45 protein-coding genes (1 of these 45 only partly in view) are annotated in these 43715 nt (G+C 55.9%); 24 read left to right on the top strand and 21 right to left on the bottom strand.

The window, feature by feature from the left end:
* Positions 1 to 359: 359 nt before the first annotated feature.
* From CLV44_RS13570 to CLV44_RS13555, 4 genes are all read left to right on the top strand, one after another.
* Complete coding sequence (locus tag CLV44_RS13570) at positions 360 to 638, top strand: hypothetical protein (protein WP_106592657.1); 279 nt, start codon at positions 360 to 362, stop codon at positions 636 to 638.
* Between the two features lie 20 nt (positions 639 to 658).
* A complete protein-coding gene (locus tag CLV44_RS17555) occupies positions 659 to 1072 on the top strand; it encodes a hypothetical protein (protein ID WP_245912698.1) in 414 nt (137 codons plus the stop codon).
* Between the two features lie 65 nt (positions 1073 to 1137).
* Complete coding sequence (locus CLV44_RS13560) at positions 1138 to 2016, top strand: EamA family transporter (RefSeq protein ID WP_106592656.1); 879 nt, start codon at positions 1138 to 1140, stop codon at positions 2014 to 2016.
* A gap of 50 nt (positions 2017 to 2066) precedes the next feature.
* Positions 2067 to 3455 carry an HD-GYP domain-containing protein gene (locus tag CLV44_RS13555; RefSeq protein ID WP_106592655.1) on the top strand — a complete coding sequence of 463 codons (1389 nt, stop codon included), beginning with the start codon at positions 2067 to 2069 and terminating at the stop codon, positions 3453 to 3455.
* Between the two features lie 35 nt (positions 3456 to 3490).
* Here the strand turns inward: CLV44_RS13555 and CLV44_RS13550 are convergent, their stop codons facing one another.
* The gene (locus tag CLV44_RS13550) at positions 3491 to 3676 is read right to left on the bottom strand and encodes an RSP_7527 family protein (protein WP_106592654.1); all 186 of its coding nucleotides are present in this window, start codon (positions 3674 to 3676) and stop codon (positions 3491 to 3493) included.
* A 119-nt stretch (positions 3677 to 3795) separates the two neighbouring features.
* Between CLV44_RS13550 and gcvA the strand changes: the two genes are divergently transcribed.
* Positions 3796 to 4698, top strand: a complete 903-nt coding sequence (gene gcvA, locus CLV44_RS13545) for a transcriptional regulator GcvA (RefSeq protein WP_211298147.1) — start codon at positions 3796 to 3798, stop codon at positions 4696 to 4698.
* A gap of 9 nt (positions 4699 to 4707) precedes the next feature.
* Here the strand turns inward: gcvA and CLV44_RS13540 are convergent, their stop codons facing one another.
* Positions 4708 to 5220 (bottom strand): YbjN domain-containing protein, encoded by a 513-nt coding sequence (locus CLV44_RS13540; RefSeq protein WP_106592652.1) that lies wholly within the window; start codon positions 5218 to 5220, stop codon positions 4708 to 4710.
* A 142-nt stretch (positions 5221 to 5362) separates the two neighbouring features.
* On the opposite strand from CLV44_RS13540, the gene CLV44_RS13535 reads away from it, so the two are divergent.
* Positions 5363 to 6355 (top strand): serine/threonine protein kinase, encoded by a 993-nt coding sequence (locus tag CLV44_RS13535; protein WP_106592651.1) that lies wholly within the window; start codon positions 5363 to 5365, stop codon positions 6353 to 6355.
* 6 nt (positions 6356 to 6361) lie between these two features.
* On the opposite strand, the gene CLV44_RS13530 is transcribed toward CLV44_RS13535, so the two are convergent.
* Positions 6362 to 7024, bottom strand: coding sequence for a 2OG-Fe(II) oxygenase (locus CLV44_RS13530; RefSeq protein ID WP_106592650.1), 663 nt, complete (start codon positions 7022 to 7024; stop codon positions 6362 to 6364).
* A 113-nt stretch (positions 7025 to 7137) separates the two neighbouring features.
* Here CLV44_RS13530 and CLV44_RS13525 point away from each other — a divergent pair, with 113 nt between their 5' ends.
* Complete coding sequence (locus CLV44_RS13525; RefSeq protein ID WP_425436445.1) at positions 7138 to 7512, top strand: 3D domain-containing protein; 375 nt, start codon at positions 7138 to 7140, stop codon at positions 7510 to 7512.
* A 1-nt stretch (position 7513) separates the two neighbouring features.
* Here CLV44_RS13525 and CLV44_RS13520 read toward each other — a convergent pair whose 3' ends face one another.
* The gene (locus CLV44_RS13520) at positions 7514 to 8275 is read right to left on the bottom strand and encodes an SDR family NAD(P)-dependent oxidoreductase (protein WP_106592648.1); all 762 of its coding nucleotides are present in this window, start codon (positions 8273 to 8275) and stop codon (positions 7514 to 7516) included.
* The gene (locus CLV44_RS13515; RefSeq protein WP_106592647.1) at positions 8272 to 9615 is read right to left on the bottom strand and encodes an ABC1 kinase family protein; all 1344 of its coding nucleotides are present in this window, start codon (positions 9613 to 9615) and stop codon (positions 8272 to 8274) included. The genes CLV44_RS13520 and CLV44_RS13515 overlap by 4 nt, the downstream gene beginning before the upstream one ends.
* Before the next feature lie 97 nt (positions 9616 to 9712).
* Between CLV44_RS13515 and CLV44_RS13510 the strand changes: the two genes are divergently transcribed.
* From CLV44_RS13510 to CLV44_RS13500, 3 genes are all read left to right on the top strand, one after another.
* Positions 9713 to 10066, top strand: coding sequence for a YacL family protein (locus CLV44_RS13510; protein ID WP_170069355.1), 354 nt, complete (start codon positions 9713 to 9715; stop codon positions 10064 to 10066).
* Positions 10067 to 10143: 77 nt separating this feature from the next.
* A complete protein-coding gene (locus CLV44_RS13505) occupies positions 10144 to 10620 on the top strand; it encodes a peroxiredoxin (RefSeq protein WP_106592646.1) in 477 nt (158 codons plus the stop codon).
* A 162-nt stretch (positions 10621 to 10782) separates the two neighbouring features.
* Positions 10783 to 11334 carry a cytochrome P460 family protein gene (locus CLV44_RS13500; protein WP_106592645.1) on the top strand — a complete coding sequence of 184 codons (552 nt, stop codon included), beginning with the start codon at positions 10783 to 10785 and terminating at the stop codon, positions 11332 to 11334.
* Between the two features lie 58 nt (positions 11335 to 11392).
* Here CLV44_RS13500 and fghA read toward each other — a convergent pair whose 3' ends face one another.
* The 3 genes from fghA to CLV44_RS13485 form a co-directional block, all read right to left on the bottom strand.
* Positions 11393 to 12250: an S-formylglutathione hydrolase gene (gene fghA / locus CLV44_RS13495; RefSeq protein WP_106592644.1), complete on the bottom strand. Its 858-nt coding sequence runs from the start codon at positions 12248 to 12250 to the stop codon at positions 11393 to 11395.
* A gap of 8 nt (positions 12251 to 12258) precedes the next feature.
* Positions 12259 to 13374: an S-(hydroxymethyl)glutathione dehydrogenase/class III alcohol dehydrogenase gene (locus tag CLV44_RS13490; RefSeq protein WP_106592643.1), complete on the bottom strand. Its 1116-nt coding sequence runs from the start codon at positions 13372 to 13374 to the stop codon at positions 12259 to 12261.
* 140 nt (positions 13375 to 13514) lie between these two features.
* A complete protein-coding gene (locus CLV44_RS13485) occupies positions 13515 to 13868 on the bottom strand; it encodes a RidA family protein (protein WP_106592642.1) in 354 nt (117 codons plus the stop codon).
* Positions 13869 to 14162: 294 nt separating this feature from the next.
* Between CLV44_RS13485 and CLV44_RS13480 the strand changes: the two genes are divergently transcribed.
* Complete coding sequence (locus tag CLV44_RS13480) at positions 14163 to 15047, top strand: LysR family transcriptional regulator (protein WP_106592641.1); 885 nt, start codon at positions 14163 to 14165, stop codon at positions 15045 to 15047.
* 74 nt (positions 15048 to 15121) lie between these two features.
* Here CLV44_RS13480 and ahpF read toward each other — a convergent pair whose 3' ends face one another.
* Together ahpF and ahpC are read right to left on the bottom strand one after the other, a co-directional pair.
* Positions 15122 to 16660: an alkyl hydroperoxide reductase subunit F gene (gene ahpF / locus CLV44_RS13475; RefSeq protein WP_106592640.1), complete on the bottom strand. Its 1539-nt coding sequence runs from the start codon at positions 16658 to 16660 to the stop codon at positions 15122 to 15124.
* Between the two features lie 276 nt (positions 16661 to 16936).
* Positions 16937 to 17494 (bottom strand): alkyl hydroperoxide reductase subunit C, encoded by a 558-nt coding sequence (ahpC, locus tag CLV44_RS13470; protein ID WP_106592664.1) that lies wholly within the window; start codon positions 17492 to 17494, stop codon positions 16937 to 16939.
* Positions 17495 to 17746: 252 nt separating this feature from the next.
* Between ahpC and CLV44_RS13465 the strand changes: the two genes are divergently transcribed.
* Complete coding sequence (locus CLV44_RS13465) at positions 17747 to 18871, top strand: Fic family protein (protein ID WP_106592639.1); 1125 nt, start codon at positions 17747 to 17749, stop codon at positions 18869 to 18871.
* A gap of 35 nt (positions 18872 to 18906) precedes the next feature.
* Here CLV44_RS13465 and CLV44_RS17355 read toward each other — a convergent pair whose 3' ends face one another.
* Entirely contained in the window at positions 18907 to 19047 is a 141-nt protein-coding gene (locus tag CLV44_RS17355) for a hypothetical protein (RefSeq protein ID WP_170069354.1), read from the bottom strand.
* Between the two features lie 60 nt (positions 19048 to 19107).
* Complete coding sequence (locus CLV44_RS13460) at positions 19108 to 20235, bottom strand: COG3904 family protein (RefSeq protein WP_146140010.1); 1128 nt, start codon at positions 20233 to 20235, stop codon at positions 19108 to 19110.
* A 632-nt stretch (positions 20236 to 20867) separates the two neighbouring features.
* Here CLV44_RS13460 and CLV44_RS17445 point away from each other — a divergent pair.
* Positions 20868 to 21650: a hypothetical protein gene (locus tag CLV44_RS17445; protein ID WP_211298145.1), complete on the top strand. Its 783-nt coding sequence runs from the start codon at positions 20868 to 20870 to the stop codon at positions 21648 to 21650.
* Positions 21651 to 22157: 507 nt separating this feature from the next.
* Here the strand turns inward: CLV44_RS17445 and CLV44_RS13445 are convergent.
* The 7 genes from CLV44_RS13445 to CLV44_RS13415 form a co-directional block, all read right to left on the bottom strand.
* Entirely contained in the window at positions 22158 to 23168 is a 1011-nt protein-coding gene (locus CLV44_RS13445; protein ID WP_106592637.1) for a trypsin-like peptidase domain-containing protein, read from the bottom strand.
* 284 nt (positions 23169 to 23452) lie between these two features.
* Positions 23453 to 24229, bottom strand: a complete 777-nt coding sequence (locus tag CLV44_RS13440) for an HNH endonuclease (protein ID WP_106592636.1) — start codon at positions 24227 to 24229, stop codon at positions 23453 to 23455.
* 27 nt (positions 24230 to 24256) lie between these two features.
* Positions 24257 to 24475: a hypothetical protein gene (locus CLV44_RS13435; RefSeq protein WP_106592635.1), complete on the bottom strand. Its 219-nt coding sequence runs from the start codon at positions 24473 to 24475 to the stop codon at positions 24257 to 24259.
* A 379-nt stretch (positions 24476 to 24854) separates the two neighbouring features.
* The gene (locus CLV44_RS13430; RefSeq protein WP_106592634.1) at positions 24855 to 25418 is read right to left on the bottom strand and encodes a lysozyme family protein; all 564 of its coding nucleotides are present in this window, start codon (positions 25416 to 25418) and stop codon (positions 24855 to 24857) included.
* A 50-nt stretch (positions 25419 to 25468) separates the two neighbouring features.
* A complete protein-coding gene (locus CLV44_RS13425) occupies positions 25469 to 27736 on the bottom strand; it encodes a GGDEF domain-containing protein (protein WP_106592633.1) in 2268 nt (755 codons plus the stop codon).
* Between the two features lie 74 nt (positions 27737 to 27810).
* Complete coding sequence (locus tag CLV44_RS13420; RefSeq protein WP_106592632.1) at positions 27811 to 28632, bottom strand: NAD-dependent protein deacetylase; 822 nt, start codon at positions 28630 to 28632, stop codon at positions 27811 to 27813.
* Positions 28619 to 29542 (bottom strand): LysR family transcriptional regulator, encoded by a 924-nt coding sequence (locus tag CLV44_RS13415; RefSeq protein ID WP_106592631.1) that lies wholly within the window; start codon positions 29540 to 29542, stop codon positions 28619 to 28621. The genes CLV44_RS13420 and CLV44_RS13415 overlap by 14 nt, the downstream gene beginning before the upstream one ends.
* A 276-nt stretch (positions 29543 to 29818) precedes the next feature.
* Between CLV44_RS13415 and CLV44_RS13410 the strand changes: the two genes are divergently transcribed.
* From CLV44_RS13410 to metE, 3 genes are all read left to right on the top strand, one after another.
* On the top strand, positions 29819 to 30148 hold the full coding sequence (locus CLV44_RS13410) for a hypothetical protein (RefSeq protein WP_106592630.1): 330 nt from the start codon (positions 29819 to 29821) through the stop codon (positions 30146 to 30148).
* A 114-nt stretch (positions 30149 to 30262) separates the two neighbouring features.
* Complete coding sequence (locus tag CLV44_RS13405; RefSeq protein WP_106592629.1) at positions 30263 to 30895, top strand: ankyrin repeat domain-containing protein; 633 nt, start codon at positions 30263 to 30265, stop codon at positions 30893 to 30895.
* Between the two features lie 150 nt (positions 30896 to 31045).
* Positions 31046 to 33379: a 5-methyltetrahydropteroyltriglutamate--homocysteine S-methyltransferase gene (gene metE, locus CLV44_RS13400; protein WP_106592628.1), complete on the top strand. Its 2334-nt coding sequence runs from the start codon at positions 31046 to 31048 to the stop codon at positions 33377 to 33379.
* Positions 33380 to 33453: 74 nt separating this feature from the next.
* Here the strand turns inward: metE and CLV44_RS13395 are convergent, their stop codons facing one another.
* Positions 33454 to 33969, bottom strand: coding sequence for a lipocalin family protein (locus CLV44_RS13395; RefSeq protein ID WP_106592627.1), 516 nt, complete (start codon positions 33967 to 33969; stop codon positions 33454 to 33456).
* Between the two features lie 217 nt (positions 33970 to 34186).
* Between CLV44_RS13395 and CLV44_RS13390 the strand changes: the two genes are divergently transcribed.
* From CLV44_RS13390 to CLV44_RS13355, 8 genes are all read left to right on the top strand, one after another.
* The gene (locus CLV44_RS13390) at positions 34187 to 34630 is read left to right on the top strand and encodes a MarR family winged helix-turn-helix transcriptional regulator (protein ID WP_170069353.1); all 444 of its coding nucleotides are present in this window, start codon (positions 34187 to 34189) and stop codon (positions 34628 to 34630) included.
* Between the two features lie 16 nt (positions 34631 to 34646).
* A complete protein-coding gene (locus CLV44_RS13385) occupies positions 34647 to 35075 on the top strand; it encodes an acyl-CoA thioesterase (RefSeq protein ID WP_170069352.1) in 429 nt (142 codons plus the stop codon).
* Between the two features lie 44 nt (positions 35076 to 35119).
* Entirely contained in the window at positions 35120 to 35644 is a 525-nt protein-coding gene (locus tag CLV44_RS13380) for a TRAP transporter small permease (RefSeq protein WP_106592624.1), read from the top strand.
* Positions 35644 to 36957, top strand: a complete 1314-nt coding sequence (locus CLV44_RS13375) for a TRAP transporter large permease (RefSeq protein WP_106592623.1) — start codon at positions 35644 to 35646, stop codon at positions 36955 to 36957. Before CLV44_RS13380 ends, CLV44_RS13375 begins: the two co-directional genes overlap by 1 nt.
* A gap of 76 nt (positions 36958 to 37033) precedes the next feature.
* Positions 37034 to 37999 carry a TRAP transporter substrate-binding protein DctP gene (gene dctP, locus CLV44_RS13370; protein WP_245912696.1) on the top strand — a complete coding sequence of 322 codons (966 nt, stop codon included), beginning with the start codon at positions 37034 to 37036 and terminating at the stop codon, positions 37997 to 37999.
* Between the two features lie 46 nt (positions 38000 to 38045).
* Positions 38046 to 39248 (top strand): alpha-hydroxy acid oxidase, encoded by a 1203-nt coding sequence (locus CLV44_RS13365; RefSeq protein ID WP_106592621.1) that lies wholly within the window; start codon positions 38046 to 38048, stop codon positions 39246 to 39248.
* Positions 39241 to 41406 (top strand): ferredoxin family protein, encoded by a 2166-nt coding sequence (locus CLV44_RS13360; protein ID WP_106592620.1) that lies wholly within the window; start codon positions 39241 to 39243, stop codon positions 41404 to 41406. Before CLV44_RS13365 ends, CLV44_RS13360 begins: the two co-directional genes overlap by 8 nt.
* Entirely contained in the window at positions 41403 to 43004 is a 1602-nt protein-coding gene (locus tag CLV44_RS13355) for an indolepyruvate oxidoreductase subunit beta family protein (RefSeq protein ID WP_106592619.1), read from the top strand. Before CLV44_RS13360 ends, CLV44_RS13355 begins: the two co-directional genes overlap by 4 nt.
* Before the next feature lie 23 nt (positions 43005 to 43027).
* Here CLV44_RS13355 and CLV44_RS13350 read toward each other — a convergent pair whose 3' ends face one another.
* Positions 43028 to 43715, bottom strand: partial view of an SIR2 family NAD-dependent protein deacylase gene (locus CLV44_RS13350; protein WP_106592618.1) — the 3' portion only. It continues 50 nt past the right edge of the window; the window shows 688 of its 738 coding nt (coding positions 51–738); its start codon lies beyond the right edge, outside the window; its stop codon occupies positions 43028 to 43030.

Genomic DNA, 43715 nt, shown 5'->3' with positions numbered 1-43715 from the left:
GCTGAAATGGGGCGTTTTTCATAGCGGCCACCCTTAAAGCTTATGGCTAATACTTTAAGAATGGCAGATCTTCAACAGTTTACTCAGACATAGCCTTTTTTATGCGCCATCTCTGAGAGCGGTGTATGTGTTTCTATTTGGTTACACACTAACTTTTTGTTTTTAAACGATATTTAAATATGACGGGAGATGAGTCTGGTAAACGGCGACACTTTTTTCATTGCTGCATTAGCAGCTGTCGGCTTAACCCCGGATGAGTCAGAAAATTTATTTATAGTTCGTTGTTTGTAAAGCATTTTTTATTTAGTGGCACGAATAGTGTTATGTCAGGTCAGCGATCACTGAAAGGAGTAAACAGGATGGTACGTCTGACGCTGATACTAACCGTCATGCTGGCGGTTGTTGGCTTGCCGGAAGCACTGAAGCCGCTATTATTTCAAAGCGGTCCCCGTTTGGTCATTCTGACCACGGGTGAAGAGCCGCATGTACTCAATCCCGAAGCCCGGCAATATGCTGAGCCGCCGTTTCATGTGTCATCCGAATCGGTGCTGTTGCCGACAACCGAACTGGACGGGCCTCAGCTGAGCCATCTGCAGCCGTATGCCGAGCAGCTGATCATCGCCGATGGACAAAGCTGATACCCGCGAGAGGTGAAATCATGTACCGATCAAGATCCCTGATTGCGTTACTGACACTGGCACTGACTCTGGGGGGCTGTGGCACCATCATGCACCCTGAACGCAAGGGGCAGGTCAGCGGCCGCATTGACCCCGGCGTGGCGGTGCTGGACGGCATCGGCTTGCTGTTCTTCTTCGTGCCGGGCGTGATCGCCTTTGCCGTCGACTTCAACAACGGCACCATCTATCTGCCGGGCGGCCGCAGTGCGGACGCTGGTGCGCAGGATGAAAGCCAACAGATCCACTTCAGCGGGCGGCCGGATCGTGACCAGTTGGAACAGCTGCTGCGCGACGAGGCAGGACTCGAAATCGTGTTGGATCAGGCGCTGGTGTTGACCCCCGACCAGTATTTGGCCTGGCAGGAGACCGAGCGGCAGGTTCCGTTGATTCTCTGACCGCTGGGTGGCCGAGGGCAGACGCGGTATCCTTGTTGCTTCTTACCGGTAGCAAGGATCGATACATGCCCTATTTGATTGCGGTTACCCTGCTGTGGGCCGTTTCCTTCAGCCTGATCGGCGAATACCTGGCCGGTCAGGTCGACAGCTATTTTGCCGTGCTGACCCGCGTGGTACTGGCGGGACTGCTGTTTGTGCCGCTGCTGCGCCCGAGCCGCCTGCCCGCAGGCCTGATGGTGGGGATTGCGGTAGTCGGCGCACTGCAGTTCGGGCTGACCTACATCGGCCTCTATCTCTCCTTTGAATATCTCAGCGTGCCGGAAGTGCTGCTGTTCACCATCTTTACGCCACTTTATGTTGCCCTGATCGATAACGGCCTGCATCGACGTTTCTGTCTGGCACCGCTGGTATCGACGCTGGTAGCCGTGATCGGTGCAGCCATCATCCGCTATGACGGTGTCAGCGACAGCTTCATCCGTGGCTTCCTGATTCTGCAGTTGGCCAATCTGGCCTTTGCCGCCGGTCAGGTCGGTTATGCGCATTTGATGCGGCATTATCGGCAGTCGGCCGCGGCAGCCCGCCACAGCTTTGGCTTCTTCTTTATCGGTGCCTTCCTGATGGTGCTGCCGGCCTTCCTGCTGCTGGGCAATACCGGTAAGTTGCCGCAGACCACGCTACACTGGGGAGTACTGACCTGGCTGGGGCTGGTGGCTTCGGGTCTGGGCTTCTTCTTCTGGAATCGGGGCGCCACTCAGGTGGATGCCGGTGTGTTGGGGATCATGAACAACGCGCTGATCCCGGCCGGACTGCTGGTTAACCTGCTGATCTGGAACCGGGATGCGGATGTGGTCCGCCTGCTGATTGGCGGCAGCGTGATTCTGGGAGCCATCTGGCTTAATGCAGCCTGGTCGCGCCGGTTTGGACCGACATCGAAGTGGGCCTGAATCCGCTGACGTGCGTATAGCGATTTGGAGACACTTTTAAAGGAGGCGTTATGGAGCGTTGGGGGAATACGGTCAGCAGCGGGTTGAAACTGTCAGAGCTGATCAGTGCGTTGTCGCATGCGCTGGACATGACTGAAGGCCAGCCTCCGGGGCACTGTATGCGTTGTTGCTGGATCGGCATGCAGCTGGCGGAGCAGCTGCAGCTGGATGATGAGGCCCGCTGGGAGTTGTATTACACCCTGCTGCTGAAAGATCTGGGGTGCAGCAGCAATGCCGCCCGCATCTGTGAACTCTATGGTACCGATGATCTGGACTTCAAACGGGACTTTAAATGGGTCAATGGCAGTTTGACCCAGGTCGTGCGCTTCCTGTTACAGCACACAGGCCGCGACCGCGGCATGGTGGAGAGTTTCCAGCGCCTGCTGCGATTGGCGCGTGAGGGCAAGGAGTTGGCGACCGAGCTGATCACGACCCGATGTGAACGGGGGGCCGCCATTGCCCGTGATCTTGGCTTCAACGCGACGGTAGCGGCCGGTATCCACAGTCTGGATGAACACTGGTGTGGCAGTGGCAAGCCAGAGGGGCTGGCCGGCGATCAGATTCCGCTGTATGCCCGCATTGCCCTGCTGGCACAGGTAGTGGATGTGTTCCATACCGCAGCGGGTGCCGATGCGGCCATGGCCGAAGCCCGTGAGCGCAGCGGGCGCTGGTTTGACCCTGCGCTGGTCACGGCACTGGAGCAGGCGGCGCAGCAATCTGAGTTCTGGCAGGTGCTGGGCAGTGATACGCTGGCGCAGCGGGTGCTGGAACTTTCGCCTGCCGACCATGAGTGGCCGGTGGATGAAGACTATCTTGATCGGATCGCAACGGCGTTTGGTCAGGTGGTCGATGCCAAAAGCCCTTACACGGCGGGTCATAGCGAGCGTGTTGCACTGTATACCGATCTGATTGCCAATGAGTTGGGCATGTCGCCTGAACGGCGGCGCTGGTTGCGGCGCGGTGCGTTGCTGCATGATATTGGCAAGCTGGGCGTCAGCAACACCATTCTGGACAAACCGGGCAAACTGAACAGCGATGAATGGTTGCAGGTGCAGAACCATGCCCGCTTCACCGAAGAGATTCTGTCACGTATCAGTGTGTTTGCCGAGCTGGCTCACGTCGCCGGTGCTCATCATGAACGCATGGATGGCAAGGGATATCCGCGCGGGTTGAAAGATGAGCAAATCTCATTGGAAACGCGAATCATCACAACGGCTGATATTTTTGATGCGATTACCGCAGATCGGCCCTATCGAGGGGCAATACCGGTACCGGAAGCGTTGGCAATGATGGCAGAAAATCTGCATGTCGCAGTGGATGTGCGCTGCTTTGAAGCGTTGCAGAGGGCGATGGTTGGGTGGGAAACGAGTCTGGGGACGCTGGCTGAAGTGGTCGACTGAAGGGGCGGCATGTTATCTGCCGCCCCAGCGTCTACTCAGTGTACCAGTGCGGAAGCGCCTGTCAGCGGGCGACGGGGCTTGAGCATGCGAACAAGGCCGCGATACAGGGACTGGATGCCCTTCATGATAAACTCGGAACGCTCACGGCGCGCCTGTTCAACATAGTAATCCACGTCTACCAGACCATTTTGTGTCATTACCATGCGGTTGAAGTCGGACATTTTAGAGTAGAGCTCCTTAAAGTGTGCTGAGTTGATGGGGCTTATACTAAGGTCTAAAACGGTAGGCGACAAAGTATAGATTTTCAGGCTATAGTTGAAAAAAACTAAACAGTCAGAGGATTGCTGCCATTCGACGTCTCCCGCCACTCAACGCCCTGCGCAGTTTTGAGTCCGCCGCCCGCCTGCAAAGCTTTAACGCAGCGGCCGAAGAACTGTGCGTGACCCCTTCGGCGATCAGTCATCAGATTAAGTCACTTGAAGAATTTTTAGGTGTAAAGCTGTTCCGGCGTGAACGCCGTCAGGTCAGTCTGACTGTCGCCGGAGAGCGTTATCTGCCGTCCATCCAGCTGGCACTGGATGAAGTGGAAAGCGCAACGCGACGGTTGATGACCTCGCCTAACTTGAGTGCCGTTAATATCAGTGTGGCACCGGCATTCTTGACCCGCTGGCTGGTACCGCGCATTACCCGTTTTCAGGCCCTGTATCCCGATGTGGAGCTGCGCTTTAGCGCAACCACGGGCTATGTGGACTTCGAGCATTCGGATACCGATATGGCGGTGTATTACGGTGAAGGCAACTGGCGGGGCGTGGATATCCACTTTCTGCGCAACCTGGCATCGACGCCGGTGTGCAGCCCGGCCCTGATGGAAGGCGAGGCGGGGTTGAAGGAGCCAAAGGACCTGCTCAACAAGACCCTGATCCATGTCAGCGGTCGACGCCAGGAGTGGCAACAGATCCTGCAGCAATTGGGGGTGCGTGCAACGGGGTTGAACCGGACCATGTCGTTCTCCAGTACCGCATTGGCGGTCTCGGCGGCGATCGAAGGGATTGGTCTGGCATTGGCGGACCGGGCACTGATCCAGCGCGAACTGGAAGCGGGCCAGCTGGTCATTCCCTTTGATATCACGCTGGACAAGCCCAAGGCGTTTTATCTGGTATATCAAGAGAAACGGCAGCTGACCTATGCCATGCAGGCCTTCCGTGACTGGATGCTGCAGGAGATGCAGCAGGACCTGATGTAATACGGAGGATCAGTTGCCGCGCCGTGCATCGCTGCGGCGTGCCGTCGTGGTACTTTCCTGCTGCTGCATGAAAGTCTCGAAATCCGCAGTCACCACCCGCCACCAGTCGATGGTGTCATCAAAATTGTCGGTGCTGACGCCGTAGCGCAGGTTGACGGCCATTTCCAGATTGGGGTCGCCCTCATCATCCAGATACGCCTTGCCGAAGCGCATGTCCCGGTTCCATTCGTTGATCCGCGCGCGGCTGATCGCCTTATCGCTCCAGGCCGCGGCAAACTGAATGTCCTTGCAGTCGGCACCGTCGGTGCAGTTGTAGAAGAAGATGCCGTACTTGGTGCCTTCAATGCGGCCGGTAATCAGCGGGTCGCCATATTCGTCCTGGTCAACGACCGCCGAGCCAAACCCGCGCACCAGCTGGGCAATCTGCTCCGGATCGGCAGCAGTTACCAGTGGTTCTGCCTGAACAGACCCGGCGGCAAGGAGGGTGGCAAGGGCGAGGCCAAGGGGTAGTCGGTTGTACATAACGCACTCCATGTGTTGTTTGGCGCTTACTGTTACCGATCTGACGGGATAACTCAACCGGGTGGATTAATGCTGACACCCCTGTCGCTGCACCGATGGATGCGGCTAGAATGGAAGGTCACTCTTTGTTGCACGGTACCTCATGTCCGATCTATCCGCTCAGCCGTTCTACCAGCTCACCCCCGATACCGTGATCGATGCGGTGGAGTCGATGGGGTATCTCAGCGATGGCCGCATTCTGGCGCTGAACAGTTACGAGAATCGTGTCTATCAGGTTGGCATCGAAGAAGAAGTACCGTTGATTGCCAAGTTCTACCGGCCTGCACGCTGGAGTGACGCGCAGATTCTGGAAGAACATGAAATCTGTTTCGAACTGGTCGAGCGGGAGCTGCCGGTGGTGGCACCGCTGCGTAATGCACAGGGCGATAGCCTGTTCCGCTTCGGAGACTACCGTTTTGCCCTCTACCCGCGCCGCGGCGGGCGCGCCCCGGAGTTGGCGGACCTTGATCATCTGTATCGATTGGGCCAGACGCTGGGACGTATTCACCTGGTGGGCGCGGCGCATCCGTTCAAGGTGCGTCCGCCGCTGGATATCCAGAGCTACGGCCGTGACAGCATCGATTTCATCAGCCGTAATTTTATCCCCGCGTCGCTGCGCTCGGCCTATACTAGTCTGACTGCTGACCTGTTGGTCGGCATCGAGCGCTGCTATGCGGCGGCGGGTGATGTGCGTCAGATTCGGGTCCACGGTGATTGCCATGGCGGCAATATTCTCTGGCGTGATGATACGCCCAACTTCGTCGATTTCGACGATGCACGAATGGCACCCGCAATTCAGGATCTGTGGATGCTGCTGACCGGTGATGATCGTCAGCAACAGCAGGTCCAGCTGGCCGAGATCGTTGAAGGCTACAATGAATTTGCCGACTTTGATCCGCGGGAACTGCATCTGGTCGAGGCGCTGCGCACGTTGCGGATGCTCAACTACAGTGCCTGGCTGGCGCGGCGCTGGGAAGATCCTGCGTTTCCGCACAACTTCACCTGGTTCAATACCGAGCGCTACTGGGGCGAGCACATCCTGCAGCTGCGCGAGCAGTTGAGTGCCCTGCAGCAGCCGCCCCTGCAGCTGCTCTAGGTCATATCAGCTGGGCGGGTCGATCTGGTTGTTGATGCTGGTATTGACCCGGAACCAGCCGGCGATGCTGTAGCGGTCGGCGGCGGCGGGCAGTACCTCATGCGGGAACTGCTCGCTGAGGAAGATGACCAGAGTGCCCATGCGCGGCACAACGCGCTCGATAATGCTGTCGCTGTCAGGCGTGGGCCAGATCAGCAGTTCGCCGCCGTCCTGCTCAGCCCATTCGGGGTTGAGGTACAGTACGGTGGTCAGGACGCGATTGGTCTGGCCCCGAAATGCGTCCAGATGCCGTTTGTAGAATGCCCCTGGGCGGTAGTGGGAAAAGTGGGCTTCGTAGTCGAACAGACCCATGAACAGACGTCGGTTCAGGCCTTCACGCAGGTCTGCCATCCAGTCGAGGTAGTCCGCTTCTGCCGGATGCTGTTGTCCCAGCCAACGAATCTGGTCGCGGCGGATATCACCCTTGAGCTGATGATCCTGTTCGCGGCCGATACCGGCGGGCTGCATCTGTCGGGGCGATAAGCCGTCCAGGTGTTGGTACAGTGGCGTGGTAATGGTTTCGGGCAGTGCGGAAGGCAGAATGATATAGCCCTTGTCGACCAGAGCGTCGGCAATTTGGTCATACAGAGATTGCTGCAGGTCGAGCGGTAGTTCAGGGGGTGCGTACACTCGGGCATCCTCCACATAAGTAGAGAATCTATATACTGCCAAACCGGTAATCAGTCACGAAAAAGTTCATAAAATGGTGATATATGTTTGCTTCTGCATTTAAGTGCGGATTTGTGTTGGTCTTGGGGACCCTCGCCGGATGCATGGACAGCACCCCCGAAATGCAGGTGTTGACGGTGCAGGCTTCGGCCTACAATTCGCTCGCGGCACAGACCAATGACAATCCGACGCTGGCAGCCTGGGGGGATACGCTCACGCCCGGCATGAAAGCGGTGGCGGTGTCGCGGGATCTGATCAAGGAAGGGCTGACCTACAACACCCTGATCGAGATCGACGGCTTGCCGGGTCAGTACCGGGTATTGGACAAGATGAACAAGCGCTGGACGCGCAAAATCGACATCTACATGGGCAAGGATGTTGATGCCGCCCGCGAGTGGGGCGTGCGCGAGGTGACCATTCGCTGGGTACCTGCGCTCGTCGAGGAGTAGATCAGGCCGGGATGGCCTGTCCGTCCCAGGCAAAGACCTGTCCGCTCTGTTGCGGGGTCAGGCCATCCAGCACTTGTAGCAGCGAGCGGGCGGAAAATTCGGGCGTGAACAGCTTGTCTTCCGCGACCCGTGCCTGAAACGGTTGTGACAGTGGCGTATCCACGGTACCCGGATGCAGCCCTGCCACCACCAGTTGGGGCCAGCGGCGTTTGGCTTCAATGGCGGTGCAGCGCAACAGCATGTTCAACGCCGCCTTGCTGGCACGATAGCTGTACCAGCCGCCCAAACGGTTGTCACTGATGCTGCCGACCCGCGCTGAAAGTGCGGCAAACACCGCCCGCTTGTCCTTCGGCAGTAACGGAATCAAATGCTTGGCCAACAGTGCCGGTGCCAGCGCGTTGATCTGCATCTGTTGCTGAAAATACTCCCCGTCCAGCGCCCGCCAGCTTTTCTCCGGCATCGCCGTATCCGTGTGCAGCAGCCCGGTCGTGACCAGTACCAGTTGTGGTGACTGCCCGTGCAGCAGGTCGGCGGCCGCTGCAATCGAGGTTTCATCGCTCAGGTCGATGCGGTGAAAGCTGAGTCGATCGGGATAGGTGGCGGCCAGTTGCGCGGCATCGGCTGGGGTCGAGCGGGAAAAGGCGTACAGGCGACCGATCCGTTCATCCGCCAGCAATTGCTCCAGCAGGGCGCGGCCAATGCCGCCGCTGGCCCCGACCAGCACGGCGGTCACGGGGGATTCAAACGCATTCAGCAGACTCATGAGCACTCCCGGTAATGATTGAAAATGGCGTGCACATCGATGTGACCACCCAGCTGAGCGGCGAGCATGAACAGTCCGCCCATCTTGCGGTGCAGGAACAGCACATCCGCCGGTGGCGTATGCCAGGCTTCGGGGTCGCTGCTGATCGCCATGCCGCGTTCGTGAATACGCTGCGCCAGATCGGACTGGCCGAAATCATAGGGACCGGGCGTACGCAATGGCTCTGTCGCCTGGATGAAAATCTCCAGCACCACCTGACGGTTGGCAGCATCATGGCGTTGGCTGAAGAAGCCCAGGGCTTCCAGTGCTGCGGCCAGCGCAGCTGTGTCCTGGTCGGTGGCGGCGCAGATGGCCCGGCGGTAATGCTGCACAAAATCCACGGAAAAGTGCCGAACCGCGCCGAAATCGAGCAGAATCAGCCGGTCCTGTTCCAGACTGTACTGATAGTTGGCCGGGTTGGGGTCGGTCTGCACACAGCGCAACTGGAACAGCTCGCAGAAGAACAGCTCCAGCAGCAGGGTGGGGATATGATCTTTCAATGCGGGCTGACGCGCCGCCGCTTCGGTCAGGCTGACGCCTTCAAGAAAGTCCATGCACAGGATCTGCTCGGTGGACAGCGCAGTATCCACGCCGGGCAGTGCCAATGCATCGACATGACGGAAGCGGCTGACTGCAGCCGTGTATTCCAGCAGCTGCCGTTGTTCGTGCAGATAGTCGGTCTCCAGGCGCAGCTGGTGTTTGGCTTCGGCCACCAGCGTATCGATCTCCAACTCACGGGGCAGCAGGCCGCTGATGCGCAGCAGCGAAACCACATTGTCGATATCGCTGTCGATGCTGCGGCACACGCCCGGATACTGAATCTTGACCGCCAGCTCACGCCCGCCATGGGTGCGGCCCTTGTGTACCTGGCCGATCGACGCCGCCGCGACGGGGGCAAAGCTGAACTGGGCCAGACGCTGGTCCCAATCACTGCCCCAGTTGTCTTCCAGCACCCCGACCAGCTGCGCTGCGGGCATGATCATGGCATCGTCGCGCAGCCGCTCCAGCACTGCCGCCAGCTCGGGGGGCAGCAGGGTGCCTGAGTCCATCGAGATCAACTGACCCAGCTTCATCGCCGCACCACGCATGCGTGCCAGCTTGTCGGCAACCTGTTCCAGATTCTTGCGGCTGAGCAGCAGCTCGGACATCACCGGGCGCTGGCCGCTCAGCCATTGCTTGCTGCCTTCGGTGACCAGATTGCCGGCCACCCGTCCGGCCAGTCCGGTAAGGCTGGCCATGCGTGACAGGCGGCTACTGGGCACGGTGGCCGCGCGGCGGGATTTTGGGTCGAATGATGTCATGGGGTCTCCTGGGCATTCGGCCCGGGTTGCACTGTTGTATTATGTTCGGTTTACGTGCGTAGCACGCGAACAGATGCATGACCGGAGAAACACACAGATGGAATACGAATTCAGGCGCGACCTGTACGACGAGCCCGAGGCGGTGGTCGAGATGGAGCAGGCGCTGTTCGGGCGCTGGCTCGGCGAAGAGCTGGGTACGGACCGGGCGCAGGCGCAGCGGATTCTGCTGCAGGCACAAATACTGCTGGCTGCACATCGGGGTCAGTTTGACTGGCACGGGCGTGAGCTCAGTCTGCAGCTGGACAACGAAAGCGCCCGCGTCTGGCTGCAGGCGGAAGGCGATACCGAGGATCTGGAAGACGGTTTCGGTCTGGCCGATGACGCCTGCGAGGCGGGGCTGGAGGACTTTATCGGTTTGTTGCGTGGCTGGATCGATTATATTGGCGGATGAGGCATAGGCAGCGGCTGCACAGCGCTGCTACAATCCTGAGTAAAGCAGTCAACTATAGCGTCAATGGAGAGTACAGCATGAGCATTCAGATCGGTGACAGCATTCCCAATATCGAACTGCGCGTGATGGGCGCGGAAGGCCCGGAGCCGGTGCAAACCGCCGACCTCTTTGCCGGTAAAAAAGTGGTTCTGTTCGCGGTACCGGGTGCATTCACACCGGGCTGTTCCAAAACCCACCTGCCGGGTTTCGTGGTCAAGGCCGACGAAATCAAGGCCAAGGGCGTAGACAGCATCATCTGCACGGCGGTGAATGATGTCTTCGTGATGGATGCCTGGGGCAAGGCGCAGAACGCCGATGAGATCATCATGCTGGCTGATGGTATCGGCGCATTCGCGACCGCACTGGGGCTGGACAAAGACCTGACCGCCGTCCAGTTCGGCACCCGCAGCCAGCGTTACGCCATGATCGTCAACGACGGTGTGGTTGAATTGCTGAACGTGGATGAAAAGGGCATCGACAAGAGCAGCGCCGAGACCATTCTGGCCGCGCTGTAAGCCTTTTCGGGGCTGCTTCCTGCAGCCCCTTGTTACTCCCCGCGATATCCTCATAACGGAATGGTCTGAAAATGACCAGCGTTATGTCGCTTGCTGACCGATACTGAAGCTACTTTCAGGTATGTCTGGGAGCTGGCCCCTTTCACTCGCGGGAGGCACAACATGAAACCTGTACGCACACTGGTATCGGCTGTGGTGCTGGGCGCTACGCTGGGGCTGGCAGTACCGGCATCGGCTGAAGCACCGTTTGGCAACCAGACCGATATGGAAATGGCCACGTCACTCTGGGCCTTGATGGAATACAAGGGGTTGGCCGGTGACCATGCTGTCATGACTCGGCCGTACAAGGGCATACAGCCCCACGGCATGATTCTGGAACTGATCGAAATGCCGGTGACGTTGCATGGTCAGTCAGGTCCGCTGATCGTCAAGCGTAATTATGGTGGCGACGGTATCGACATTGACGACGTGATCAATGACCCCAAGCGGTACCTGCAGGCAGTTACTATTATGCTTAAGCGCGAAGCCGGTTATGATGCCGAAAATGGTGACTGGTTCTACGTCAAATACGATGCCCGTGGCAACGTAATGAAAAACCCCAAGGGTATGTCATTGGCCGGCCGAGTGGCGAAGGGGATGCAAACAGGGTGTATCGCCTGTCATAAAACCGCCGAAGGGGGCGATTTCGTGTTTAATCATGATCGCTACAAGTAGGCACGCATACCGTCCAGGCCCGGTCGAGACTATGACTCGGCCTGGTCGGTGCATCTGATCAGTCGATCAGCAGTGCCCTGGCATGGTGGCGCAGATGATCCTCAATGAAGCTGGCGATAAAGAAGTAGCTGTGGTCGTAACCCGGCTGCAGGCGCAACTCCAGCGGATGCTCTGCGGCTGAGCAGGCGGCCTGCAACGCGTCGGGCTTCAACTGTTCAGCCAGAAAGTTATCGGCTTCACCTTGATCCACCAGCAACGGCAGTTTCTCTTCTGCACGGGCGATCAGTTCGCAGCTATCCCAGGCTTTCCAGGCTTCACGATCATCACCCAGGTAACCGCTCAGGGCCTTCTCGCCCCAGGGGCAGTTGCTCGGATTGCTGATCGGCGCAAATGCCGATACCGAAGCGTAACGGCCCGGGTTTTTCAGCGCACAGATCAGCGCACCATGGCCGCCCATGGAGTGGCCGCTGATGGCGCGTTTGTCGGTGACCGGGAAGTGCTGCTCGATCAGCGCAGGCAGTTCTTCCACCACATAGTCATACATGCGGTAGTTATCTGACCATGGTGCCTGGGTCGCATTAACGTAAAAACCGGCACCGGAGCCGAAATCATAGCTGTCATGCTCGCCGGGCAGGTCGGTGCCGCGCGGACTGGTGTCCGGCGCGACAATGGCGATGCCCAGTTCAGCCGCGAGGCGCTGGGCCCCGGCCTTCTGCATGAAGTTTTCATCGGTGCAGGTCAGGCCCGACAGCCAGTACAGTACCGGAACGGGTTGAGTCTGTGCCTGCGGCGGCAGGAAGATGGCAAATACCATCTCCGTGCCGGTCGCGCTTGATGTGTGCTGATAACGTTTGAGCCAACCGTCGAAGCATTTGTTGCTGGCGAGCAGCTCAGGCGCTGCAGATACGTTGGACATGGTTGGCCTCACTGATCGAACAGAATTACGGAGCGGATGCTCTTGCCTTCGTGCATCAGATCGAACGCCTTGTTGATATCTTCCAGCCCCATGGTGTGGGTGATGAACGGGTCGATCTCGATCTTGCCGTTCATGTAGTCCTCAACGTAGCCCGGCAGCTGGCTGCGGCCCTTGACGCCACCGAAGGCTGAGCCTTTCCAGACGCGTCCGGTAACCAGCTGGAACGGACGGGTGGAGATCTCTTCACCGGCACCGGCCACGCCGATGATGATCGACTCGCCCCAGCCCTTGTGGCAGCACTCCAGCGCCGAACGCATCACCTGTACGTTACCGATACACTCGAATGAGTAGTCCACGCCGCCGTCGGTCATGTCGACGATCACCTGCTGGATCGGGTCGGAAAAATCCTTCGGGTTGATGCAATCGGTGGCCCCGAACTGGCGGGCCATCTCGAACTTGTCTTCGTTGATATCGATGGCGATGATGCGCTCGGCACCGGCCATGCGCGCACCCTGAATGCAGGACAGGCCGATGCCGCCCATGCCGAAGATCGCTACGGTAGAACCCGGCTCAACCTTGGCGGTGTTCAGTACCGCACCGATGCCGGTGGTGATACCGCAGCCCAGCAGGCAGACCTTCTCCAGCGGCGCATCGATCTGAATCTTGGCCAGCGCAATTTCCGGTACCACGGTGTACTCGGAGAAGGTGGAGGTGCCCATGTAATGGAACAGCGTCTTGCCACCGATGGAGAAACGGCTGGTGCCGTCCGGCATCAGGCCCTGACCCTGAGTGGCGCGCACCGCCTGACACAGGTTGGTTTTGCCGGACAGGCAGAATTTGCACGTGCCGCACTCGGCGGTGTACAGCGGAATGACATGGTCGCCCGGTTTCAGCGTGGTCACGCCGGGGCCGATTTCCTCCACCACACCGGCACCTTCATGGCCCAGAATGGATGGGAAGATCCCTTCGGGGTCGGCACCGGACAGAGTAAAGGCATCGGTGTGGCAAACACCGGTCGCAACGATGCGGACCAGTACTTCACCGGCTTTCGGGCCCTGAACGTCCACTTCTTCGATGGTGAGCGGTTTACCTGCTTCCCAGGCAACGGCGGCGCGTGATTTCATGATCGGATCTCCTGTATGTGTATGGCACACAGTGTAGACCCGGTTAGGGGGGATGATAATGGCACCAATCGAAAAGTATTTTTGCTCAGCTGCAATAATTGCGGAAGGCGGCCTGTCGTTGCTCACAGGCCGAAGGGGTCTCAGTCTTCCACAGCGGCGGTGACCGACATCTCCACCAGAATCTCCGCACGTGCCATGCGTGCTTCAACACAGGCGCGGGCCGGTTTGGGCAGGTCGGCAACCCAGGCATCCCAGACGGCATTCATGGCCGCGAAATCTTTCATGTCGCGGATGTAAATGGTGACCGACAGCAGGGCAGCCTTGCTGCTGCCGGCCTCATCCAGCAGACCTTCGATTTTGCTCAGGCACTGGCGGGTCTGTTCCGCGATATCCCATTCGGCCTGGCCAGCGGTTTGGCCGCACAGGTACACCGTGCCGTTGTGTTTGACGATGCGGCTCATGCGGTCGGTGGAGTGGATGCGTTCAATAGTCATGCGAAGCTCCTGATTGGATATGATGACGGCAGCGCTCAGCGTGTTCCGAGTGCTGCCTTTACAGTGTAAAGGCCCTCTATTTTCTCCCGATTTGTCCCATATTTTTGGCTTTTTGGCATGTTTTTATGCCCTGTTTTTAGAGAAATTTCCTTCATGGGTGGCTTCATTTGGTGATTGGTCGCGTAGCCGACAGTTGTGTGACCGCTGCACGCCGCTTCAGGCATAATTCTGTACATTGTTGTTCAACAAGGGTGGGAATGAATACGCGTTGCCGCCATATCCACAGGAGTCAGCATGCGCAACTGGGACGCCATTGAGGCGTTTGTAGAAGTGGTGCAGCAGGGCAGTTTTTCGGCGGCGGCGCAGAAGCTGAAGGTGTCGCCCTCGCATATCAGCCGGTTGGTGTCACGGCTGGAAGCGGAACTGAGCACGCCGCTGCTGTACCGCACCACGCGCAAGTTTCGCCTCAGCGAAGCGGGCGAGCATTACTTCCAGCACTGCTGTGAACTGCTGCAAGGGTTTACGGCGGCGGAAGAGGAGTTGGCCAGCTTCCAGGCGGAGCCGTCGGGTACCTTGCGGGTGACCTGCGCGACCACCTTCGGCGAGCGTTTTCTGGCCCCGCAGCTCAACGACTTCATGCTGCGCTATCCCAAGGTCAGCCTTGACCTGCACCTGACCAACCGCCAGACCGACCTGATCAGCGAAGGCTATGACCTGGCGGTGCGCATGGGCACGTTGAAGGATTCCTCGCTGCTGGCGCGACGGCTGTGTGACCGGCGTGAATACCTGTGCGCCAGCACCGACTACCTGCAGCATCACCCGATGCCACACACACTGGGCGAACTGAGCCGGCATAACTGCCTGTTGGGGTCCAATACCGTCTGGTTGTTCAGTGAACATGGCCAGCGGCGCGAGCTGAAAGTGAACGGCAACTGGCGTTCCAACTCCGGCCCGGCACTGCTGGATGCGGTCAGCAAGGGGCTGGGGATTGCGCAGCTGCCGGACTACTACGTGGAACCGGCGCTGGCACGAGGCGAACTGATCTCGATGCTGGAGCAGTACCGTTACCCGTTCAGCGGTGTCTGGCTGGTGTATCCACAGGCACGGCAACGCTCGCCACGGCTGCAGCTGTTGTGTGATTTTCTGATCGAGCGGTTCAAAGGGGGATTGCCGTGGTAATAGGCACAAAAAAGCCGCCCCTAAGGGCGGCAACGTCAGCTAGTCGCTGAAGAGAGATCGAGTTACTGCGTTGATCAGTTGCGGATCAGGTGATCAAAGGCTCCCAGTGCAGCCGTCGCACCTGATCCCATCGAGATGATGATCTGCTTGTACGGAGTGTTGGTCACATCACCTGCGGCAAACACGCCCGGCATGGAGGTGGCACCGTGGCCGTCGATGATGATTTCGCCACGCTCGGTCAGCTCCAGGCAGCCTTTCAGCCATTCGCTGTTCGGCACCAGACCGATCTGCACGAAGATGCCAGCGACATCGACGACATGAGATTCGTCAGTGGCGCGGTCGGTGTATTTCAGGCCAGTGACCTTGTTGCCGTCACCCAGTACTTCGGTGGTCATCGCCTGTTTGATGATGGTGACGTTGGGCAGGGACTGCGCCTTCTTCACCAGTACATCATCGGCACGCAGGGTGTCGGAGAACTCCAGCACGGTGACGTCTTTCACCAGTCCGGCCAGATCGATCGCCGCTTCGATACCGGAGTTGCCGCCGCCGATCACCGCCACGCTCTTGCCCTTGAACAGCGGGCCATCGCAGTGCGGGCAGTAGGCCACGCCCTTGCCACGGTATTCCTGCTCGCCCGGCACGTTCATTTCACGCCAGCGGGCACCGGTGGCCAGAATCACGCTGCGGCTTTTCAGCGTTGCGCCGCTGGCCAGTTCCACTTCAATCAGCTCGCCTTTGGTCAGCTTGGCGGCGGCCTGCTCGGTGATTACATCGACGCCGTATTCGTTCACATGCTGCTCCAGGCTGGCGACCAGCTTGGGGCCTTCGGTGTAGGGCACGGAGATGAAGTTTTCGATACCGACGGTATCCATCACCTGACCACCGAAACGCTCGGCAACCACACCGGTACGGATGCCTTTACGTGCCGCGTAGATCGCAGCGGACGCACCCGCCGGGCCACCGCCCACCACCAGCACGTCGTAAGGCGCTTTCTCGTTCAGAGCGGCCGCTTTCTTTTCCGCTGCACCGGTGTCGATCTTGTTCACGATCTCGGCCAGCGTCATCCGGCCCTGACCGAAGTGTTCACCGTTGAGGTATACGGACGGCACGGCCATGATCTGACGCTCATCCACTTCCTGCTGGAACAGGGCACCGTCGATCATGGTGTGGGTGATGTTCGGGTTCAGCACCGCCATCAGGTTCAGCGCCTGCACCACGTCCGGGCAGTTCTGGCATGACAGCGAGATGTAGGTCTCAAAATGGAACTCGCCGGTCAGGTTGCGGATCTGGTCCTGCAGTTCGGCGTCGGCCTTGGACGGATGGCCACCGGCCTGCAGCAGTGCCAGTACCAGCGAGGTGAACTCGTGGCCCATCGGGATACCGGCAAAGTTGATGCGCGGCGCTTCACCGGCGGCACCGACGGCCATGCTCGGGGCGCGACGGTCATTGCCGTCTTTCACGCTGATCTTGGCCGACAGCTCGGCAATCTCGTGGGTCAGCTCAGCCAGCTCGTGTGACTTGGCGCTGTCATTGGTGGTCAGGGTCAGCTCGATTGGAGCGACAATGTTCTGCAGGTAAGTGTTCAACTGCTGTTTCAGGTTAGCGTCCAACATAGCGAGTATTCCCTCATGCCAAAATTACGGTCTAAACGTTGCATGGCACTCCGCCCCGTGGATCTCCTGTGGCGGCGGTCATGCTCATTTCGAATATGGGGTTATCTTAACCAGTGGCAACCCATGCGTGAAATTAATCGTTATTAATAACCCAATAGTATTTTGCTATAAGTGTGGCAGGCTCAAGACGCAGCAGGCCAGCACATCAGACTCCTTTAAAACGAAAAAACCCCCGCCGGTCAGTGCCAACCGGCGGGGGTATTCAGGTCTGGATGCTTAGATCTTGCCAACCAGATCCAGAGACGGTGCCAGAGTCGCTTCGCCTTCTTTCCACTTCGCCGGGCATACTTCACCCGGGTGAGCGGCTACGTACTGGGCAGCTTTTACCTTGCGCAGCAGATCGTCAGCGTCACGGCCGATACCTTCAGCCGTGATTTCCATCGCCTGGATCACGCCCTGCGGATCGATCAGGAAGGTGGCGCGGTCTGCCAGGCCTTGGCCTTCACGCATCACACCGAAGTTGTTGGTGATGTTGCCAGTCTGGTCGCCAACCATGTAGTAGTTGATCTTGCCGATGGCGTCAGAGGTATCGTGCCATGCCTTGTGGCTGAAGTGCGTGTCAGTGGACACGGAGAATACTTCAACGCCCATGCTCTGCAGCTCTTCGTACTTGCTGGCCAGATCTTCCAGCTCGGTCGGGCAAACGAACGTGAAGTCAGCCGGGTAGAAGAAGAAAACGGCCCACTTGCCTTTTACGTCGGCTTCGGTGATTTCAACAAACTCACCCTGTTTGAACGCAGTTGCCTGGAACGGTTTGATCTCGGTGTTAACGATACCCATGTGTGCATCTCCTGAACGTTGGTGTCGTTGATTTCTAATCTGGACACATAGTATCGAGCCGAGGGGAAACTTTAAAATTGATCGTATTGATCTATTCGATAGCGTAAGGCTATGTGTGGCGGTGCGGGGCGACGAGCCGAATAATCGTAGCTATTCGGCTCATGGAATGCGGGTTTTTTGGGTTTATATGAGCCGAATAGGGGGTTACAATCGGCTCATATCCACATTTTGGTATCAAAACGGCCCATGCATTACATCTGGCAACACTCTGATTGGCCTCAATTCCGTTACGACCAAGCGAAACTCGTACACCTGATCAGTGCGATTCGCATCACTCAGGGTCGCCTGGTTGGTCATGCGGCACACTTGGATCAAGATGTCGCGCTGGTGAACCAGATTGATACGCTGGTGCAGGAAGCCATCGAAACCAGTGCCATCGAGGGTGAGTTGTTGAACGCTGCTTCTGTGCGTTCATCAGCGGCCCGCCGCCTTGGTCTTGAAAACGCCGGTGTTGCACCGGTAACGCCGGAAACCGAGCAGTTGGTACAGATGTTGGTTGAGGCTGTATCAGACGTCGATATGCCGCTTGAACTGGACACCCTGTATCGGTGGCAGAAGAGTCTGTTTCCCGAACGCCCGCTATTCATGCCCGATGATGCCATCATTGGGGGTGTGCGGAAAGATACACCGGGACACCCGATGGTGGTCGTATCGCAAAAGGGGCAACGGGAAGTGATTCATTTTGAAGCGCCACCCAGTGAGCGTCTGCTTGATGAGCTGGAAGTATTTCTGACGTGGTTCAATCAGGATTCCCGCTCCCTTGATGGTCTCATCCGTGCGGGCTTGGCGCATTTGTGGCTGGTAACGTTGCACCCTTTTTCTGATGGTAACGGTCGAGTCACGCGTGCGGTCTCCGACCGAGCGTTGGCTCAAGACGAAGGGACAAGCGTACGTTTTTATAGCATGAGCGCCGCCATCATGCGGGCGCGGAATGGTTACTACGATATTCTTGAGCACACACAGAAAGGCTCTCTTGATGTGACTGAGTGGCTGGTCTGGTTTCTTGAAACATTGCTGTCTGCGATGGAGCGCAGTCTGTCACGGTTTTTGCGCATGCTGGACAAGGCGCGCTTCTGGCGCATTCATCAAGATACTGAGCTGAATGATCGCCAGCGTAAGGTGTTAAACCGATTACTGGATGCTGAGGCGGATGAATTTACCCACGGCATCAACGCCAGCAAGTACAAAAGCATCGCTGCAACCAGCAAAGCGACGGCCACGCGAGACCTCGCCGCGCTGGTTGAGCTTGGGTGTCTGGTACAACTGCCGGGAGGCGGGCGCAGTACTCGATACCGAGTGATGTGTGAATAAGCGGTCAGCTCGCGCTTGCCGTGGGTGCTTTTAGCTTAGGTCAGCTGCTGGCCGGAGCGGACGTTAGGTGTGCCGTACCAAGACGCGGTTATCGGCACAAAGTGGTCATTGGGGCTGGACATGAAAAAGGCAAATTCACCCCACCCGCGCGACTGCGCCAAGCCATTGGCGTTCACTATCTTTATCTCCTTATGCTATTGCTCCTTGGACACACAGGCACACCATACACCGGTTTCCTAAATGCAAAGACGAAAAGCCGCGCCGAGTATTTCGCGGTCCTTATGCGAAAGTACATGCGATACTGAATACCCTCCGAGTACTCTAGGCACGAGCAACGTCATTCCGAATGATTCAGACTGAGTGATGAGTGAAACGAGGTGATTATCCAGAGTAACTTCAACTTGTAACGTAGCACCTGAGCCAAACGCTCTAACCTTGTTAAGGGTTAGTGTTTCTTTCTGCTGCCGCGAACCTTCTTGCGGTACCAAGCTGACATAGACCGCATATTCGGCCAAGTCATCAGCTTCCAGATCAGCAATTCGCTTCACTGTCATCATTAAGCTTGGGGTTTTAGTGGATGATCGACAAAAAGCTGTGGACTGGATAGCCAAATCGTAGGGGCCGGTTGTAATCGTTCGCTTAGAGGCAGCCACAACACCCAGCTTGTACGGCACCAACGTCCAAGCGCTAAATGGTCTGGGTGTTACGATGCCAAGCTGCATGGCATCTTCGATCGTGAATCGGATTAGTTCTGCTGGTCCGGCGCGGGATGATTCAGTGAACAGCCGCGCATCGGCGCCCATCTCCACCATATAACTCACAACCATACCAGAAATGACCTGCGCCTGGCTCAACCCCTCGGCCCTGATTTCAGTCGGCGATAACTTGTATCCTGAATAGGATGCTCCGCCCTCGTGAAACTGATGAAATCCCAACCAAGGGGCACTCTCGGGCTGTCTATATGAGCCACCCAAGAACGCAAGTGCACAAGCACTGTAGCACTCCCCATGAACCTGTTGCTTACCGGTTGGATCAGCTGTATCAGGTACTAACTTTCCGACCTCGGTGGAATACCCCATTTGACGGATAAAACGACCTAAGCGAATACCACCCAGTAGCGACCCTCCGTTGCTATTCAAAACGACCCGGCGCGCTTCGGTGCCCTCCTCTTTCAGCTTCGCCCTCAAGTGTTCTGCAATATCTGCTGTGATAGGGCCATCAATCGCAATTACCCCCGCTTCAACCGAGTTACCAAAGAAATGAAACTCAATCGACTCGGCAGATAGAGGCAAGGATATAAGCAAACAAAGGGCTATTAGAAATAACGAGCACAAGGGTCTCTTAACATGATGGGCTAAATCCACGTCCTGTATCGTGCTCCCCCGCGTTCGCCCAGGCGATGGCGCTACCTTCGTGCTAATCGTTCGTCGTGCACTTGAGCAAGTAGTCACTAAGACGTGTTCAGCGTCCATTGTTTGGGCTGTCTCTGCGATAAACACTTCCCATCTCACATTCAGTCGTTAATCCCCATGTTTTAGAACAACATCACTTATTCTGTATTGATGTCCTGCGGGCACCTGAACTGCCTCGGGCTATCCGGAGGCAGTACTTTCTGAGCCTGGCAGCCTCGTCTGACACTTTCAGATAACGGCAGTACACCATTTATCTGTCTACGTGAACGACGTTTCGATCGGTTCCTGTACATTGGGTTTATGTGCCTTTCCACCTATTGCAGTATGGCATATTCAACGGTAGCTCAGTCTTCATAGAGGGCGCAATGATGCTAGGTCGTAACTTGAAAGTGTAATAAGGATCGGCACATATCAGCACGAAGCAGACTATGTTAGGTATCGAATGCAATTGCCTCGACTGGCCCAAAGAGCCAATTAGATTGACCCCGACAACAAGGATGCCGTGAACTGCTGATATAAATTTTCTTCAACTATGCTGGGTATTAATCACAGAGTGCTTCCGTGAAACACATGGAGATTGCGTTATGGCGGCAAAACGAGTTGATTTCCAACGGGAACTTGAATCGATGTTTCTCAGAGCCAGGCGTCAGAACCAAAGGTCAATTACCGTTAGTGCTGGTGATTTGCACCGGATAGTAGGTGATTATCCCGGTGCTGACCATAGAATGCCTGTCTGTTGTTCCGTCATGCGCCAGGTCATGAGAGACTCAGATGAAGTACTTGAGAGCCCGTTGAAGGGGAACGGGGCATCACTACGAATACGGTATCAGATTCCTCGATCAAAAATTGTGGGCGAACAAGGCGATATGCTGCCTGCAGTATCGGTCAATGATGCCAATTTTCAACGAATTGGTGCGGTGTCCAATACCCAGGTTGGTAAAGACTTCGAGAAAGCGGCCTCGCAAGTATTTGCTCGGCAGGACATTCAAGTTCAGCCGGATTTTTCTGTGCCAGTTGGTATTGGCCGCCTGAGAAAGAAACACTGCTTTGATCTGGGAAGCTCAAACCCACCCATATTGGTTGAATGCAAATCACATCGTTGGACGACGGGTGGCAATACGCCAAGCGCCAAGCTAACCGTTTGGAACGAAGCCATGTATTACTTTGCAGTGGCACCTCTCGGCTTTCGGAAGGTGTTGTTTGTCCTACGTGATCATTCAGAGTCACGAGGGTTAACACTCGCAGAGCATTATGTCAGCCGTTACCTGCACCTGATCCCGGAGGACGTCGAAATTTGGGAATTCGATGAAGAAACCGGGGCAGTTAGCGTGATGGACCTACAATCTTTACGAAATAGCAGTCATTAGCAGCTCAGGCTCACGAGGTCTCACCCTCTTCAGGAATATAGCGGGTTTGTTCACGTTGCTGGGTCTCGCAAACCCAGCCCCTCAGTAGCTCGCAAAGTTCTGGGTGGTTCGAGTAGTGAATAACCTCCCCTCGGTGCCGCATCTGGGCGACTACTGAGCCATCTGATACGAAACACACTTCAACAATCGAGCGGCGCCACCATGTGAGCGACGCTGCTAGACCAGGCTCTGTCACAGTTTCAAATGCTGAACCAAACGATCTTCTCGCGCTTAACTCGTAGCCAAAACGGTTCGCTAATGTATTAGCCACAGTCAGAAAGCTACTAAACATGCCTGGTTTTTGCGGATATAGTACATAATGGATATTGCTTTGAAGCCTCCAGTAAATTGTATGTTTCGGATTGGTCTGGTGTATCAAATCCATGACTACCCTCTTAAGCACTGGATCAGAGTAACCTTTCTAAGGCAAATACCCCGGCTGGATTTGCTGGTTAGGCAATGAGCTGGTCATCGCGAAACTACGTTTGAAAGCGCAATAGGTAATGCAAAGTTGATGCTCTGAGAGTCTTCAAGAAGAAAAGTCGTAATACCGATAACTCGCCCGAATTCATCAAACAAGCCGCCGCCGCTTGAGCCAGGGGAGATGGCAGCAGATGTCTGAATCAGGGGAAGCGGCATACCGTCTTGACTGCGAAGTCCCGACACAAGTCCTTCTGCAATTGTGAGATCGAGGCCCCGCGGGCTACCAATACTGTAAACGCGCTGGCCAGGCGTGACAGTAGACCGTTCAGCTGTGTCAGCGACACGTGCAGGCAGGTTGCTAGTGTATAGAATACAGTAGTCAAGCTCCCTGTCGCCTACTACCGAAACTGCTTTATAAGGCTCTCCCTTGAAAAGAACTACAGCAGTATCAGCACTCTCCAAGACATGACAGTTTGTAGCCACTGTGTTTCGCGCAATTACTACCCCACTGCCTTGGCTAATGTCGTCTTGTCGCTCATTGAATGCAATCACAACCACAACGGATTTTGCCGCTTTCGTGTAGATGTCTTGAGGGTTGAGAGGCTGGTTCGAAGGTGTTTCAGATGTGGTGATTTGTTGACTCTCTCCCATCTGATCTCCAAGTAGTGCGAGCCTAAGTTTTTCGATATAGCTCTGAACAAAGCCGTTGAGAGCAGCTGTTCGCTGTTGTGTTTCTCGAATTAGGCAAGAGACATCACCGCCACACTTAGCGTCACGATTGTTGATCCATTCAATCTGGCTTCTCCGAACATCTCCAAAAACGTCTACCGGAACTATGCTACGGACGTTCGAATATGCTTCGGCAAGATAATCATCAAACGCTTTGAGTGTAGGATTAGAACAAATTGCTACTTCGGGTACTGTTCTCGCGCGTGAGCAATCGATGGCATAAGCGATGCCGCAAGAGCTCGCAAGGATGATCGTAGTTCCAAGTGCGACAATGAACGGCTTCATCGTTAAATTTCCTTTGAGGGCTAGAATTTTAATGATGGGCATGCATTTCTAACTCAAAAGATGAGTCGAAAAAGAGGGTTAAGTTAAGTAGTTATATTAGTGAGGTAGGTGATGAATCATAGCCATTCTCCTTCGTATGAAAACTACATACGCATTCTTCTGCTGCGCCGTGCGCAGTATCATGTTGCGTTTAATCCATAGTCTTTTGATACTGGACCAAACTCCTGAATGTTGCCAGTTGTAAGTGATCACAAACTGAACGACAGATGACCAGCCCCCGATAAAGTCTGCTCCGTGCGCTGGCGGCCAAAAAATCATTCCGGTGCTTAAACCGAATCCAAAAACACCGTTTCCCGATGCTTTTGTATTAATACAGTGTCAGGACTAAAACGCTCAGGCAGTTCGATTCTTTGCCCTTCTACCGTATGGAAGTAGCGTTGCATCGCCGGATCAGGTTTTTTCAGTTGCTGTGACAGCACTACCCGCCAGTTTTCATCCAGCGTCATCAACCCCTGATCAAATGCCCGGTCATACAGCGCCGATAAGCAAAGTCCGTTGCTCGGGTTCAGCCGGTTGGCTGTGTCTTGGCTCCAGGGCACGATATGGCTGGCGATCAGTAGGCGTGGTTCTGCCAATCCAGTAATGCAGCAGCGGTTGTGGTAACTGGACAGCACTGTGCGGCGAAAGAAGGACTGTTTGATCCGCTGCTGCACGATTTGGTTGCGGGTTTTGCCAGTGAAGTCGGTAGGTGTGTCTTCGCTAGTCAGGTCGATTGCCGCTGCGCTGTCTGTAGCCTGTTCCAGTTCGGCCCGAATTTGATTGCTCTCCAATACCAATCCTTCCCAATCGGCATGAAACTCATCCCAAATCGCTCGGTCGAGCTTTGATGTACTGCTGAGCCCTTTCCTGCCAGAGGCGATGATCATGGGATCAAGACTCGCGAGGTTGACCAGCTTCATGGCAACAGCCGATGGGGTGCGGCCAATCATGTTGGCTAATTCGATAATTTCAGGATTGCTGCGGTGTAAACGACCGAAAGGCAGTTGGCAGTATAGATGGAAAGCCAGTTTGACCTCTGCCGGTGTCCAGTCTTTCCGTGACATTGATGCGCTCCTGAATGATGCTGGTGATTACCAAAAATGGGTATCAAGACGAATAAGGTCATATTTTACGCCCAAACGCTCAACGAGTTCGCGGGGGCTTTCGCCGTCTTCTAAACCTGTGCGCAGTTGGCGTTTATCGGCAAGGTCGATCAGCGTTAATCCGAACACTTCTTGTGCAAGTGTTGCAACCTCATCGCAATAGGATTGCCACTGCTGCAGAGTCTTGTCTTCTGAGTAGTTAGACATATTTTATCCCTCACTGTTTACGCCATTACTGTAGCCAGGTGTCAGAGTGAAGTCATGCTTCTGGCGATGTTAGTTATGCACAGATGTGAATTAAGCTGCGTCTGTGCATATGTTTTGTTAGCCACGTTTTGGGGATGAAAATCTTATTCACCGCACCGATAAAGTTACCCACAGAACCGCTGAATAATACTGTGCATAAGGTACGGTGAACAGGTCTACAAATCGTCACAAACCCCTTATATACAGGCGATCCTAAAACTGATCAATTATCATCCTATCAGGTGAATAACGGTTTTCTTCGGGTTGTTTATATCTTCGGATTTTAAGTTGTACACATGTGAATACATTCGTTATCACCTGTGCTTAACCTGTTGTCAAATTACCCACTGAGTAAATTATGTACATGCCGGTTGCGTGCCTCACTGATGCCCAAGCGATGGCTTTCCTTTGCGGCGGCGGTCCAGTTCCGGTTGTGGATATGTTGGTTGAAGCGTGGAAAACCCCGGCGGAGTTTGGTCAGGCCGAGGTTGAAGATCATGTCGAACAGGGCCAGTTTAATGGGGTCGGTAAAGGTGTCGAATGCGGGGCCGTAGAGGCTGAGCAGTTCATGGCCGAAGCGGTCGATATGCAGTCGGGTGAGGGTGTCGATCTCGGCATCGGGCAAACGCAGATTGGTGTGGGCGGCAAAACTGGAGGCACCATGACGTTGGCCGTAGGGGCGGGTGCTCAGGGCTTGGTATTCCTGACGGATGGCGTCGGGTGTGGCAGCCAAGCCTGTGTCTCGGTGGATAAAGGCCAGAGCGGTGGCGTCCTGTTCGGTGGCCAGCAGATGGCCAACCCCAACGGTAATGTAGCCACGCGTGTCGCGGTACATGTGGGCTATGCGGCCTTCCAGCTGTTCCAGGTGCTGTGCGATGACGGCACCAAGTGCGGGTTGATACATGTGACAGTCCTTTGTCTGAGCGGCAATCCGTGCCGGTTAGGGAATAGTGTTCAGGCTTGTTTGATGGTTGGTTGTGCCTGTGTCGGTGAGTCGGCGGTGATGACCCGGTTACGGCCACTGTTTTTGGCCTGGTACAGTGCCTTGTCGGCGGTACGCAGCAGAATATCGGCCGTTGTATCGTCAGCATAGCGAGCACTTACACCGGCTGAAAGCGTTATGTTGCTGATATTGATGTCATCGAAGGTGATATGGCTGGCGGCAATGTCGATGCGTAGCTGTTCGGCCCGCGCGCGGGCGTCATCCAGCTGGCTCTCGGGCATGACGATGACGAATTCTTCTCCGCCATAACGGCAGATGATGTCACTGCTGCGAAAGGCCGCGCGAATCTGTTGTGCCACAACCTGAAGTACCCGGTCGCCTGCGGCATGGCCATAGCGGTCGTTCAATTTTTTAAAATAGTCGATATCGCACATGACCAGTGCAATGGAGGCACCGGACCGTTGGCCGCGTGCGATTTCGCGGTCGAGCATCTCGTCCAGATAGCGTCGGTTATGCAGCCCGGTGAGTGCGTCTTCATAGGAAAAGCGGCTCAGGGCCTGTTGCAGCGCCACTTTGGACAGGGTCAGGTTGATGCGTTCGATGGCGCGTGTGAACAGGGTTTGCAGGGTAAAGGGGCTCAGTTCGTCAAACAGGGTGCTATCGGTGCCAAAATCGAGCAGCAATGTAGCAACCTGTGTGCGGGCGAGGCCGGGGGCATCGTAATGAATATTGAATACGTGCCAGTCGTCGTGCGGGAGTTGCAGTGCATCGGGTTGAAGGTTGGTGGCAAGGCTGGCGGTCGTGTCCCAATGGTTGCGTTGCTGCAGCTGAGATGAGCCGGAGGCGAGGCTATAGAAGGCACCGGGAACGGGGGAACAGAGGGTGTGGATCTGTGTGCTCAGGTAATCGGTTGCCTGATTGATATCGGCCAGTGACTCCATCTCGACAACCAGCTCGTCCAGTATGCCGCGCTTGCTGTTGCCAAACTCAAGGGCCTTTAGGTGTTTGGCATCTTGCCGGGCCATCTGTTCCAGTTCATGCGTGCGCTCGGCGACGCGGCTTTCCAATGTGGCATTGAGTTCGGCGAGTGCCTTGCGCGTATGGCTAAAGTGGCTGAGCGATAGCGCAACGATGGCCAGTGAAAATATCAGCGATCCCCAGTCAACAGGGACTTTGCTCCAGGGCAGCAGGCCGTGGGCAACGGCCATGTCGAGCAGCAGCAGCACCGTCAGCAGTGCCGTGGCGAGCAGCAGCAGGCGCTGGTCGTGCGAGGCACTGCGCCAGTGGCGGGCGACAATGATCAACATGGTCGGTACGCCGATGGCGAACATGAGGTCAAAGGGCGGATAGGTGTGCGCCAGGCTGGTTAAGCCGGTCAGCGGCAGGATCAGGGCACCGACCAGATAGGCTCCGAACAACAGGGCAAAGCTGTTGAACAGGCGACGATAACGCGCGCCATACCAGCTGCGCAGCAGCAGGGCCAAGGCAATGGGTAACACGTAGTAGCAGCCAGCTTCGATATAGTCCCACAGCAGCGGATGGTGCATCAGCAGTTGTTTAGCCTGGCTGCCGGTCAGGGCCAGCCCGGCGTGGGACAGCGAGAACAGGGCCAGTGCCAGCAGGCTGTTGCGCTCGGTGTTGAACAGTGCAAATAGCAGACATAACAGGGCGATAACAAGGCTAAAAGCGGTAATGGTCAGGCTGTCGATGGAGTCCTCTAAAACCTGTTGGTAAAGGGTCATGCGTTCCGTGACTTTGACTTCGCCCCAAAGGCCGATGTCGGTGTAGTTACTGAATATGCGGAAGTAAATCGGCTTGCCAGCGGCATCGGGAGGCAGTTGAATCATGTGCCAGGGCCAGCCTTCGAATTGGCCGCGTCCGTTGCTGTCGAAGTGGCCATATTGATAGATGCGCTGGCCGTCGAGGTAGGTTTCGACAATCAGGTCGACACTGAAGATGTATAGAACCGGATCATGCCAATGGCCTTGTGGAACCAGGGTACGGTACCAGATGTTTTCCTGGCCGTTACGGCCGGGGGGGTTGGAGGGAAAATCGATGGGCTGCCAGGCGTCGGGTTCGTCTTGCAGCGTCCATTCCGGGGTGTTGCCACTGAAGGGGGAGTCGCCCCAGCGGTATTCCCAGTGCTGGTCCAGGGTTACGGTTGCGGCGTTAAGGGGGAGTGCGGTGAAAACCACTAAAAACAGTAGGGTGAGCAGTTGCCATGGCTGGATCAGGACGGGCCGATAAGCGGGTGCCGCCGAGTGGGTTCGGACAGTCATTGTATGGCCGCTCCATCAACATTGATCGATGTGCAACAGTATATACAGATAGAGGTGCCCAGTTAAACAACTGTTCACTCGCTGCTTAGGTGCTTCAGAGCCGTGTTCAGTACCGGTCCGATGGAGGCATTGAGCTTCAGGCTCAGCAGCTCGTCGGCGCGGGTCTTGCCCAGCGTCAGGGCTGCAATCGGCTTATCCCATTCATGGGCGCGACGGCAGAAGCGAAAGCCGGAATAGACCATCAATGAAGAACCGATCACCAGCAATGCATCGGCGCGTTGCAGGGCATCGAGGGCGTCGATTACCCGCTGTTTGGGCACGTTATCGCCGAAAAACACCACATCCGGCTTGAGAATGCCGCCACAGTGGGGGCAGTCGGGGATACGAAATTCGCTGAAATCCACTTCCAGATCGGCATCGCCATCTGGTGCGGTGACGGCGGTAAAACGGGTGAATGCGGGGTTCATCTCGGCACTGCGCTGATGCACCTCGTCACGGCTGCAGGTGAAGTCGCAGTGCATGCAGATGACTCGGTCCGAGCGGCCGTGCAGGTCGGTGACGTTGCGGTTGCCTGCCTGCTGGTGCAGGCCATCCACGTTCTGCGTCACCAGCCGTTCGATATGACCGAGGCTTTCCAGCTGTGCCAGCGCCGTGTGTGCGCCGTTGGGTTGTGCATCCCGCATCACCGGCCAGCCGACGAGGCTGCGGCCCCAGTAGCGTTGGCGGGTGTGTTCGCTGCGCATGAAGTCCGGGTGTTGTACGGGCTGTTTGCGTTTCCATTCACCGTTGGCATCGCGGTAGTCGGGAATGCCCGAATCGGTACTGATACCGGCACCGGTGAGAATCAGCAGGCGAGGATGGCGGTGGATGAAATCGGTCAGCTCAGTGTGCGGCATCGGGGTCAGATCCGGTTGTATTGAGGGTGTTATGACTACGGGCCAGTTCGACAAAGGCGCTCAGGTAGTCAGTATCCATATCCTCTTTACGCAGGCCAAGGAAGATCTGTTTATCCACTCCGGTGTTACCCAGTCGCAGCGGGTGAAGTTGCAGCCGTTGTTGGTACTCACTTACAAGCCAGCGTGGAAGTGCCGCGACACCGCGTCCGGCGGCGACCATCTGCAGCATGATGTCGGTGGTCTCGATCTGTTTGTGGCGACGGGGGCTGCAACCGGCCGGGGTGAGGAAGCGGTTGAAGATATCGAGCCGATCCGGCTCCACGGGGTAGGTGATCAGGGTTGCGTCGGTCAACTGCTGCGGATAGACCTGTTCCTGCCCGTACAGCGGGTGTTCGGGGCCGACCACCAGCACTTGTTCGTAGTCGAACACCGGCTCGAAGATCAGCCCGCTGCGGTGCAGCGGGTCTGGTGTTACCAGCAGGTCGATCTCGTGGCCATATAGCGCCCCCATACCGCCAAACTGGAATTTCTGGCGTACGTCCACATCCACGTTAGGCCATTGCTGTAAGTAAGGATTTACTACCTTCAGAAGCCACTGGTAGCAAGGGTGGCATTCCATGCCGATGCGCAGGGTACCGCGCTGGCCACTGGCAAACTGCTGCATCAGTTCTTCGGCGTGTTCAAACTGGGGCAACAGCCGTTCAGCCAGCTGCAGCAGATATTCGCCGGCCTGGGTCAGGCGCAGGCGGCGGCCTTCCTTCTGCCACACGGGCGTGCCCAGCTGCTGCTCCAGCTTGCGTATCGAGTGGCTCAGCGCGGACTGGGTCAGGCAGAGTTTCTCGGCTGCGGCGGTCAGCGACCCTTGTTGGTCTACGGTGCGAAGGATCATCAGGTGGTGACGTTCGAGCATGAGATCTTGTCCATGGTAACCATAAAGTCTTATATGTAGGTTTCGGTTATATTGTTACGGTCCAGTAGTTTTAATATCCGACTAATAAACCAAAAGTTGTTTTAAATCGTATTTAATTACAGACATATTATTATAAATATAAACTTATGATCATATAATTATTTGTTATGAAGCTTTTAATAGTTTACCTAAACTTAATGATATCGTATAAGTAATTACCATATATCGTTGTATCATAATACATAATTGGAATAAATTAAAAAAGGAATTTGATTTATGACATCTAGTTTGTGTGTGGATGATGACTTAAAGGCGTTTATAGAAGAGTCTTTTGGAGATTTTCCTGGGCGTCTTTCATGTGAATATCTTAAAGCTGAGCATGGGATAACTATCTTGGTTCAGCATGAAGGTGTGATCCTGACCAGAGAGCCCAAGGCAGGAAGGCCCTTCATGAAAGCAACCTTGTCTAAAGCATCTGGAGCTATGATTGGTCCGGCAATAGCTCTTTTGGATGCAAAGGGGGCTAATGCTTTATTAAGTATAATATTTAGGAAGAACGCGAAGAATGTGCCTATAAAAATGGAACTGACTTGGGCTGGTATTTGAGTGTGACTGATATGATTTCAAGAAAAGATTACGTTGGTGCTCTAGTTAAATTTTCAGAAAAAGACGAGTGTGAATTTAAGAGTCTGTGGCAAAGAATAAAGGAACTTTGATCACATGAATAATTACATTAAATCAGCTCTTCTGGTAAGTGCTCTATTGACTAGTGTGTCGACACTTTTGTGTGGTGCCGAGCGTGAGACCAAGAAGAATGAGCAGACGCATCAGGCTGTTCTTCAGGCGTTGCCACCATTGAGCAAGGCCCTTGCGTATAAGGACTGGGACACATTCAGGCAACTGCTTGCTGCAGGCGAGGATCCCAACGTCATTAACCCAATCACGGGGATGTCCCCCATGTTTGAGCTGCTGAGTACCGATTGTGCTGCCCACATGCTTGAAGCCATGATTGAACAGGGTGCTCAGATTCATCAGCCTGCCGAAGATGGAACCTGGCCCATTCACCGAGCCGCGACACAGAAAAGTCCCGAGTGTCTTCAAGTTCTGGTTAAGGCGGGAGCTTCTCTCGAGCAGACCGATGCTTCAGGTTCCACACCTGTGTTTTATGCTGTTAAATACAATAGCCCGAATATGGTGAAATACCTGCGGACCCAAGATGTTGACGTCATGCATACCAATGATAGAGGTATGGATATTTTCAAGCTGGCGCTGTTCTACATGGTTGTGTACGACTACCGAGAAACTGTTGATGAGGTACGCGAGATCCTGGAACAGGAAATGGGTGGTCACTGATACTAAGTTAAGGGTGTTTATTTGGAGCGAACAAAATCATTTTTTGCATTAGAAGCATGACTAAATTTAATGGCATTATGAGATAATGCCATTATTTTTCATGATTTATAAGGGCTAGCATCTTTCTCGAATTGAAATATGGAGAGAGACATGAGCCTTCAGCCAAGCAACAATAATAGCCTTCAGCCAACCCCAAAAAGTCGTCTGCATAACCTGGGTTTTCCGCGCATCGGTGCCCACCGTGAACTGAAATTTGCCGTTGAAGCCTTCTGGAAAGGCGAGCAAAACGAAGCCGATCTGTTGGCGACTGCGGCAGAGCTGCGTAAGCAGAACTGGCAGCGTCAGGCCGGTCTGGATTGGGTGCCGGTGGGTGACTTTTCCCTGTATGACCAGGTGCTGGACCTGAGCTTCACTCTCGGCAATTTGCCTGCCCGTGTGCAGGGGCTGGAAGGTTCCGAACTGGATCAGTATTTCCGTGTTGCCCGTGGCCGTTCTGCCAACGACAGCGCCTGTAACTGCGTGCATGCCGGTGAGATGACCAAGTGGTTTGATACCAACTATCACTACATCGTGCCGGAGTTCAGCGCCGAGACCCGTTTCAGCCTGAACCCGAACCGCTTGTTGGCGCAGATCGAAGAAGCCCGCGCACAGGGCCACAATGCCAAGCCGGTACTGGTCGGTCCGATCACCTATCTGCTGATCGGCAAGGCCAAGGATGAAACCGATCCGTTGAGCCTGCTGGCGCAATTGTTGCCGGTCTATGCCGAACTGTTAAAACTGCTGGCAGACAAGGGTATCGAGTGGGTACAGATCGACGAGCCCGCGCTGGTAACCGAGCTGGAACCCCAGTGGCAGGCGGCGTTTCGCACCGCCTATGCGACCCTGTCTGATAGCGGCGTGAAACTGCTGCTGACCACCTACTTCGGGCAGCTGCGCGACAACCTTGAACTGGCGGCTTCACTGCCGGTGGCGGGTCTGCATCTGGATGCGATCAATGCCGGTGACGAAGTGGCAGCGGTGATCGAACAGCTGAATGCGGATCAGGTCCTGTCGCTGGGTGTGGTCAACGGTCGCAACATCTGGAAGACCGATCTGAGTACGTTGCTGGATTGGCTGGAGCCGGTTGCTCGCCAGCTGGGTGAGCGGCTGTGGATTGCGCCGTCCTGCTCTCTGTTACATGTGCCGGTGGACCTGAACAATGAGCAGGCACTGGATGCCGAGATCCGTTCCTGGCTGGCCTTTGCCGAGCAGAAACTGGATGAACTGCGGGTTATCCACAGCGCATTGAATGCAGGACGCGGTTCTGTGGCGGCTGAACTGGCCGAAAATCTGGCCGCGTTGAACAGCCGGCGCACATCGCCGCGTGTGCATAACCCCAGGGTGCAGAAAGCGGTGGCCGCGATTGATGCCGGACTGGGGCAGCGCCAGAGCACTTATCCACAGCGGGCGGCAGTGCAGCGTGACCAGCTGAACCTGCCGCTGTACCCGACCACGACCATCGGTTCGTTCCCGCAAACCCCGGAGATTCGCAAGGCGCGGCTGGCGTTCAAGAAGGGCGAGCTGAAGGCTGCCGATTACGAAACCCGGATGAAGCAGGAGATCAAATTCGCCGTGCGGCAGCAGGAAACCCTGGGGCTGGACGTGTTGGTACACGGTGAAGCCGAACGCAACGACATGGTGGAGTATTTCGGTGAACAGCTCGACGGTTATGCGTTCAGCCAGTTCGGTTGGGTGCAGTCCTATGGCTCGCGTTGCGTCAAGCCGCCGATCCTGTTCGGTGATATCAGCCGCCCGCAGGCGATGACCGTCAACTGGACCCGCTATGCTCAGTCGTTGACCGATTTGCCGATGAAAGGGATGTTGACCGGTCCGGTGACCATTCTGAACTGGTCATTCGTGCGTGACGATCAGCCGCGCTCGGTCAGCTGTTACCAGCTAGCGCTGGCGATTCGCGCAGAAGTACAGGATCTGGAACGTGCCGGTATCGACATCATCCAGATCGATGAAGCGGCGCTGCGCGAAGGCCTGCCGCTGCGTCGCGGTCAGTGGGCGGAGTACCTGAACTGGGCGGTGGAAGCGTTCCGCATCACCGCCAACGGCGTGGCGGACGGCACCCAGATCCACACTCACATGTGCTATTCGGAGTTCAACGACATCATCGAGGCGATCGCGCACATGGATGCGGACGTGATCACCATCGAGACCTCCCGTTCCGATATGGAGCTGCTGGATGTGTTTGACGAATTCCGCTACCCGAACGAGATCGGTCCGGGCGTATACGATATCCACAGCCCCAACATTCCGTCGGTGGAGCAGATGGTGAAACTGATGCGTCTGGCTGCCGAACGAATTCCGGCGGAGCGTCTGTGGGTCAACCCGGATTGCGGTCTGAAGACGCGGCAGTGGAGCGAGGTGATTCCGGCACTGCAGAATATGGTCGATGCCGCCAAGGCGCTGCGTGAAGACAAGGCGGCCGCCGCCTGATCGCGACTGGCAGGATCAGTCACGGGGTGCAGATGATCAAGGGTCTGCGCCCCGTGTCTATTGATGGCGGGGTGTTATTCGTGTTCCATGAAGATCAACTCATCCACCGGATAACCGGCCTCTCGGGCCTGATCGATCAGCCTGTTCAGCGTCTCGGTATCCATGGTGGGCGTACGTGACAGAATCCACAGGTAGTCACGGTCCGGGCCGCTGACCAGTGAATACTGGTAGCCGTCATGGTCCAGCGCCATGATCACGTACGCGCCGTAAAAAGGACCGAAAAAGGATACTTTCAGATGGCCAGTGTCGGCATCGTCGACAAAGTACGCCTTGCCCTCGGCTTCACGCCATTCCCCCTTCTTTGCATCATATCCCCGGTTGATCACCTTCACCCCGCCGTCGTCGCGCAGGCTGTAGTCGGCCTGTACCTGGCTCAGGCCGCGCTCAAAGGAGTGGTCCAGCCGGGCGATCTCGTACCAGGTGCCCAGATAGCGGTCGAGCTGGAAGTTTTGCACGGGTTCAACCCGGTCGGGCAGGCCGGTACAGGCGGTCAGCGCCAGCAGCATCAATGCAAACAGAGTCGTACGCATGGGCATTCCTTGTGGTGACAGAAGACGAATAACGGTTAGTGTAAAGAGTTCACCTTGAGCTGTACGCAGGGATTTTGATATTCAGATCGATTGATCACTCAGCAATGTGCGGGGGAATCGAAGGCTAATCGGATTATAGTTTAACGCTTGATATTTCATGTATGAAATATTAGTGTTTGAATCATTGTTACTGATCTGCCGAGGATATGACGAGTTAATGGATAGCGAACTGGCACTTAAAACCTGGTTTCGAATGCTCTCGAATACCGCTTTGATTGAGCATGAACTGCGAACATTATTTGTGAGCGAGTTCAAAGTGACACTGCCCCAGTTCGACCTGATGGCAGCACTGCATTATGCCGGCGGCAGCGAAAAGATGTCGGCCCTGTCCAAATGGATGAAAGTGTCCAACGGCAATATCACCGGAGTTGTAGACCGTTTGGAGCGCGACGGGTTAGTTGAGCGCCAGCCGCTGCCTGAAGATCGCCGAGTGAAAATCATCAGTCTGACCGAGGCTGGTGCGGAGGTGTTCGAGCGGATGGCTCGGCGCCACAAGGAATGGATCTCGGGCCTGCTTGCAGAGATCAGTGAAGAAAATCTTGAGCAGCTACACCTGCAGTTGGTGCAAGTGAGCAAAACAATAAAAAGAAACATTCAGTAGCATGATGGAGCCCAACATGCGGTATATGCGAGAAGAACTTATCCGTTTCAGACACTGTGACCCGGCCGGAATCGTGTTTTATCCCCGGTTTCTGGAGATCGTCAACGATACCGTAGAAGACTGGTTCGATGACATGGGCTTTCCGTTTCAGCATATGAAGGAGCGCTTTGGGGCGGGCGTCCCGACCGTGAACCTCAATATCCGTTTCCAGTCACCTTGCCGCCAGGCCGATCTACTTCAACTGGAATTGGTATGTAACCGTATTGGAGACAGCTCCATAGACCTAAGTATTGGTGCAAACCGGGCGGGTAACCCGGTGTTCGAGGCCCAAGTAGTACTCTGCTTCACTACGGTAGGAGAGCAGGTGAAAAAACGTCCCATTCCCGCCGAAATCCGACAGCAAATATTCCAGTATACGAACACGGGATCTGCTGTAACGGCCTGATTTATCCTGATCCAGTAATCCAACAATAATAAGAGAGACTTACGATGGACACTGTCCTGGAACAGCCCAGAGTCTACATGACCAAGGGCTACTACCACCGGTTATTGACCGGCTGTGGTGTGTTGGCTGCCCTGATGTTTGCGCTGATGGGTGGATTGGTTTGCACCGATATTTTCCTGCGTAACCTGACTTCTATTTCCATGCCCTGGACCGTTGAGGTCTGTGAGTACCTGCTGATGACGGCCACGATGCTGGCGGCACCCTGGTTGCTATATCAGGAAGGTCATATTCGTATCGATATTATCTTGAGGGCCCTGACGCCAACTTTACGTGCTTGGGCTGATCGGCTGATCAGCGCAACGGGGCTGATGATCTGTGTGCTGCTGACTTGGTATGCAGTTGATGTGGCACTAGATAAAGCACAGCAGGGCAGTCTGGTGTTCAAGGTACTGGTTTTCCCCGAATGGTGGCTGATCCTGCCGATGCTGATTGGCTTCGGTCTGATGACGCTGGAATTCGCCCGCCGTCTGCTGCCGCTGGGTCCGTCTGACGATAAGGAGGGACTCTGATGGAATGGTATTACGCTTTGCTGATCATGTTGGGGACCTTGTTTACCCTGATGCTGGTCGGTTTGCCGGTGGCTTTTGCCTTTCTCGGTGTCAATTTGCTTGGTGCCTGGCTTTTCATGGGTGGAGAAGCCGGTCTGGCTCAGTTGGTACGCAACTCGGTCGGTGCCATCAGTAGTTTCTCGCTGACGCCTATCCCCCTGTTTGTGATGATGGGTGAGCTGCTGTTCCACAGTGGTCTGGCCTTCCGGGCGATCGCCAGTATTGAACGGTTGATCACTGGCATTCCGGGACGGCTGTCGGTGGTGTCGATTCTGGGTGGGACCACTTTTGCGGCACTGTCCGGCTCGACGATTGCCAATACGGCAATGATGGGCAGTGCGATGCTGCCGGAAATGCTCAAGCGTGGTTATCATCCGACCCTAGCCATGGGGCCGATCATGGCCGTGGGTGGTATTGCAATGTTGATTCCGCCGTCGGCGCTGGCGGTGATGCTGGGAAGTCTGGCCGGGGTATCGATAAGCGGGTTGCTGATCGGTGGCATCATTCCAGGCTTGTTGATGGCGATAGGCTTTCTGACATATGTGATTGTGCGTTCACGCAAGGAAGAGGCTGAAGAGGTCGCGCTGGAAAGCGATAACCTGAGTCGTTGGCAGCTCTGGTGGCCGTTCTTCCGCGATGTTGTACCGTTGTTGGGGATTTTTGTTGCAGTGGTTGGCTGCATGTTGGCAGGTTGGGCATCCCCGACCGAGTCTGCAGCTATCGGTGTTTTGGCTTCCCTGATTGCGACGCTGGCATACCGCACCCTGACCTTGAAGAACCTGATGACCTCGTTGCTGGAAACAGCCAAGGTATCAGTGATTATCCTGTTTGTGCTGGTGGCTTCTACCGGCTTTTCCCAACAACTGAGTTTCTCGGGTGCAACCAGTGGTCTGCTGTCGCTGATCACCGATTATCAGTTGTCTGCCTTTTGGCTGACGGTAGGCATGCTGGCAATCATTCTGGTGATGGGCTGTGTCATCGACCAGGTCAGCATGATGATGATCACCCTGCCGTTCTTCATGCCGCTGGCAGCGGCTGCGGGTATTGATCCGGTCTGGCTTGGCGTGATGATGTTGATCGCCATGGAACTTGGGCTGCTGACACCGCCATTCGGCCTGTTGCTAATGGTGATGCAAGGCGTGGTACCCGGTCATATTCGTTTGCCTCAAATCTATGCGGCCGCAGTGCCATTCCTGTTGATCGAAGCCTTTGTACTGGTCTGTATCCTGCTGTTGCCCTGGTTGGCGACAGGACTTCCGGGCTTAATGACGTAGAACGTACGTCATTGATTCATAAAACGAAAACGGCAGTGTTCTGCTAACTCAATAACCCAACGAAAAGGTGAAGCGCATGAATAATAAATCTAAAAAAATGCTTTGCAGTAGTTTGATAGTGTTCTGCCCCATGATGGCGGAGGCTGCAGAAGTGACGTTGAAAGCGGTATCGGCTTTTGGTCAGGATACCTATTTCAATCAGCGATTCGCACAGTTTGTTGAAAAGGTGAATGCCGAAGGCAAAGGGGTCCTGCAGATCAACGTGGTCGGCGGTCCTGAGGCGATTCCTCCGTTTGAAATTGGTAATGCAGTGCGCAGCGGAATAGTGGACATTGCCAATACGACCGGGGTGTTTCATGCCAACATGGTGCCCGAAACCCTGGCGATGACGCTAACCAATAAGTCGATGGACGAGTTGCGCAGCAATGGGGGCTACGATCTGATGGACAAGTTGCATCGGGACAAGGCCAACATGGTTTGGCTGGCTCGCCTGTCCGATGGTATTCAGTATCACGTTTACACCAACAAGGAAGTCGATTCGACCGATTTTTCCGGTCTCAAACTGCGCAGTGTGCCGGTCTATCGCCCCTTCTTCCAGTCGTTGAATGCGACGCCCTTGCAGGTCCCGCCAGGTGAGGTGTTCACGGCGCTGGAGCGTGGCGTGGTCGATGGTTATGGCTGGCCGGCAACCGGCATCTTTGATCTGGGTTGGCAGGAAAAAACGGCCTACCGGGTCGAGCCTGGTTTTTACAATGTGGAAATCAGCCTGTTCATGAACCAGAAAACATGGTCAAAACTGGATGATAACCAGCGTGAATTTCTCGATAAGCAGGTTGCCTGGGTCGAATCCCTGAATGCTCAGGCGGCACAGGATGCCGAAGGCGAAAAGCTTAAACAGACTGAAGCTGGCATACAGTCTATTGAGCTGACACCTGAGGAGGGTGCACGCTTCCAGCAGCTCTCTCGGCAGTCGGGTTGGCAGGCACTGGAACAGATCAGCCCAGATCAAGTCTCGGCGTTGAAAGCACATTTCGGGAGTTGAATCCGGATCGGCCAGTGAGCGTGCTGGCCGGTTTAATCGGTTCTGAATGTTCACAACGTTTGATCTGCTGGGTGTCAAAATGTCAAACAACATATTGATGAGCCGATATCCATCTTCGGCTTATCTGCAAAGCCGTGCGCGTAAACGCTTACCGGGCTTTGTCTACGATTATCTTGAAGGGGGGAGCGGTCGTCAGGCGGCTCTGGCTCGCAATACACAGGTCTTCGACCAAGTGGACCTGATCCCCCGCTATTTTAATGACTGTGCTGCTATTGATTTGCAGACCGAGCTGTTTGGGCAAACATTCGAGGTGCCTTTCGGCGTGGCCCCCATTGGTATGGACGGCTTGGTCTATCCGCATGCGGTAAGTCATCTGGCACAGTCGGCACAGCGTTATGGTTGCCCTATTGCTGCCAGCACTTTCTCGACGACGAGCCTTGAAGAGGTGGTACGTCTGGCGGGTGATAATGCCTGGTTCCAGCTGTATCCGTTCAGTGATGAGCGGATCGAGTCGGATATCCTCGACCGTGCCCGGAATGCGGGTTATTCGGTACTGATCGTGACGGTGGATGTTCCGACTGGCGGTCGTCGTGAGCGAGACATGCGTAACGGCCTTTCCCTGCCACCTCGGCCCAATTTGCGGATGTGTGCGGATCTGGTACAGCACCCTGGTTGGGCATTGCGACTGTTGCAAAGCGGCGTCCCCAGTTTTAGCAATTTGCACCCTTATAAGCAGCAATCCAACGATTTTCTCCCGGCTAAAGTAGAAGGGGCTGTCTCCTGGCTGCGGCTGGAGGCATTTCGCCGGCGCTGGCCCGGGACGTTGGTCGTTAAAGGGGTGCTTCATCCTGAGGACGCCCAGCGCTGCCAGGCCCTTGGCGTAGATGGCATCGTGGTGTCCAACCATGGAGGGCGTCAGCTGGATGCATGCCCTTCAACCATTGAGGTATTGCCGGCAATTCGCGCGGCGGTGGGGGAGTCTTTCCCGGTGCTTGTGGACAGCGGGCTGAGGTCCGGTCTTGATGTGGCAAGAGCCTTGGCGGCGGGGGCTGATTTCGCTTTGTTGGGCCGGACTTTCATGTACGGCATGGCCGCCTTGGGGGGCGCTGGTGCAGATCACAGCATGCAGATGTTGAGAGACGAGTTGGAAAACACCTTGCAGATGATCCGCTGTCCCAACATTGCTCAATTAAAACAGTGGCAGTCGCACAATATGACGCCGATGCAGAGGAAGAATCACAATGGCTGAGCGTTCATTCAAGAAAGAGGTCAAAAAACTGCACGCGGGCGCCGGTGAAACCTTCCAGGGTGAAGGCATCCTGGCAGTCACCAAAGCTCTGTTGCAGTCGGGAGTTGCCTATGTGGGCGGCTATCAGGGATCACCTATCTCGCATCTGATGGACGTTCTGGCTGATGCCAAGGACGAGATTCTGGACGACATGGGCGTGCATTTTGAAACCAGCGCCAGTGAAGCTACAGCGGCGGCCATGTTGTCGGCTTCGGTCAATTATCCATTGCGTGGCGCTGTGACCTGGAAGTCGACCGTAGGGACGAATGTTGCCTCCGATGCTTTGGCTAATCTGGCGTCTGGCGGTGTGATTGGGGGCACGGTGATTGTCATCGGTGAAGATTACGGTGAAGGCTCCTCCATCATGCAGGAGCGGACACACGCCTTTGCCATGAAGTCCCATATCTGGTTGCTCGACCCCAGGCCCAACCTGCCGAGCATCGTCGACGCGGTTGAAAAGAGTTTCGAGCTATCCGAAGCCAGTAATACGCCGGTCATGTTGCAGATGCGTGTTCGGGCTTGTCATGTGCATGGGCACTTTACGGCCAAGGATAATGTGAAACCAGCCTTCACACTGACGGACGCACTGGAAAATCCTAAACGGGACCTGAGCCGCATTGTATTGCCGCCTTACACGTTCGTGCATGAAAAGGAAAAACTTGAACAGCGGCTGCCAGCGGCGCTCCAGTTTATCAAGGACAACCGTCTCAATGAGGTATTCGAAGGAACACGACAGGACGTGGGCCTGGTAGTGCAGGGCGGCTGTTACAACACCGTTATCCGGGCGCTGGAGCACTTGGGGTTGGCCGATGCTTACGGTGACACCGAAATCCCGCTATATGTTCTCAACGTGGCTTTTCCACTGGTCGATGATGAGCTGCTCGACTTTGCACGGGATAAATCTGCGCTATTACTGATTGAAGAAGGCGGCCCTGAATTCATCGAGCATGAGATCAATACTATTTTTGCTCGTGCCGGCTGTAAAACGCAGTTGCAGGGGAAGGCGTTATTGCCCCGATATGGAGAGTACACCTGCGAAGTAATCAAACAAGGGCTGCGTCAGTTCTTGCAGCAACATACGCAGGACTTGCTGCAGGATGAAGTGGCGTTGAAACTAGTGCCCTCCAAGCCACTGGCCGTGACCGCCCTGGATGAAACGGTACCGGCACGTCCTGCCGGATTTTGTACCGGCTGCCCGGAGCGCCCGGTGTTTTCTGCTATCAAACTGCTGCAGCGAGAGCAGGGTGATTTCCACATCAGTTGTGATATAGGCTGTCACTTGTTTTCCATCCTGCCCCCGTTCAATTTGGGCGCCACGACTATGGGATATGGGTTGGGTGGGGCGTCTTCCTCGGCATTCAATGTCCCGTCCAGTAAGCCAGCGATATCGATCATGGGGGATGGCGGTTTCTGGCATAACGGCCTGACCAGCGGTATTGGTAACTCGGTATTCAATAAAAGTGATGGTATCAACCTGATCATCGACAACGAATATACTGCGGCGACGGGCGGACAGGACATTCTCTCCTCCAAGGCCAGCCATCCTGAGCGGTCAACCAATAACCCCATTTCTCGCGCGGTCGAAGGGGTCGGAGTTAAATGGGTCCGAACGCTGACCCGAACCTACGATGTAGCGGCGATGAAGCGGACGCTGAAAGAGGCTATAACCACCAAAGGGGTGGGGCCCAAGGTGATTGTGGCCCAATCCGAGTGCATGCTTAACCTCCAGCGGCGTGAAAAGCGAGAGCGACGCCAGAACATTCAAGACGGCAAACGTGTCGTGGAAAGCCGCTTTGCCATTGATGGTGATACCTGTACCGGTGACCGCGCCTGCATTCGCCTGTCTGGTTGCCCTTCGCTCACGGTCAAACCAAACCCGGACCCCTGGCGTTCCGATCCAGTCAGTTATATCGACAACAGCTGCGTGGGCTGTGGCCTGTGCGGCGAGAACGTTCATGCCGATATTCTCTGCCCTTCCTTTGTGAAGGTCGAGGTGGTGCGTAATGCCGGCTGGCTGGAGCGTCAGCGCCGACAGCTGTCTCAGCACATTATCGGCTGGCTGCAGCGGCGAGCGGCTAAACGGCAAGAACTGGATCTGCTGGAAGGAGTATCACAATGAATACGAACAACAGACAACGGATCAACATCGCAGTGACGGCGATGGGGGGCCAGGGCGGTGGGGTTCTGGCGGACTGGATTGTGGGTATGGCGGAGTCCACCGGCTGGATTGCCCAGACCACATCGGTACCTGGCGTGGCACAGCGCACGGGGGCGACAATCTATTATCTGGAGCTGTTCCAGCCGTCAGGCGGACAGGCGGATGCCCCGACTCCCATCCTGTCACTGTCGCCAGCGGGTGGCGATGTTGATTTGGTCATCGCTGCCGAACTGATGGAAGCGGGACGCGCGATCCAGCGCGGGTTTGTCACGCCGGACCGGACCACGCTTATCGCCTCCTCCCATCGCGCTTACGCCGTGTCGGAAAAGGAGTCGATGGGGTATGCCTTGGCGGATCCTGAGGTGATCCATCAGGCAGCAGGCGAGATGTCGCAGCGCTATATCTGTTTTGATATGGAAGCACAGGCAAAGGCCAGCGGCAGTGTCATCAGTGCGGTGCTGTTTGGTGCGTTATGCGGCAGTGGTGCCCTGCCGTTTGCGCGCGAGGTGTTTGAGCAGGCGATCCGCAATGGCGGTGTAGGTGTAGAGGCGAGTCTGAGAGCTTTTGCAGCGGGACATGATCAGGCTCGGCATGGTGACGGATGCACCGATTCACCGGAGCCGGTGCCGACCGTGCAGAAATGGACGTATCAGGGCGCTGACCAGGGTATTCACCAGTTGCTGGCGCGGGTCGAAACAGATTTTCCTGACGGACTGGTGACCCCCATGACCGAGGGTATTCGCCGCTTGCTGGACCATACGGGACTGCGTTATGCCGAACTGTATGTGGAGCGGATGCAGCAGATCCTGGCATTGGAACAGGGGCTTGATGCCGATAAGACCTTGAGCCATCGGGTAGCCGCACGCCTGGCGGTGTGGATGGCCTACGAAGACACCATTCGCGTGGCCGAAATCAAGACGCGGGCACGGCGCTTTGACGGGCTGTACCAGGAGGTGGGCATTCAACATCAGCAAGTTTCATATTTCCGCGAGTACCTGCATCCTCGTATCGAAGAGGTCGCCGAAACACTGCCGGCAAGCCTGGGACGCTGGGTACTGGGCAATCGTTGGGCGTCGGCACTTATGAACAGGCTTTTTGCCGGTCCGAAGGTTGTATCCACTCAGAGTTTACGGGGCTTTCTGTCGCTCTATCTGGTCGCACGGATGAGACGTTGGCGTCACCGTACCCTGAGATATACCCTCGAGCAGGAGCGTATCGATGGGTGGCTGGCATTGCTGACCGCGACAGTTCGCGTCGATCATGAATTGAGTTGTGAAGTTGCCAAACTGCCAGAATTGATCAAGGGCTATGGCAGAACGCATGCACGAGGGCTTAAAAACTTCGGTCTTTTGTGTCGCGCCGCCGAGCATTTACAGGGTCAGCCTGACGCGGCGGCGGTGCTTGTGAAGTTGCATCAAGCGGCGCTTAAAAGTGAGTCCGGCACTGAATTGGCGGCAGCTTTGCGCGCGGCCGGGCTGGAAAACCTGGCCAAAGAACTGGGGTCGTCGGGGGGATCTGCTGGCGTCGTGCAGGTTATGGAACCTCAGCCAGCGGTCTGAGGTACTACTGGGCTGCAGGCAGTTCAGTCCTGCAGCCACTCCTCAATCCATTCTATAACCGCTGAGTCCTCGCTCAGTGCGTCCACCGCGCCCATGCGGATATGTTCGGTGTAGGGTTTGAGACCGGGCCCCAGCAGGCGGTCGTACGGGCAGGTTTCGGTCGGATCCACATACAGAATCGTCGCCGTGCCATCGCTGCCGCTGTAGGCCTCCAGACAGAACTGCAGCACTGACTCACTGCTGCCGATCACCAGTACCAGATCGTGTCGGGTCAATGAGTTCATCAGCTCAAACAGGTCGCGGTAGACCGGCGCAGCTTCACCGAAGAACACCACGTTGGGCTTGAAGTGGGGCGGGTGCGCGCTGTGTTCGAAGGGCTCGTAACCGATGGGCCGAACGCTGCCCTCGGCCAGGTTGACCAGCTCCAGCAGGTTGCCGTGGATGTGAACCACGTCCGGGCTGCCGGCGCGTTCGTGCAGGTCGTCCACATTGGTGGTCATCAGTGTCACCCGGTCGCCATAACGCTGCTGTAATGCGGCGATGGCGCGATGGGCGGCATTGGGCTCCACACCCTGCAGCGAGACTCGGCGAGCGTTGTAAAATGCGTGTACCAGATCGTAATTCTGTTCGAAGGTGTCGATATGGCAGACATCCTCGATGCGGTGGTTGTGCCAGAGGCCGTCTGGGCCGGTGCGAAACGTGGGCACACCG

Source organism: Marinobacterium halophilum, from assembly GCF_003014615.1.
GTDB lineage: Bacteria > Pseudomonadota > Gammaproteobacteria > Pseudomonadales > Balneatricaceae > Marinobacterium > Marinobacterium halophilum.
Note: the sequence above shows the minus strand (reverse complement) of the source record. Positions and strands in the feature narration are given on the sequence as shown.

Coding starts and splice junctions, on each gene's coding strand:
- CLV44_RS13570 (WP_106592657.1), top strand. CDS start 360: ATGGTACGTCTGACGCTGATACTAACCGTCATGCTGGCGGTTGTTGGC.
- CLV44_RS17555 (WP_245912698.1), top strand. CDS start 659: ATGTACCGATCAAGATCCCTGATTGCGTTACTGACACTGGCACTGACT.
- CLV44_RS13560 (WP_106592656.1), top strand. CDS start 1,138: ATGCCCTATTTGATTGCGGTTACCCTGCTGTGGGCCGTTTCCTTCAGC.
- CLV44_RS13555 (WP_106592655.1), top strand. CDS start 2,067: ATGGAGCGTTGGGGGAATACGGTCAGCAGCGGGTTGAAACTGTCAGAG.
- CLV44_RS13550 (WP_106592654.1), bottom strand. CDS start 3,676: ATGTCCGACTTCAACCGCATGGTAATGACACAAAATGGTCTGGTAGAC.
- CLV44_RS13540 (WP_106592652.1), bottom strand. CDS start 5,220: ATGTACAACCGACTACCCCTTGGCCTCGCCCTTGCCACCCTCCTTGCC.
- CLV44_RS13535 (WP_106592651.1), top strand. CDS start 5,363: ATGTCCGATCTATCCGCTCAGCCGTTCTACCAGCTCACCCCCGATACC.
- CLV44_RS13520 (WP_106592648.1), bottom strand. CDS start 8,275: ATGAGTCTGCTGAATGCGTTTGAATCCCCCGTGACCGCCGTGCTGGTC.
- CLV44_RS13515 (WP_106592647.1), bottom strand. CDS start 9,615: ATGACATCATTCGACCCAAAATCCCGCCGCGCGGCCACCGTGCCCAGT.
- CLV44_RS13510 (WP_170069355.1), top strand. CDS start 9,713: ATGGAATACGAATTCAGGCGCGACCTGTACGACGAGCCCGAGGCGGTG.
- CLV44_RS13505 (WP_106592646.1), top strand. CDS start 10,144: ATGAGCATTCAGATCGGTGACAGCATTCCCAATATCGAACTGCGCGTG.
- CLV44_RS13500 (WP_106592645.1), top strand. CDS start 10,783: ATGAAACCTGTACGCACACTGGTATCGGCTGTGGTGCTGGGCGCTACG.
- fghA (WP_106592644.1), bottom strand. CDS start 12,250: ATGTCCAACGTATCTGCAGCGCCTGAGCTGCTCGCCAGCAACAAATGC.
- CLV44_RS13490 (WP_106592643.1), bottom strand. CDS start 13,374: ATGAAATCACGCGCCGCCGTTGCCTGGGAAGCAGGTAAACCGCTCACC.
- CLV44_RS13485 (WP_106592642.1), bottom strand. CDS start 13,868: ATGACTATTGAACGCATCCACTCCACCGACCGCATGAGCCGCATCGTC.
- CLV44_RS13480 (WP_106592641.1), top strand. CDS start 14,163: ATGCGCAACTGGGACGCCATTGAGGCGTTTGTAGAAGTGGTGCAGCAG.
- ahpF (WP_106592640.1), bottom strand. CDS start 16,660: ATGTTGGACGCTAACCTGAAACAGCAGTTGAACACTTACCTGCAGAAC.
- CLV44_RS13465 (WP_106592639.1), top strand. CDS start 17,747: ATGCATTACATCTGGCAACACTCTGATTGGCCTCAATTCCGTTACGAC.
- CLV44_RS17445 (WP_211298145.1), top strand. CDS start 20,868: ATGGCGGCAAAACGAGTTGATTTCCAACGGGAACTTGAATCGATGTTT.
- CLV44_RS13445 (WP_106592637.1), bottom strand. CDS start 23,168: ATGCCCATCATTAAAATTCTAGCCCTCAAAGGAAATTTAACGATGAAG.
- CLV44_RS13440 (WP_106592636.1), bottom strand. CDS start 24,229: ATGTCACGGAAAGACTGGACACCGGCAGAGGTCAAACTGGCTTTCCAT.
- CLV44_RS13435 (WP_106592635.1), bottom strand. CDS start 24,475: ATGTCTAACTACTCAGAAGACAAGACTCTGCAGCAGTGGCAATCCTAT.
- CLV44_RS13430 (WP_106592634.1), bottom strand. CDS start 25,418: ATGTATCAACCCGCACTTGGTGCCGTCATCGCACAGCACCTGGAACAG.
- CLV44_RS13425 (WP_106592633.1), bottom strand. CDS start 27,736: ATGACTGTCCGAACCCACTCGGCGGCACCCGCTTATCGGCCCGTCCTG.
- CLV44_RS13420 (WP_106592632.1), bottom strand. CDS start 28,632: ATGCCGCACACTGAGCTGACCGATTTCATCCACCGCCATCCTCGCCTG.
- CLV44_RS13415 (WP_106592631.1), bottom strand. CDS start 29,542: ATGCTCGAACGTCACCACCTGATGATCCTTCGCACCGTAGACCAACAA.
- CLV44_RS13410 (WP_106592630.1), top strand. CDS start 29,819: ATGACATCTAGTTTGTGTGTGGATGATGACTTAAAGGCGTTTATAGAA.
- CLV44_RS13405 (WP_106592629.1), top strand. CDS start 30,263: ATGAATAATTACATTAAATCAGCTCTTCTGGTAAGTGCTCTATTGACT.
- metE (WP_106592628.1), top strand. CDS start 31,046: ATGAGCCTTCAGCCAAGCAACAATAATAGCCTTCAGCCAACCCCAAAA.
- CLV44_RS13395 (WP_106592627.1), bottom strand. CDS start 33,969: ATGCGTACGACTCTGTTTGCATTGATGCTGCTGGCGCTGACCGCCTGT.
- CLV44_RS13390 (WP_170069353.1), top strand. CDS start 34,187: ATGGATAGCGAACTGGCACTTAAAACCTGGTTTCGAATGCTCTCGAAT.
- CLV44_RS13385 (WP_170069352.1), top strand. CDS start 34,647: ATGCGGTATATGCGAGAAGAACTTATCCGTTTCAGACACTGTGACCCG.
- CLV44_RS13380 (WP_106592624.1), top strand. CDS start 35,120: ATGGACACTGTCCTGGAACAGCCCAGAGTCTACATGACCAAGGGCTAC.
- CLV44_RS13375 (WP_106592623.1), top strand. CDS start 35,644: ATGGAATGGTATTACGCTTTGCTGATCATGTTGGGGACCTTGTTTACC.
- dctP (WP_245912696.1), top strand. CDS start 37,034: ATGAATAATAAATCTAAAAAAATGCTTTGCAGTAGTTTGATAGTGTTC.
- CLV44_RS13365 (WP_106592621.1), top strand. CDS start 38,046: ATGTTCACAACGTTTGATCTGCTGGGTGTCAAAATGTCAAACAACATA.
- CLV44_RS13360 (WP_106592620.1), top strand. CDS start 39,241: ATGGCTGAGCGTTCATTCAAGAAAGAGGTCAAAAAACTGCACGCGGGC.
- CLV44_RS13355 (WP_106592619.1), top strand. CDS start 41,403: ATGAATACGAACAACAGACAACGGATCAACATCGCAGTGACGGCGATG.